Origin of the sequence: Paenibacillus protaetiae (genome assembly GCF_004135365.1) — a bacterium.
Classification (GTDB): Bacteria; Bacillota; Bacilli; order Paenibacillales; family Paenibacillaceae; genus Paenibacillus_AP; species Paenibacillus_AP protaetiae.
On the sequence record NZ_CP035492.1, the window covers coordinates 2,511,942 to 2,569,612 of the forward strand.

A 57,671-nucleotide genomic window follows, 5' to 3' on the forward strand; every position below is an offset into this window, starting at 1 on the left:
AATAATTTTCGTTCGCAACCATGCGCACTTCTTGGCCCGGAATAAATTTCTCGAGCTTGTAAGGGCCGTTGCCCAGCGGGCTGCCGCTAAGTTTCTTCATGTAATCGAGCTGGCCTTGCTTATAGTCTTTGCCATAATACGCTTTCGACAATACATCGGAACCGAGCATTGTCAATGCGCTTGCATTCGGTTGCTCCAGCGTAACGGATACCGTTTGCGGGTCGATTACTTTGATGCCCTCGATGCTCGTTGCCGTGCCTGCTTTATAAGCATCGCTGCCTTTAATATGAAGCGTGTTTACTTGGGAATCGCCGTCGTACGATTTGTCATTCAGGATTGTCCATGTAAACGCCACGTCATCGGCTGTCAGCGGCGAACCGTCGCTAAACTTCAAATCTTTGCGCAGATGGAACGTATAAGTCAAGTTGTCGGCAGAAACATCCCATTTCTCGGCAATGCCCGGGATGGGAAGGCCTTTATCGTCAACCGTCACAAGCGGGGTATACAGCAGCGACGATACGTTGCCGTCATAGCCGCTTTGCTGGAAATACGGCGTAAACGCGCCGCTTGGATCGGTAAGTCCTACAATAATCGTGTCCGTGCGGCTTTTGGCCGTGTCCGGAAGCTTCGACAGATCAGAAGCTGTAATGAGCTGAGCTGCGTCGCCTGCCGGAGCAGCCGATGGGCTCGTGCCTGCATTGGCGCTGCCGGCGTTGTTGTCGCTATTGTTGCCGCAGGCCGAAAGCAGTAATGTACTTGCCAGTAATGCTGTGGATAGGACTGTAATTCTTTTCTTCATCTTAACCCTCCTAATATACATAGCATTGAAACCTGTCTTGTCGCCCAGATTAATTCCGATAGAATTACTAAGCATTTATTTGTTGTTTTTTATTATAGGCATGAATTGCGGTTCTGTAAATAGAGAACTTAAAAATATTTCTGCATTTAAAGAATATCAATACAGTTCGTTACAAACAACTCGCCCAGCGGCCTATTTATGCCGCAAAAAAAAATCGCTGCCTGCGCGTGAAAAGACACGCGCAGGCAGCGATTCCCGTAAGTGGCGTACCGCTGTTATACCTCTTGCTTAATGTAACCAATAATTTTATGATGCACCTGCTCCAAAGCGCTTGGCCTGAGGCTGTAAGCCGTCAGTGTCTCCCCTTCGAAATGCGCGGCCAGAAGACCTGCGTTGCGCAGCTTGGAAATATGATCATGCGTAATGCCTTTCGAGAGCTCCAAATGCCGTACAATTTCGATAAACGTACGTGGTCCCTGCTGCAGGAAACGCAATATTTTCAGCCGGCTTTTCTCGGCTACGCTGCGGATCATCCGGTATTCGTGCGGATTCAGGAAATCCTCGTCCTCCACGTATACCCTTGCTGCATAATGGCATAATGTAAAGCTGCCGAAATAACTGATCACATTAATCGGCTGAAAATGATATTGCGGCATTAATACAACGTTGTCCAGCCCTTTAACCGGAGCGAAATAAAGCCCGTTTGTCGTCTCATCCACAAAGGATTGGATGTCGGCCGAAGGCAGAAGCCGCTGCTTATCGCTCGCTTCTTCTTGCAGCCGCTTCATAATAATAGGATCCATATGGCGAACATACTGCTCGTTCCATAACTCAAACAATTGAATGGTGCGGTCGCGGAAATCCGACATTTGCGCAGGAAACTGATTGCTATACAGGGATATTAGCTCATACAAATCCCCTGCCGACAGCTTCCTCAGCCAATCGGTGAAACCTGCGGCATCATCGGCCGGGCATAAATGCACCAGCAAATACGTCAGCTTCCAGTCCCCGTCAATCGCCGTATTGTTCAGCAGCTCCACAAGTTCAGGCGTCAGCCCCCGGCGGGCTTCTGCCGGCCAGGAAGGCGACAAATCCAGCTTCTTATGGGATTGGCGGCAAAGGAAAGTATGTAAGCTGCCAATTACTTCGTATAATGGCTTAAATCTCACTTCTACGTTGTATTCCAAGACGGCGCCCCCTCTCTTGCCTAATATTATAGCGCGCAGTCTCGCGTCTGTACCACTTCTATTTTTGTTATTCGCTCTATCTTGCACGAACTTGATTTTATTTTGGCAAAAAGTTAGCGCTGAAACGGATTATAAAACCGGCTTCCGTCACGAAATGTAAGCCATGCCGCACCGGCGGCAAATAAAACAATAAAAGCGGTGGCCGCAATATCGCCGGCCCTAAACGGACGGGCGCTGTACCAGGTCCGCCGGCGCTTCTCGCCAAACCCGCGCAGCTCCATCGCGGCGCTGACCGATTCGATTCTGCCCATGCTTGTCAGTATAAGCGGCATCAGAATCGAAATGACGTTGCGCAGCCGTTTCAACAGCCGTTCTTTACCCGAAATGTCAATGCCGCGGGCTTGTGCGGAAAAAGAGATGTTCTGGAAATCACGCTGCACATCCGGAATATACCTCATCGCAATGGCAACGGCAAAGGCGATCCGGTAGCTGATCCCCACCCGGTTCAAAGATGCTGCAAATTCGCTTGGATGGGTGGTTAATAGAAATAGAAGCGCCATCGGAATGACAACGCCGTATTTTAAAACAATGTTCAGCTGGTAGAACAGCTGCTCCTCCGTTACGGCATACCGCCCGTATATAGGCAGCAGTTCATGCCTCGTGCCGTAAATATGGACGCCCTCCTGCGGAGAAAACAAAAATATCGCAATATGATTCAGCAGGAAGAAAAATAATATAAGCCCTAGCACAAACGAATAATCGGCAAAACGGACTCGCGACAAAGCTAATACAACGAGGCTGAACGCCAGCATAACGGCAAGGACCCGCGTATCGTATGTGATCATGGCTGTAACTGACCAAATAATAAAAAAAAGCAGCTTTGACGCTCCGGCCAAACGGTGAATCGGCGTATCGAGCGGCGTATAAGCCAGCATCTTGACATTCATTGCGTCCGGCACCTCCTGTCAAATGCAATAAACCGCCTTACAAATTCCTGCGGCTCTTCGATGCCGGCCCGCTCCGCCAGCCGATAAACGGATGTTTTTTTCAAATTGGCGGAATTGGCGATAAACGGATCGGCCAAACTATCGCCCGGCGGGCCGTCTGCAAGTTTCTGCCCTTCCGACAGCACAACGGAGCGTGTGGCATATTCCAGCATCAGATGCATGTCGTGTGTAATGATGATGATGGTCGTTCCCTGCCGGTTCAGCTCCAGCAGAAACTCCATCATCGCGTTATAATGGCGGAAATCCTGGCCGGCCGTCGGCTCATCCAAAATGATGATTTCTGGGCCAAGCACCAGAATCGAGGCGATAGTCGCCCGTTTCTTTTGCCCGAAGCTGAGCGCCGATACCGGCCAGTTCCGCATTTCATATAAGCCGCATATTTTCAGCGCCTCATGCACCCGCTCCGCCATGCGTCCCTCCGGCTCTCCTTGCACTTTCAAACCAAGAGCAACCTCATCGTACAACATCGTTTTGGACAACATATGATTCGGATTTTGCATTACAAAGCCGATATGGCGGGAGCGCTCCTTGATCGTCATCGCGGACATATCGCGCCCATGCAGCATGATGCGCCCCGCTAACGGCTGGTGAAAGCCGCAAATAAGCTTGGAGACGGTGGACTTGCCTGCGCCGTTCCGGCCGGCGATGCACAGCATTTCGCCTTGGCGGACGGCGAGCGACAGCGGCTGCAGCGCAAGCTTGCCCCGTTCATAGCCAAAGCTGACGTCCTGCAGCTCCAGTATCGGCGCAGCCGGCTCCGGCGGCTGCGGAGCGCTGTGCCGCTCATGCCAGGCGCGCAGCTGATCTGCGCAGCTTTCGAGCCGGATGCTGTCCGGATGCTCCGGGCGCATATCGGGCGTAATGCTGCAGCCGGCGTATTTCAGCGCCGTAATATACAGCGGCTCACGGATGCCCGTCTCGCGCAGCAGCTCCGAGCTTAGCAGCTCCGCTGCCGGCAAATCGGCTGCAATACGCCCTTCTTGCATGACGATAATGCGGTCTACGTGGCGATGAAGCACTTCTTCCAGCCGGTGCTCAATGATGATAACCGTCTTCCCGGTTTCCCGGCCGATCCGGTCAATCAGCTCTACCGCTTTTTGCCCGGTCAGCGGGTCCAGATTCGCCAGCGGTTCGTCAAACAGCAAAATGGGCACAGGACTGACCATAACGCCGGCAAGCGCCGTCCGCTGCTTCTGGCCGCCGGAAAGCATATGGGGCGATGCATGCAGATGCGGCTCCATGTCCACCATACGCGCCGCTTCGGCTACACGCCTCTTCATCTCCGGCTGCGGAACGCCTTCATTCTCCAGCTTAAAGGCGATATCCTCGGCCACCGTCAGCCCTACAAATTGCCCGTCCGGGTCCTGAAGCACGGTGCCGACCAGCCGGGACAGCTCGAAGATGCTCGTTTCCTTCAGCTCCTTGCCCATCAAGGCTAACGAGCCTTCCAGCTTCCCGGGATAATAAAAAGGAATCAATCCGTTCAGGCAGTGGGCCAGCGTGCTTTTGCCCGAGCCGGACGGGCCGAGAATGAGCACTTTCTCCCCTTCTTGAATCGTCAGGTCAATGTGATGAAGCGTCGGTTCCGCTTGTGCACGGTATTGGAAGGAAAAGTTACGGAACTGTATCATTTTCATTGGCGTTCTTCCTTTATAAAAGGTTCAGAAAACAGCAAAGCCGGTGGCGGCCACCGACTTGAAGTACTTATTTTCTATTGCGTGCAGGCAGCTTCTATGCCAACCAGCCTGCAGCGGTCTCTCGAATGATAAGGCAATGCTTGCTAGACTTCTTTCGTCAAGCTGCCTTGTTTGGCTTTTGTTCGGGCATAAGCGCCGGCAAGCAGCGTGCCTAATACCGCTACCGTCACAATGTTGGCCGCGCCTGCCACAAGGCCTTGCGTATAGACTTTGTTTACCGGCTCGGCATAGATCCAAATATCAAGCGTTGGGGCAATCACAAACCAGGCTGCCGCATTGGCAATAACTTGCACGGCGTTGAACCGGATGATTTCCTTGTTGCCGAACTGCCCGTCCCCGATACGAATGCCTCTCGTCAGCAACCCGATCAGCAAACCAACCACTCCCGATGCAATTACCCAGCTGAACCATGGCGATCCATAGAAAATGGCATCCTTCAGCGTATGCCCGATTAACCCGATAAGCAGGCCGGCATACGGCCCGTACAACAATGCGAATATGGCCAGAAGCGCGTAGGTCGTCTCGATGTTTGTATCCGGCACGCCGGACGGAATGGAGCCGAACCGGCCAAGAATAACAAACAAAGCCGAGCCAATGCCAATCGCCACTACTTTATGAATCGATAATGATTTCCCCACTCCGATCCCCCAATGAACTTTTTTAATAAATAGATTATATGTCGGAATACTTGGTTTTACAATCCATTTTTACAAATGGAGGAAAAAAGAGGATCTTCCCCGCCTTGTGCAGAATTTCCATATTTAGAAGCAGCCATAATGGAAGGGGATTGGCAAATATGCAGGCACTGCTAGTGATTGATGTACAGAACGGAATCGTAGAAGCAGGAGATTTTCGCGAAGAGTTAAGCCGGATCGAACAGTGCATCCAGAACTTTCAAGCGTCGGGAAACCCGGTGTTGTTTATCCGCCATATGGAGGATGACGAAGACTCCCCGCTGTACCGGCATTGTTCCGGTTCGGAGCTTCATTCTTCCGTCAGCGGCTATGCGGAACATATAATTGTCAAACAAACGCCGGATTCCTTCCACAACACTTCGCTGGCGGAGACGCTTCAGCAGCTTGGTGCGGACCACCTGTTCATCACGGGGTTCGAAACGGAATTTTGCTGCATGTTTACAGCCATTGCCGCATTTGACCGCGGGTACAAGGTCACATTTATCTCCGATGCAACAGACTCCTGCAACACAGCCGAAACGTACGGCATGGAAGGGCTGAACATCCGCGGATTTGTCAGCAAGGTGTTGGGCTGGTCGGGTACGGTTGAAGTCGTTTCTTTTGAACAATATACGGCCAAATACGGAAGCGTCAGCGCCGTTTAAGCCGGGAAGCCCGTGCTTGCCGCCATCCACGCCGCAAGCACGGGCTGTTCAGCAATCAAAAAAGCATTGCCTTCCGCTAAGGGACGGCAATGCTTTTTGATTTTTATTTTGCAATGACGGTCAGCGCGCTTTTAGGCGCAAGGCTCAAGGCTGCGGCATGGCCGCCCGGCAGATTCAGTTCAACGTTCGAAGTTTCGCCGCTGTCATTGAACAGCACGACGGCAATAGAACCGTCCGCGTTGCGGAAAGCAACCGAACGAATCTCTTCTTTGCTCGACTCCGACGCAATGCGCACCGCTTTCGGGCGGATCGCTTTGCTGAAATGCGCAAGCGCATAATAATCAAGCGTATACGTCAGCTCTTTCGTCTGCTGGTTCACGGTTACGATGCCCCGGCAGGTGCTTTGGCCAAAGCCAGGAACGGCCGGCCCGTTGTTCTCATCCAGCGCCATATTCCAAAGCACAAACGATTTGCTATGATTGCGCAAAATTTCGATTCCCGTCCGCATCACGTTGGAGAACGCCTTCTCAAACGGCGGAATCCACTCGCCGCCGGAGCCTTCGGTGAAATGCACTTCTTTCCCCGGGAACGCTTCAAGCACATCCGTTTGGGCGGACGGACGGCCGCCGTACCAGTGCCAAGCGACGCCGTCGACCGCATCGCCGGCTTGCTCCAGCACAGTCAGCGGATATTCCGGCTTGTCCCAGTTATGGTCGTAGCATAAAATTTTCGTGCCAATGCCGTTTCTCACGAAGCTTGGCTTCAAATAATCGCGTACGAATTCCGCTTGCGCTTCCGGCGGGAAAATCATGCCCGGGTAATGAACCGGCGAATACAGCGCTTCGTTCTGCGGCGTTACGGCGTAAACCGGCAAGCCATGCGCAGCGTAGCTTTGAATATAACGTACAAAATAGTTCGCATACGACGCGTAATAACGCGGCTCCAGCTCGCCGCCGATCATCGAGCCGCTTGTTTTCATCCAGCCTGGCGGGCTCCATGGCGAGCCCATCAGCTTCACGTCCGGGTTAAGGCGCACCGCTTCCTGAAGAAGAGGAATAATATCCTCTTCATCATGAGCGATAGAGAAGCCTTCCAGCTGCTCGTCGGTTTGCCCGTCAGGCAAATCGTTATAGCTGTAAAAATCACGGGCGTAATCGGACGCGCCCATCGGATTGCGCAGCACCGACAATCCGATGCCGTCTTCCGCATCAAACAGTTTGCGCATTAGTCCGGCGCGCTGTTCAGGCTCCAGCACTTGATTGATCAAATAGGCGGACGAGTCCGTAAACGAAGCGCCAAAGCCGTCCATCTCCTGATACGTCACGCTGTCGTCAACCGTAATTGCGGCAAGCTCCGCTTCTGAAGAAGCCGGCGCAAGCTGCCGGGGCGCCTGTTCGTTAAACAACTCGCCTTCGCCTTTGGAATAATACAATTTAAGATCCAGCATGTTGGTTCCCTCCCATGATGTCTATGTTTACCCTATCCTTGCAATCGGTTTATTGAATGCCCAGCTTTTCTTTGTTGGCTTTCATTTTGTCCGAGCGGATCTGTACGATCTTATCCCAGCCATTTTGATCCAGGAACGATTTGTAATCGTTCAGCGCCGAGTCGAAACCTTTATCATCCTTGGCGCGGATCATGCTGACCATATCGGAGTTCCATTTGGTATCAATGGCGCTGAGGGCGCGGGCTTCAGGCGTGCCTGGATCCGGGTTAATATTTTCGAGAATAAAGTGCGGCACAAGCTTGCCTTTGCCCCATTCCTGCATTTGCTTGATGGCATCCGGGAATGCATCTGCGCTTAACGCTTTGTAACGGTCATGGCCGAAGAAAATAAATTCGCCCATCCGGTATTCTTTCTTGAATTTATCCGGATCGCTCAGGCGGACTTGGTTCGTTTCAGGCGTAAAGGATACTTTGCCGTTTGCATCTTTTGTATACGTTTGGCCTTCGATCCCGTAGTTCGTCAGCATTTGACCTTCGTCGCTCAGCAAATACGTAAACAATTCGATAGCTTTCGCAGGGTCTTTCGCTTTTTTGGTTACAAAGCTGATCATCCAGCCGGTAATGCCCGATTGGTTCAGCGCCGGCTTGTTGCCCACTGTGCTTTGCGGCCCGTCAATCGCGATATATTGCTCATCCGGGTGAGCCGTCATAAACGCCTGCAGGTTGCCGCCTTGCTGAGGCGTGCCATCCAGCAGCATCGTCGCATATTTGCCGGATTTTACTTTTTCCTCGAACGCAGTGCCGTCATCTGCGAAGCTGTCATCGCTGATCAGGCCGTCGCGGTAAGTTGCGTTCAATGTTTTCAGCCAGGTCAAATAGTCCGTGTCCAAGTTGCGGTTGTAGAAGCCGCCGTTGCTGTCTTCCAGCGGAACGCCAAGGAAGTCTTGGAATACGTTGCCGAGCGAGCCTGTGCCTGTGCCGATGGAGTTGAAGCCAAATGGCAGAAGGTCCGGGAATTTCTGTTTGATTTGTTTCAGTACCGATTCGAATTGCTCAGGCGTGCCCATTTCCGGTTTGCCAAGCGCTTCATATACGTCCTTGCGGATAATAAAGGCGGTTTTGGCAGGGATATTGCCGCTGTCATAATCCGCTTGCGTATTGGAATAGTCCGGGTAGCCGTACGTTTTGCCGTCTTTCATCTGGAACCAGTTAAGCGTATCTTTGGAAGCTACTTTATAGAAATAAGGGTCGTATTTATCGGCCAGGTCGTTAATCGGAACCGCCCACGAATTAGCTTTTTGCACAACTTGGGAGTTGGCGTCAAATACAGTAATCAGGTCAGGCATATCGCCGCCGGCAAAAAACGTATTCAGCTTCGTGTCGTCGCCGGTAATGAATTTGATGTTAATGTTCAGGTCTTCTTTAATTTTTTTCGTCACGACGTCGTTGCCGAAGTCGGTGTTCCACCAGTCGGCGTTCACATACCAGGTCAATGTTGTCGGCTGATCCCGTTTGTCCACCTGCCATGAAGGCGTGTTGGGATCCGGAGTAAAGCCGGCGGCTGCGGCGTTATCTTTTTTCGAGCCTGATCCGCTGTTATTGTTGTTGGACGAGCAGCCGGATGCCACAAGCGTAACCGCAAGCGCCGCCGTCAAAACCGTGAGTCCTTTTTTGCCAAAAACATGTTTTAACTTCACCATTTTGTAATCCTCCCTTTTTTAAATAAAGCGCTTACCAAGCACGTCTTGCTGCCTTACTTGAAAAGTTCCTTTACTCTTTCACCGCCCCTACCATCATTCCGGAGATAAAGTACTTTTGAAGTATTGGATAAATCACAACAATCGGCAATGTTGTAATGACAATCGTTGCGAGTTGAACCCCTTTGGTTGCGACATCAATTACGGCCGAACCCCCGATATTTTGCATCGACTGGGTTTGCGACTGCACGATAATTTCGTACAGCTTCATTTGCAGCGGGTACAGCCATTGGTCGGTAATGTAAAGCTTGGTTGTCATAAAATCATTCCATTGCCCAACCCCGTTGAACAGTGCGATGGTAGCCATAGCCGGCATGGACAGCGGAATAAAGATTTTCAAGAAGATCCGCCAGTCGCCGGCGCCGTCGATTTTGGCGGATTCCTCCAGCGATTCCGGCACATTGCGGAAAAAGTTCATTAAGATGATGACATCGTAAAAGCTTAAAAGCGCAGGGATAATATAAACCCAGAAGCTGTTCAGCAGGCCAAGGGATTTGATCAGCAGGTAAGTCGGAATCATGCCCCGGAGAAAAACATCGTAATGACGCCCATCGCCACGTAAAACTTGCGGCCGCGAACATGCTTTTTGCTTAAGCCGTAGCCGATCATGGCACAGAAGAAAACATGCGTCCCGACGCCAAGCAGCGTTTTGGCAATGGAGATAAAAAACGACTGCCAAATGCTGTCATCCCGGAATACCGCCCGGTAATTTTCAAGCGAGAAATCAGTCGGCCAAAAAATAAAGCCGCCTTCCGCCAGCGATTTGCCCGAGCTGAGGGATGAAATGATGACGTTCCATAATGGAATTACAATGATTAAGGTGAATAAGACAAGCAACACGATATTGACGGTATCGAATATACGGCTATCCCAATCTCTTTTAGCTGCTTTAACGTTCACAGCCGTGCCTCCCCTCAAGCTGGCCTATAATACGGATTGATTATCATTCAGACGGCTAGTAATTTTGTTTGCCGTGACAAGCAAAATAACGGATACAATAGAAATCCCGAGACCTACAGCTGTTGCATAGGAGAAATCCCCTGCGTCAAGCCCATGCGATATACATAGGAGTTAATAACCTCCGCTTTATCGCGGTTTTGCGAGTTCATCAGAACCAGTGTCTGATCCAGGTTGGAGCCCAGTAAACCGCTTACAGTCAGGATCAGGTTTAAGCTGATAATGTTTCGCATGTTCGGCAGCGTAATGTTCCAAATTTGCCGCAGCCGGCCGGCGCCGTCGATTTTGGCCGCTTCGTAATACGTCGGGTCGATTTTAGCCATGACAGCCAAGTACAAAATCGTCCCCCATCCGGCGCTTTTCCAAATGTCGGACAATGTGGCGATCCACCAATATTTGCCCGCATCTAGCAAAATGTTATGAGGCTTCGAAATGATATGAAGGTCAAGCAGCAGCTCGTTGAACAAGCCGGTTGTGGAAAACCACGTGATGAGCATGCCGCCCAGCACGATCCACGATAAAAAGTGCGGCAAATACGAAATCGTTTGCACGAATTTTTTCAGCCGGCCCAATCGGACTTCGTAAATCATAATCGCCAAAATAATCGGAACTACAAAGCCGATGGCGAGCTTCAGGAAGCTGATGCCAAGCGTATTGACAACGGAATCCCAAAAATATTTGTCCGTCATAATAATATGGAAGTTATCAAAGCCAACCCACGGGGCGGAGCTTAAAGTATCGATAACGGTGTAGTTTTTAAAGGCGATCGACAAGCCGTAAATCGGAATGTAGCAAAAAATAAACATAAAAATAATACCGGGAAGAATCATCGACTGAAGCTCCCACTGGCGGAAGAAATCAACAATAAACGCTTTTATTCTTTGTCCCATCGGCTTTTTGCCGACAGCTTGAACGACGCCAGCTTCCGTAGCTGCTGCTGTTCTGCTCACCTGCTACTCCTCCTTTTTTAAAACATGCCCTCTAAAAAAATAAAAACGTTTTTATTTTAAGTCAAAAAAACCCCCTTGTACGAACTCCAAAATAAAAAAAATGAAGGTATCTCTTAGTCAGCGAATCGGGTCAGCGGCGATGCAGCTAATTCCGGTCGATTCGAACTTGGCTGGACTGGCGGACAATAAGCTCGCCGGTCAGTTTCTGAATGCGGCCCTGCTCTTTTTTTTGAATCATGCGGACCAGATGCTCGACAACCAATATGCCTTGCCTCGCAATCTGGTTGCGCACCGTTGTTAACGGCGGCGTAAAGTATTGCGCGATATCAATATCGTCAAAGCCAACAACGCTGATGTCCTGCGGCACCTCGTAACCTTGCGACTTTAACGCCCGCATGCAGCCGATTGCGCTTAAGTCGTTGCCGGCGAGAAAGGCGTCGGGCACTTTGCCGGGATGAAGATGAAGGAATGTTTTGACTGCGTTGTAAGAACCCTCTTCTTCGAAGTAGCCTTGCAAAATATAGCTTTCATCAATCGGGAACTGATAGTCGCGCAAGGCTGCAAGATACCCTTCCTTCCGCTGCACGCTGTCAAACATCGTATTTACGCCGGAAATATAGGCGATTTTTTTATGCCCCAGATTAATTAAATATTTGGTCGCTTCATATCCGGCTACGAAAGAATCGAATATAATGCTGCCCATCGTTTCATTTTGCACGATACGGTCCAGAAAAACCGTTTTTATTTTATGCTTTTCCATAACGGCAATATCCCGTTCATCAATTTTCAGCTCTTCGAAAATAATGACCCCGTCAACACGGCCGCCTAAAATATTGCTCATAATAACTTGCTTGTCCTTCGTAACAAACACGTTTAAACCATAGCCAAGACGGTCGCATTCCCTTGCCATGGACTCCACCAGCGTATAGAAATACGGACCGGACACGCTGGTCGTAAAAAATCCAAGCATCTTGGACTTGCCCGACTTCAGCAGCTTGCCGTTTAAATTCGGCACGTAATTTAACCGTTTTGCAACGTTAAGCACATGGTTTTTCGTTTCCGGATTTAATACATCTACATCATTTAAGGCATTGGAAACAGTAGATATTGAAACTCCCGCTTCTCTTGCAACATCCTTAATGGTGACTTTGCCCATAACAAAATTCTTCCTTTACAATAAAAACGTTTTTATATACACAACTTACCATAGAAGCGTTTTCAAAACAATACTTTTTTTTCGAATGCGGAGCCTGCGCCTTCCTGCATCTTCCCGAAGGGCAGCGCCGCCATTCGTTAAAGACCGCTTAAATCCATGATGGAGAAAGGGTTTTCATCACTTTTTGTCGAATAGAAATAGGACGGTTTTGTTTCCTTATTTCGCCTGTTTACGGAGCTGATTACGATGAAAACGACCATTCAAACGCAGTTTTTTGTTTATTATTTATTTCTGTCGGTTATACCGCTGCTGGCGTTATCCTATTATTCGTATGCCAGCATCAAAACGAACGCCGAGCAGGAGCTTGTCAATACCATTTCATTTGATGTGCGGCAAAGCCAGTCATCGCTTGATAATTTGTATACCCGGTTCCAGAAATATACCGATATCATCTCTAACTCTACAACCTTCTACAATTCCGTCATTTCCATCGCCAGCGATATTCAGACCGGCAATATGCAGCAAGCTATTTATACCGGCGCTATGAACCTCGATCCGCAAATTAAAAGCCTGTTTGCTACCGATGACGATATCGCTGCCGCACTAGTTGTCATTGACGGGCGCCCCGTTTACAGCTACAAAGATTTTATATCCATCAACAACCATTTCGACCAAAACCCGATTATCGCCAATACGATCAATACGCCGAACATGCACTGGTTCAGCAGCCAGTCCAACCCCTTTGGTTTGTTTGACGGCGAATATACCGTTATTACCAAAAACGTATACGACATTATGGGCTATAACCCCAAAGAAAGCTTATGCCAATTCATTATTCTCGTGCGGCAGCAGCGCATTACCGACATATTGAACAGCCATCTGCGGCTTGCGGACAGCATGGTCAGCGTTATGGACGACAGCCATACGATCATCGCCAGCAATATGGACGGCACGGCTGCGAGCAGCGCCCGGTTCCGGGATATTACGAACCGGATCCCTTCCGGCCGTTCTGGCCAGGATACACAGTATATCGGCCGGTATCTCGTGCTGCAAAGCTTCTCCAATGTGTCCAGCTGGCATATTATTCAGCTGTCCCCGTCCAGGCTCGTGACGAAAGCTTCCTCTTCGATCATTTTATTTACGGTCGTACTCATTATCAGCCTGCTCCTCGTAATGTTTTTGTTCTCCTATTTTATTTCGAAGGAAATTATTTTGCCGATCAAACGGCTTGCACATGCCATGAAAAAGGTTGGCGAAAAAAACATCGTCATTTCCATCGCAAAACATTCGCGGAACGAAATCGGAGAAATCATTAACGGCTTCAACCAGATGGTGCGCCGGATCGATAATTTATTTAAACTTACAATTGAAATCGAAGGCCAAAAAAGAAAGTCCGAAATTGACATGCTGAAATATCAAATTAATCCTCATTTTTTATACAACACGATTAATTCCATCCGGTTTTCGGCGATGAACCATCAGGATGAAGTCACCGCCGGCATGCTCGTAACATTAAGCCGGCTGCTTCGAAATACGCTGAGCCATTCCGATCTTGCGATTCAGCTGCAGCAGGAAATTCAAAATATAGATGATTATATTCAGCTGCAGCAGCTCCGGTACAACAACTTGCTGCATGTAGAATACCGGATCGACGATCAGACGCGCTTTTTATATGTTCCCCATATGATTTTGCAGCCTATTGTGGAAAACGCAATTTTGCACGGCTTAAGCCAAAAGCTGAATTCCGGCGAATACGCCGGCATCGTCATTTCATCGCAGCTGACGGATAACTTTATCCATGTCATCTCGGTCTATGACAACGGCATCGGCATTCCTAACGCGATGCTGGAGCGGATACTGGAACAAGATGCATCAACCATTGTGTCCGACTCGCTTCATATCGGCCTCGTGAACATCCATAAACGGATCCGGCTGCAATACGGCGAACCTTACGGCATCGAGCTGGAAAGCGCTGAAGGATTGTACGCCAATGTCCGGATCGTATTGCCTGTCCTTAAGCATATAGACGATACGGTACCTATCTCCTTCGAACAGCTTGAAAAAAACTATACTTAAATGGAGGCAAATGCATGTTGAGAGCAATCATCGTAGACGACGAGCCGTATGTGAGGCAAATGATCAAAGGCATGATTCCTTGGCAGCAGATGGACATGGAGCTGGCCGGCGAGTTTTATAACGGAGAAGACGCGTATCAGTTTATCGAGCAGCATTCCGGCATTGATGTGGCGTTCACCGACTTAAGGATGCCGGTGATGGATGGCCTGCATTTAATCCGCCGTGCGCTGGAGGTGCGCCCCGGGCTTAATTTTATCGTCGTCAGCGCTTATGACGATTTTCATTTGGTGAAGGATGCCTTTATGCTTGGCGCCAAAGACTATTTGCTGAAGTCTGAAATGACCGAGCAGCAAATCCGGCATGTGCTGTCACGGCTGCAAGAGAAGGCCGCCGCTAATTCAGGCGGCTTAAGCGAAGGACCGGAGAAGGGCAGCGCGTATGACGGGCAATATTGGCTGAAGGAAACGCTGCTCAGCCGGCTTGCCGCCGGCCATATTAGCGCAGCGGATATCGGTACGCTGCAAAGCCTGCTGAGCGGCCATGCGCCCAAAAAATGGCGTAGCATGATGGTGAAGCTGCATAAGCCAAACGGGCAAGCTGCTCCGCCGGCCGGTTCCTTCGCGGCGGAAATAACCCGTTATGTAATGGAGCAGGAGGAGGCGCTCGCTTGCCGTGAACAAATGCGCTGCGACATAGCAGCCGTTTCGCCCTATGAATACATGCTGGTGCTGCAATATGCCGTTCATGAAGCCGAAGCGGCCATGAACAGCCATATGACGGAATTATCCAGCCGGCTTAAACTTGAAGGGCTTTGTGCCAGCATCGGCATCAGCCGCACGTCAGCCGACTTCGCCAAGCTGCCTGCGCTGGCGGAAGAAGCGCGCTTATGCGCCGCATATTGCTTTATTGCCGGCAACGGCTCTATCATCCGCTATACGCCGCAGCTGGCAGAACCTTCGCCGATGGAGATCAATGCCGCCGGCAGAACCGCGCAGCTCAAAAAGCTGCTGAATACGTTATGGCTTGAACAAGGCAAGGCGGCGGATTTAACCGGTATCGCCATCTCCCCTTCATCCGTCTGTGTCCGGCACATTCAGGCAGTAGCGGACCTGTACATGAAATATCATTTTGTACTTGTTGATTTTGCCCAGCAAAACGGGCTGTTCACAGGCGCCACCGCGGCTTTAAGCGCGGAATACGAGCAGCACTGGAAGCATAACGGCGACCTGCATTCGTTAAACCAATGGCTGGCGTCCTTTATTCATGCACTTCAAACCTATAGAGGCGAGCATTCGATTATTCATCAAATCAAGCTGTATATGGCCAGCCATTATACGGATGACATCAGCCTGCAATCCGTCGCGGGCAAATTTAATATTAACAGCAGCTACTTAAGCCGGTTATTTTCCGAGAAGGAAAACGCCAGTTTTGTTGATTATTTATCGCACATCCGCATCTCGAAGGCGATGGAGCTGATGAAAACTTCCCATTTCAAAATCTACGAAATATGCGAAAAGGTCGGGTATACATCGCCGGAACATTTCAGCCGGACATTCAAAAAAATGACCGGCAAAAGCCCCAAGCAGTTTATGGACGGGCGCAGCTGACAAGCCGTCCCTCATGTTCTATACCAACAACAAGAAACCGCCTGGTCCGGGGGAACAGACGGTTTCTGCTATTTCAGCAAGTTGAATCAGAAACGGAATACGCTGGTGCCGGCCTTCAGGCCGAATTTGGCCAGCTCGGCATCCGGCGCTTGCGAAGTTTTGAAATACCCGCTTGCATCCGCTTTCGCAGCTGCTGTAATTGTACGATCTTCATAATTAAGCAGCACATCGTGTTTCAACATTGAGGACATATAGCAAACGCCGTTGATGCGAAGCACGCTGCCGTTGTGCATAGCTGTTTGCACGATTTCACCCTGGCGGTTTGTTTTAATATATACGAGAAACGCATCGGTGCCGATATCTTTATACCGCAAGGTTGCATTCTCGTGCATTAATCTGCCGTCGGCGAGCAAGTTGCAGATGATGCGTTCCGTATATTCCTCTCTCTCGATGATCACTTCGTTCGCATGATCGTCCTCATCGGTTGTAAATGTAACGGTGCTGTCGCATGCAGGCAGCTTGAACGCATGAATGAATTTGCCCCTCCTGCCGCTAGTCGACGCCGATATTTGCAAATAATCAGCTTCGGGCGTTGTGCGTTGCGGCGTCTTCACTTCATGCGTAAAACCCGGCTGAAGCCGCCACTCATGACCACGCGGGAACAGGCTGTGAACAGCAAGCTCCACACCGTCATGGTTTACCGTCGCAAGGCTTCCGCTTCTGCTGATCGTCCCGTTCACATGCAGATTATAATGCAGCGTCCCGTCCTGATACGCAAACAAATCATCCGCCATTACCATAACATCCTTCAAAAAAATAACGTGGCGGAAATAACGCTGAAACTGGTTAATAAACGGCCCGGCACAGTCAGCCAGCAAATATTTATAATTCCCTGCCGGCAGCCAGACCGGGAAGCTGCCCATATATTTCGTTCCTTGATAACGAAGATCGTCCGTCTGCAAACCATCGTTGAATTGGACAACATTATGCGCCTGCGGCTTAATATAGTAGCCGGCGTACTTCGGGTCGCTGTAGCTGCATGTTCCGGAATCGGTTATAAACAGCTTCCCGCAGCTGGCCAGCTCGAATGTCCCCGCATCAATATGGTTATGGTTCCAGCTCTCCCCCGTCTTCATAAAAAAAGACGTATCCGTATCGGCAAACCCGGTGCGAATGGCGGCGTAACCGGAATAGGAAATGATCTGCTCCGCAGGCGGCAGCGGGCCGCTCTCGTCCAGATCCGCTTCGTAAAAATAAAATTCGTAAGGCATAATGAGCTTGGCGCAAAGCTGCTTGAACTGTTTTTGCGTCCAGCCTTTGTTATACCGGCTGCACAAATAAAATATATATTGCGTTTGTTTCTCCGGCACGGACACATCGCCAAAATCAGCAAAACGCGGGCCATCCGACAGCAGATGGAAAAACGAGCCGTAATAATCGGCGGACTTCTCTTCCAGCTCGCTGAACTGCAGCTCGTCCCGGTTATAATCTTTGCGCAGCAGCTCTCTGAACAGACAATAATTCGAGAAGGCGTACATGAAGTAATTGAGGTACTCCAGAAAATCGCCGTCCGGCCCAAAGTTGGCGTTTTTGTTCTGCAGCACGTTGCCGGGATAAGTAATCCATTCGCGAAGCGCGTCGATCGTCTGCTCCAAATAATTATGAAAGCGGGGCACCCGTTCCGGCCCCAGCACCAGCAGCACGACACCCATTCCGCCGATGCATACCGTCCACCAATTATGCCCCATCGTATCGAGCGCATTGACATGAAGCTCCGGCGACAGCCAGTCCTCGTACAGCGGATGCACACATTGGTCCAGCAAAACGGACGTTATCCGCCCGATTTCCTCCTCGGACAGCTGATCCATAATATTTTGCAATGCAACTGCCAGATTGACGCCTACATCGGCCGTCGTTAAATCCGACTTCCAAATCACTCTGCGGTCTACATGAGCCATCCATACGCTGGACAAACTTACAAGCGATATGAGCTGTTTCGTTAGCTCCGCGTGCGCTTCATCCTTCTCCAGCAAATAAAGGAAAGAAGCCCGCACCGCAAGCTCCGAATATTCCCGGACAAAAGCGGCGCGTTCGCCGTAAGCCTGTTCATCCTCCTGCGACTGCCGGTCTAAACGGAGGAGAAGCTGGCGCTTCTCCTCCAAATTCATCCGGCCTGCAGCCGTCACATCCTGCTTCAGCTGCTTGAAGCCGGCCGCGGCGTAAGGGTCTTTGCCGGCCGTTTCGCGGATTCGCTCTATCGCTGATGTATCGAATAACATAATCGGTTCACTGCCTTTCCGTTTTCCTGGATCGATATTTGATTTCAGCTTAATAACTGATTTTTATCGTCTTAATTTCAAACGGCTTGAAGCAGAGCGGAATATCATTAACCGCAGCCAGCACATCCTGTACTTCCTCCAGCATGTTGGTTACGGCAGCCTGCCGCACATCCCGCTCAAACGCCAATGCCGCATTCGTATACGTGCCTTCCGCTTCATACAGCCGTACGATATAAGCGTTATCATTGTCTTCGCAAGGCTTGATCGCTTCAATGATTACATTCGGTTCGCTCACGCGAATGAAAGACGCATAACTGCATTCGCCCGGAATAAGGAGCGGCTTGTAGTTAAACGCATACGCCGGCTGAATGACGGTATCTGCGTCAAACCCGCCGTTATGAGGCATAAACGCATATTCGCAAGCATGCAGCCCTTTATCCCCGCGGTAATCCGGACGGCAGCCGCCTTTATGCAAAGTAAGGCCCATCTGCGACTGGTGGACGGAAATGCCGTATTTGCAATCGTTTAATATCGCAGCGCCGTAACGGTTCTCGGATAAGTCGGTATATTTATGATTGCAGACTTCAAATTTGGCCTGTTCTACGGCGGTATTTCGGGTTGTCGGGCGTTTCATGTAACCGAATTGCAGCTCCTGCCTTGCAAAATCGGCCAAGATGCTCGTATCGAAGACGGTTTTCAGCAGGCGGTGGTCATCTTGCCAGTCCATAACCGTTTCAAACTTGATCTGCTTGCTGCCGGCGTAAAAGATAACATCCTGCACAAGGCTTGAACGCTCGGTCAGCCGGTACGCATTGCGGATGCGGAATTCCACTTCGCCGTCAGAGATGACTTCGCTTGCCAGAAGCACTGCATTGTCCCGGAACTTCAGCTCCACATCGGCGTCGATATCCCAGCTGTCCCAGGCAGTTGGCACATCCTCCGCCATTAGCAGCGTATTAAGCGCATATCCTTGTCCTCTCAGTTCGCGGTTCATGCTTTTATCAATCAACGATGCCATATAGCCCCGTTCATCCAATACCACCTTATACAACGGTGTATCAAGCACCCGGCCGTCATACGTAAAACAGGAGCCGGCTGCCGGATACCCGGCTTCAAGCTCAAGCACCGCCGACGATAATGCCTTCACTTGTACTCCCGCGACGGCCAGCTTGCGGCTGCCGGACACATCGGTAACAACTTGCTGCTTATAGCCGCCTTTTACAACCAAACCTTCTTTATAATCCAAATAAATGACGTCCGACCGGTCAAACGACAACGTATTCAGCACCGATAGTTTGCCATTGTCGGGCTTAGCCGGCACCGTCTGGCGTATCCTTTGCTCCGCTGTATGAATAAGCTCCGTTGTTTCCGCGATGCTTTGGTCATGAACGGCCGGAATTGACGTCCCTGGCAAAATATCATGGAACTGGTTAATGAGCAGTGTTTCGACAAGCGGCTTTATATCCGTGTCACGGCTTGCCTCCCCCTGCTCCGCTGCGCTGCGCACCGTCAAATATTCCAAATCATGGATGCGGATTTCCGCCAGCCGGTTATTGCGCTTAATCGTATGCTGATTCGTAAGCGTGCCGCGGTGAAGCTCGAGGTACAGCTCGCCGGCGTATACGGGCGGAGCTGTCACCGACTGCTCCAGCCGCTGCATAAAATCGCCGACGAACATCGTTTCTACACGCGGGCATCCTTCCAGGTCGGCCGCCCTCCGCGCCATTTCGATCATCTCAAACTGCGGTCCGCCCCCGCCGTCGCCGTAACCGTAGGCAAGCAGCCGCATATTCGAAACCGTCTTGTTCGTAATCGCGTCTTTGGACCGGCGGCCGTCCTGAACCGAATCAATGCAGGTTTCCGGGTCCGGCCACAGATGCGTTTTGTTCAGATGCGTCAGCACCTTCGTGCCGTCCAGCCCTTGCCAATAAAACGTATCGTAAGGGAATTTGTTCGTATCATTCCAGGACATCTTGGTCGTCAGGAAATAATCAACGCCGCACCCCTTCATAATTTGCGGAATCGACGGGCTGTAACCAAACGTATCCGGCAGCCAAAATACATTCGATGTATAGCCAAAATGCTCGCGCGTAAACCGCTGTCCCCATACAAACTGGCGGAGCATCATTTCGCCGCCGGTCAAGTTGCAGTCGCATTCGATCCAGACGGCTCCATTCGGCTCATAACGGCCTTCCTTGACCGCCGTTTTAATCCGCTCGAACAGCTCGGGATAATGCTGCAATATCATTTTCCCGTGGTAAGCCGAGCTTTGCACAAATTTGTACTCCGGATATTGCTGCATCAGGTTCAGCTGGTTGGAGTACGTCCGCGCAACTTTCTTCACGGTCTCGTCAATCGTCCAGCGCCACGCCGTATCCATATGGGAATGGCCGATTACCGCTGCCGTAGGCGCAAGCGCCGTATTTGTATATTCATACAAAGGCTTAATAAGCCGGCTTGCCTGTGCAACGGCTTCCTCAAAAGCTTCTTTGCCGATATTGTCCGGGGAATAATACAGCGCCTCATGAATTTGTGTTAAGGTGCGGATAATATGAGCGCGTACAAAGCTGTTGGCATCCAGCGCATTGGCCATCTGGTTGAACGTTTTCAGATCGAAATAAAAGTCGGCCATCAACTCGTTTTTGACGCAAATATCAACCGATTCGTAACTGTTCATGAACTCAGGCCTCGGCGAAGGGGCAAGCGGCGCGCTGGCTGCGGAAAAATGCCCGGCGTATACTTCAAGCGCAATGCTGATCGTTTCCCCGCCCTGCACGTTTGATTTCAGCAGATTGCAATAATGGTTGCCATGGCTCGCCGTAAAAATGCCGGACGGCAGCCCGTTCGTCCACATCAGCGTCTCATGCCCTCCGGTATGCGGCTTCAGAAACAGCGTTTCATTCGCCAATCTTTCGGCTACCCGGTACTCCCCTTTAAACCAGCAATATTGGCCTTCCCTCCCCAGCGTTCGCCCGGGGCAGCTTTGCTGAACAAAGCTTGTTCCGGTATGTGATGAAGCCGCTCGCGTGTCCGGTATATGCCCATCTCGACGGAATCCACTTTCGTAAAGATAAGAGGTTCGATTGTCGTTTCAAATCGTTTCAGCTTGCCCAGCATTCGTTCCGTTTGTTTCTCATTCAGCATGTTGAATCTCTCCCATTCGTTTGCTCCCGGTCTCTAATCCGGCAAAATAGCAATGCCGGGCCGGTCTGTTCCCGGCGCACGGCATTGCCGGCCTGCTTCGCCTTACTTGTTGTACAGCCTGTTGGCGTTGTTTACGAGTTCATCGCCAATTTGCTTTTTCCAGTCGGCGATAAACTTGTCGAAGTCTTCGATTTTTTTCGTTCCGACGATAACGGATGTAAACATCGTGTTCCATTGCGTCAGATAGGTTTGGTTTTTGACATCCAGGTTTTCGCCGGATTCCGATTTAATCGGCCCTTCAACGGTTGGCTTATCCGTCGTAACGAGGTAATCCACATTTTTCCGGCTGTACAAGCCGTTATCGTCATACAGCAGCGTCTGGCGGTTCTCTTGCACATAAGGCGCCAAAATGACTTTATTCACTTCATCCGTCGGGTCAAACTGCGAGTTGAACGGCCAGCCGAACCCTTCCTGCGCTTTGGCGTCATTGGTCGAAAACTCCTGTTTCGTCACGATTGCGCCGTTTACGATAGTGTAATCTTTATCTGGCTGGCCGAATTTGACCAGCTTATACATTTCCGGATCGCTGTAAATTTTATCCCATGCCGACATAATGGCATGCAGCTTGTCGCGGTCCTTCTCGAGCGCTTTGCTGAAGAACGTAATGTTCGTGAACATTGGCGCATTGGCTACAATCGGCTTGCTGCCATCGCCAAGCGTCGGGAACGGTACCCAGTCGAGGGTCGCGTTCGGGAAGTTCGCCAGCAGCTGCGCCCCGATACTTCCTTCGTCATACGGCGGTTTCACTTGCAGGTTTGTATTGTAATATTGGTAGAACAAGGCGTTGCCTTTGACAAACTCGTTAACCGGCGAAGCTGTATTCTGATACATCGTGTAATATTCCGGGTTAATGTATCCGGCTTCATACCATTTGTTCAGCTGAACAAGCGCTTCTCTCATGCCCGGCATAAACGGCGCGTATTGCAGCTGGTTATCCTTGTATATCCAGGCGTCGCGGCGTACCCCGTAAGCAGAAAGGAAATAATACATCGCTTGGCCTTCTCCGCCGTTCTGGACAGTAATCGGGTATTTGTCCGGGTACTTCTCCTTATATTTCTTCAGCAGCGTATCCCAGTCGGCAATCGTTTTCGGCATGCTGACGCCAAGTTCATTCAAAATGTCCGTACGGATAACGACGCCATAAGGCAAGGAGTTGTTCAGGTTGCCGTTATTGAACCCTTTCAGCTCGCCGTTTTTGGAATACAGCTCCAGAATATGGTCCTTCTGATCGCCCGCCCGGCTGACGAACGAGGCGTAAATATTCGGCGCATATTGCTTCACTTCGTCTTCGGTAATCGTTGCAGCCGTATCAAACAGCGCATCGCTGCTGGATGTATATCCGCCATATACATCCGGCATTTCGCCGGAAGCGACAAACAAGTTCAGCTTCGTGTCATAATCGGCATCGGGTACGGCTGTAATTTTCAGATTGAGGCCCAGCTTCTCATTAACTTCCTTCATGACAGCAGAGTTCGGATCCGGTTGAATGCGGTTCGTAAATACGTTGACGGTATAATTCTTTTTGGACGAATCCGGTTTTGCTGACGCCTGATCGGCCGGCGATGCAGACGGCGGATTGCTGTCGGCGCTGCCGCTCCCGCCATTGTTCGACGATGAGCAGCCCGAGAGCGCTATAGCGCCGGCTACAATCAGCGCAAGCGGTGCAGCATACCATTTAACCTTTTTCATTGGCCATTGCTCCTTTTTCAACAATAATCATGTATTTGGTAATTCAGTGAAACCCGCGTCAGCCTTTAACGGCGCCAATCATAATGCCTTTGACAAAATACTTTTGCAGGAACGGATAAACCATAATGATCGGTATGGTCGTAACCAGCAGGATAGCGGCCTTCACCGATTCTGCGGTATACCGCTGGCCGGACATATCCACATTCTCTACGCCCCGAATGTTGGCGAGCGCGGCATCCTGCGCATTGTTTAACACATCACGCAGCAATATTTGCAACACCTTGATTTCGCCGTTGGAAATATAGATCATTGCGTCAAACCACGCATTCCATTGTCCGACCAGCGACCATAACGTAACGGTTGCGATAATGGGAGCGGACAGCGGCAACACGATTTTGAAAAATACGGTTACGTCATTCGCGCCGTCCATGTATGCGCTTTCTTCAACCTCAATAGGCAGCGAAGTAAAAAAGTTGCGGATAATGACGATATTGTAGGCGCTGCAAAGCCCGGGAATAATAAGCGCCCAAACCGTGTTCAGCATATGCAGGTCCTTGACGAGCAGATAAGTTGGAATAAGCCCACCGCCAAAAAACATCGTGAAAACGATCAGCCCCATCCATACTTTCCTCGCCAGCAAATACCGCTTCGAAAGCGGATAAGCGAGCATGGCGGATACCACAACGGTTAGAATCGTGCCAAGCACCGTTCGCAGAATCGTCCAGTAATAAGCATCCCATATCGATCCGGTAGCAAAAATTTGTTTGAACGAATCAAAGGTTGGCTTCAGCGTATATAAATGCAGGCCGATTTCACTGGACTCGTCCGGCGGGCTAATCGAAATAACCGCCTGCTGTACGAACGGGAATACGATCGTCACGCAAATAAACAACATCAGCGTAATGTTAAAAACATCAAACAGGCGGGCGCCTAAACTTTTTTTCATATGCACAGCTCCTTTGATTCGTTTAAAAAACCGTATAGTTGGAGAGCTTGCCTACGATCCAGTTGGATACAAGCACAAGCACAAGCGCAATTACGCTTTTGGCGATCCCCACCGCGGTAGAGAAGCTGTATTGCATTTCCACCAGGCCGATCCGGTACACGAAAGTATCGATAATGTCCGCTGTCGGCATGACCATCGAGTTGTACAAGTTAAAGATCTGGTCGAAGCCGCCGTCCAGGATGCCGCCGAGTCCAAGTACAAACAGCATGCAGATCGTAGGCAAAATGCTGGGGAGGGTAATATAGATGCACTGCTTGAACCGCCCCGCTCCGTCAATCGTTGCGGACTCGTACATATCCGAGTTGATGCCGGCGATCGCAGCCAAATAGATGATGCTGCCGTAGCCGATTTCCTTCCAGACATTCGAGATCAATAAGATTTGCAGGAACGATTTGCTTTCGCCGAGCAGCACATGCGGTTTCCAGCCAAAGATGTCGCACAGCAGGCCGTACAAGCCGTAGCTTGGCGAAACCAGCTGGAAGATCAAGCCCGCAACGATAACCCAAGACAAAAAATGCGGAAGATACGATATCGTTTGCACAATCCGTTTGAACCTGGAGGAAACCAGTTCATTTAAGAGCAAAGCGAACAGAATCGGTGCCGGGAACCCTACCAATATTTTTAACAAGCTGATTTTCAGCGTATTGGCGGTAACGGTCCAAAAATAGTTCATTTCGAACATTTCATGAAAATGCTTGAAGCCTACCCATGGGCTGCCCGCCATGCCGCTTGACGGCTGATAATCTTTGAACGCCATCAAAATGCCGTACATCGGCCCGTACTTAAAAATAAAGAAATAAAGCAAGCCCGGCAGCAGCAGCAAAAATAAAAACCGCTGTTTTTTGAATGTCGCCATCATGCTCCCCTTCTTAGGGGACAAGTTAGCATTTAACTCTAGTTCACTATTCATCGTGCTCATTCGCTTCCCTACTCTCCTTTTGTTGGATTGGCTATCTGTTTATATGAAGCAATGATTTGTAAACGCTTCCAAAAAGGGCGGCATAAATAAAACCGATCCCGCTCGGATTTTCAGAAATAACGGCATTCTTGTCCGTTTGCTGAAATCGGGTTCCTCCGGCGATTGCCTGATGGTTCCAGGCCCGTATCCGCCATAACCTGGCTGTGCAGCGGATCAGGGCTTGCTGATGATTTCATTGTAGCGCTTTCAAATTTGGAATTGAATGATGGATCTTTACAAAACTTGATCTATTTTTACCAATCGCATAAACCGTACCTGCAAGCCGCAACTCCAGCTTAAACTTCCGCGTCTAATCTATCAGATTTGTCCAGTGATTCACCTGCTTTCTCCATTGTGGCAATAGCCTTGTTACGCAATAATGAGAGGGAGATCCGTTCATGGCAAAGGAGAGAAAATGCGATGCACAAAGTGACAGTTGGCGTAATTGGAGCCGGGCATATTAGCGGTATTTACTTAAAAAACTTAACCGAGACGTTTAATGGCGTCGTAAATGTGAAAGCGGTTGCAGATTTGGTGCCCGAGCTGGCCCGCAGCAGAGCGGAACAATTCGGAGTGCCCAACGCCTGGACCGTTGAGGAGCTGCTGGCCGATCCCGAAATCGAGATCGTGCTAAACCTGACAGCCCCTGCCGCTCATGCGCCGGTCAATTTGCAAGCGCTTCATGCCGGCAAGCATGTATATACGGAGAAGCCTTTTGCCTTAACGCGCGAGGATGCCGATGAGGTGCTGGCGCTGGCGGAAGCCAAAGGATTGCGGGTCGGCTGCGCGCCGGATACGTTTTTTGGAGCCGGGCTGCAAACCTGCCGGAAGCTCATTGATGACGGCTGGATCGGCACGCCGTATTCGGCTAACGGCACCATCATTATGGGCAGCGCCACCTCCGGCATGCACCCGAATTTCCGCAACTTCTTGAAGCTTGGCGGAGATCCGGTCATGGATATGGCGCCGTACTTTTTAACCGCGCTGGTCTTTTTGCTTGGTCCGGTACGAAGAGTAACCGGCTCGGCGCAGCAGCTGAAACAGGAAGTTACCATTCTGAATCCGAAGTCGCCGAGTTATGGCGCCAAGGTGCCGGTTGAAGCGCCCACCAATGTGTCGGCCGTCTTCGATTTCCAGTCCGGCGCAGTCGGCAGCCTGCAGGCGGCTAAAGAAAGCTTCGGCTACCGCCCCAGCCTTGAAATCTTCGGAACGGAAGGCAATTTGATCGTGCCTGACCCTAACTTTTTCAGCGGGCCGATCTGGGTGGAATTCCCGAACGGGAACAAAAAAGAAGTGCCGTTTACGCATAACTATACCGAAGACAGCCGGGGCATCGGCGTAGCGGATATGGCCTATGCCATCCGCTCGGAGCGCCCGCATCGCGCAAGCGGCCAGCTGGCGCGCCATGTGCTGGACATTTCGCTTGGCCTATTCGAGTCGTCTAACGAAGGCCGCCATATTGAACTGAATCCTGCCGTGAGCCGTCCGGAACCGCTGCCGCTTGGCTTGAAATATAACCGTCTCGATCTTGGAGAAGAGCTGTAAGCCAATAAAGCTTTTATTATAGAAAGGATGTGCTTGTCCGATGAAAATATTTCCGGTTGCTGTTCAGCCTTACACTGTCCGCGACGCTTTGCGTCAAGATTATTGGGGAACGCTTGAAAAAATTGCCGCGATTGGCTATCAAGGCATTGAGCTTGGCCTGCCTCCTGAAGGCATAACGGCAGAGGAGCAGCTTCAAAGGCTTAACGGCATGGGATTGCAGATCATCGGATCGCATGCCTCCTTCAATAGTTTCGATGTAGACTTTAACCGCCTGATCGGTCATATGCATAAGGCCGGCGGCAAATATATCGCGATTTCGCTAATGTTTGATTCCAAAGACGACGTGTTAAGCAAAGCTGCGCAGCTGAACCAGATCGGAGAGCTATGCCGCGCAGCCGGCATAACGTTCCTGTACCATAACCATGATTGGGAGTTCCGGCAGTACGACGGCGAATATGTGCTTGAAACGATTATGCGCGAAACGGATCCGCAGCTTGTTCAGCTGGAGCTGGATACGTATTGGGTCCGCAAAGGCGGCGAAGACCCGGCTGCGTATTTGGCCAAATGGAAAGGCCGCTGCCCGCTGCTTCACATTAAGGATATGGAACCCGGTGAGGATCAGTATTTTGCTGAAATCGGCGAAGGCATTCTCGACTTCCCGGCTATTGCGCAGGCTGCTGCCGATGCCGGAACGGAATGGCTTGTGGTCGAGCAGGACGGAAGCCGCCGTGATCCGTTGGAAAGCCTGGCGATCAGCTACGGCCATTTGGAGCGGATGAATCTGATCCGGACAACGGCCGCGCGGTAACGGAACATGAATGACACACCATCATGGCCCGAATGGGCGGCTGCCTCAAGCATAGAACCGGACTTTCTTCCTGCCGCCCGGCTTCCTGCTATCCGTTTAGCCGGCGACTTCGTCATGAAGCCGGGAAGCGGACTGGCGCAGCGGGATATTCCGGATTATGAGCTGCTTTATTTTCCGGAAGGAACCGGAACCGTCTACCAGGTTGGCGAGCGTAGCTATACGCTCAGCCAGCCTTGCTTTATTCTCACCAGGCCCGGCGAGGTGCACAGCTACCGGTACGACGGGCATAAGCCCACCCGGCATTTGTTTATTCATTTTTGGCCGCGCTCGCTTCCGGTTGCGGCTTTGCCTCTCCTGCTGCCGGGCGGGCCGGCGGTTATCCCCTATGAAGGCGAATTTCTGCTTTCTTTAATGAAGCAAATCGTTTCCATCGCTCATGCCAGCCCGGAGCGGCTGCAAAAGCGGGGCAGCCTTCTGCTGCTGACATTGCTGTCGGAAATTCACTTTTGGCATGCGGACGGAGGGGCGGCCGGCGCGGCGGTGCGTCTTCCGCCGCAAGTCGAGCTGGCAGTCAGCTTGATCGACCATACGCTGCCTGCGCCGCTGACGGTCGAGGAATTGGCTCAAAAAACAGGCTGGACGCCGGAACATCTGTCCCGTACATTCGTCCGTTATGTAGGCTGCACGCCAAAGGAAATGATGACGCGCCGAAGAATCGACCTCGCCTGCCAGCTGCTGTTGGACGGACAAAAAAGCATTAAAGAAATCGCGTTTGAAGCCGGGTTTACAGATCAGAACTACTTCTGCCGCGTCTTTAAAGCAACGAAAGCGATAACCGCTTCGGAATACCGCAGCAAACATTATCATCCCCGGTATACGGATCTTGCCCGGTTACCGACGGAGAATCGCTTTACCCGTCCAACCGGATTTTCTGGGGCGAACGATAACGATAAAAGGAGGAATTCCCGTCCGATGAACAACGTCCCGTTTCCGTTCCGGACTTCGCTCAACGCCTCTACGCTGTTCCCGTATAAGCTCAATATGGAAGAGCAAATCCGCATTGCGGCCGAAGCCGGGTACGACGGCATTGAAATTTGGATTCGCGATTTGCTCGCTTATACCGGGAGCGGACGATCAGCCGCGCAGCTGAGGCAGCTGGCTGAGCAGGCCGGCATCGAAATCGCAGGCGCAATCTCTTTTATTCCCTGGGCCGACCGCGACGAAGCGGTGCGCGCAGAAGGCCGGCGCCAAGCCGAAGAAGAGCTGGCGATGCTGGCCGAGCTGGGCTGTCCCGCATTTGCCGCCCCGCCGTTCGGCAATGTCCGCGATATGCCGCCGGCACAAATCGCCGCGTATTACGCCGAACTTGCTGAACAAGCGAAACCGTACGGCATTACGCCGATTTTAGAATTTTGGGGCAGGTCGCCTGTACTGGCTACGCTTGGCGAAGCGCTTGACATTGCATCGCTAAGCGGGCTGCCTCAAGTTCCGCTGCTGCTTGACCCGTTCCATCTGTATACCGGGGGAAGCAATCTCGCTGATCTGTCCCGGCTAAGCAGTGCGGACATCGGCATGTTCCATGCCAATGATTACGCCGCGGTTCCGCCGAAAGCTTCCATAACCGATGCCGACCGCCTGTTCCCGGGAGACGGCATTGCTCCATCCGCTGCGCTTGCTGCTGCTTTGGCGGGCTGCGGATACCGCGGCTTTGTATCGCTGGAGCTGTTCGCCGCCGATTACGAAGGCCGGACCGCGCTCGAGACCGCCCGGTACGGCCTTGCCAAAATGAAAACAGCGTATGCCGTCTGATGCAGCGAGCATTCGCAATCGGCGATGACGCAGTCCGGCGGGACGGCATAACCTCAAGCCTCAATTTCAATGACCGTTTCGCAGCGGCGTCATAAACAAATGCGGCAAAGAATACAATGATACGGTTGCTCAAGCGGCAGCCGCGGATCCGTCCGCGGCTGCCCTGTTTGTGAGAGGAAAAAAAACAAATCATTCCACTCTATTCCAAATTTCTATGATATAATCTGCTATAGTTTTTTTGAAATGCCGGATTGATGAGCTTCAGAAACTTACAAAAGCTGGTGATAATCAAATGTTTCAATTGAAGTGGCTGTGGCACAATTTGAGAGGCGACCGGGCGCGATATATTATAGCGTTATGCCTCTCGGTCGTAGGCTGCTCGCTTACGATCATTAACCCCTACCTCGGTCAGCGCATCGTGGATACCTTCCTTGCCGGGCCCGATGCCGCGCACAATTTGTCGGACAAACGCTCGCTGCTGATCGGCCTTTGCATAGGCATGGTCGGCTTTTCTCTGCTGCGCACAAGTCTGGCTTATTTTACGACGATGCTGTACGAACGTTCTTCGCAGAACATGCTGTACCGTGTCCGGATTTTTTTGTACAACAAGATCCAAGGGCAAGACATGAATTATTACGATCATAACCGTACCGGGGATTTAATGACCAAAATGACCGGCGACCTCGATATGGTGCGGCACACGATGGCATGGATTATTAAAACGATCATCGAGTCGCTGACCATTTTCGTAGCAGCTGTCATTTATTTTTTCTACATCGACGTAGAACTTACATTATGGCTGCTCTTGCTTTCTCCGCCGATCTTTATCGTGGCGTTTCTGTTTGCCAAACGCGTCCGTCCGATGTACACCGACCTTCGGGAGCGCTTGTCTCAGCTCAATACGATTACGCAGGAGAACATCGCAGGCAACCGTGTTGTGAAAGCGTTCGCGCGCGAGCCATACGAAGTGCAAAAGTTTCACGACAAAAACGTCAACTTCTCCAAAGCCAATAAAGCGGCAGCGATGGTATGGCTCGACTACTTCCCTTACCTCGAGACGCTTGCGCAAGGCTTTACCGTCGTGCTGCTGCTGGCGGGCGGTCTGCTTGTAATGGACGCGCGCATTACATTCGGCGAATTTTCCGCCTTTTCTGCGCTTGTGTGGGGGTTGTCCAACCCGATGCGCAACATCGGCATCATCATTAACGATATCCAGCGCTTCTTCGCCAGCCTGAACAAAATCGTGGATGTGTATTACGCTCATCCGGATATCGTCAATGGGCATAACGCAGTGGTGAAACGCCGTTATAAGGGGCGCATCCAATTCGAAAATGTCAGCTTCAAATACGATAACGCCACCGTGCTGAAAAATATCAGCTTTACGGTAGAGCCCGGCGAAACGATTGCGATTATGGGCGCTACCGGTTCCGGCAAAACGACGCTCATTAATTTGATTCCGCGTTTTTATGACGTTACGGAAGGCCGCGTCCTTGTTGACGGTACCGACGTCCGCAAGCTGGAGCTCGACGAGCTGCGCGGCAATATTGGCGTAGCAACGCAAGATGTGCTGCTGTTCTCCGATACGATCGACGGGAATATCGCTTACGGCGATCCCGATATGCCGGAGGAGGACGTGCAGAAGTTTGCGAAGCTGGCCGCTGCGCATGATTTTATTACGAAAATGCCGGATGGCTACGATACAATTGTAGGCGAGCGCGGTGTCGGGTTGTCCGGCGGGCAAAAGCAGCGTATCGCGCTGGCCCGGGCGATGGCCGTGCAGCCACCGATCCTCATCCTCGACGATACGACATCGGCCGTTGACCTTGAGACCGAAGAGCATATTCAGCGGAGCTTGCGGGAGCTGGATTTTGCCTGCACCAAAATCATTATCGCCCAGCGCGTATCGACAACGGCGGAAGCCGACCGGATCCTCATTCTGGACAACGGCCGCGTCGTCGAAGACGGCACGCATGCCGAGCTGCTCGCTAAACGGGGCTATTATTACGAAGTATTTATGCTGCAAAATGAAGGCATTGGAAGGCAGGTGACGGCTAATGGCCCGAAATAAGTTCGACATCGACGAAAATTTGGAATCGCCGTTTGATATCCGGCATTTCCGGCGCGCGCTTGTCTACATTCGAAAGCAGCAGACTCCGATGATTATCGCCTTTATATTAAGCGCTTTATCGGCAGGCATCGCGCTTTCCGCGCCGCTTATTATTCAGCATGTCGTCGACGTGACGATCCCGGCCAAAGATAAATCGGGTCTCGTCTTCTGGTCGGCGCTTACGCTTGCGACAATTGTGGTCAGCGTCGTGCTGGCTACCATCCGGTCGCGAATTATGACGAGCGTCGGCCAGGATATTATTTTTGACATCCGTACCGACTTGTTTAAGCATTTGCAGGAGCTGCCGTTCCAATATTATGACGACCGGCCGCAAGGGAAAATTTTGATTCGGGTCGTCAATTACGTTAACGCCGTATCGGATGTGTTGTCCAACGGGATCATTAACTTTATTCTCGAAATATTGAACCTGCTGTTTATCGCGATCTTTATGTTTGCCGTCGATGTGAAGCTGTCGCTTGTCATTTTGGCGGGATTGCCGGTCTTTATGTGCGTGATTTTGCTAATTAAAACCAGGCAGCGCCGGGCATGGCAGGCGGTATCGAATAAAAGCTCCAACCTGAACGCTTATTTGCAGGAGAGCATCAGCGGCATTCGTGTGACGCAAATTTTTACCCGTGAAAAACATAACGAAGGCTTGTTCACGCGGCTTGCTACCAGCTACCGCGATACATGGATGAGAACGATGTATTTGAACTTCCTTATTCCGTTCTCGGTCGATAACCTCGCAACGATTGTCACCACGGCTATTTATTTTGTAGGCCTTCTCGCGCTGAGCCCGGGAGAAGTGACGTTTGGCGTGATCTTGGCCATGAGCAGCTATGCAGCCCGCTTCTGGCAGCCAATCCTGAATATTTCCAACTTGTACAACAGCTTTATTAACGCTGTCGCATATTTGGAACGGATATTCGAAACGCTTGATGAGAAGGTAACGATCAGCGACGTTCCGGATGCGCTCGCATTGCCGCCTATTCAAGGCCGCGTTACGTTCGACGATGTGACGTTCGCTTACGACCCGGGCCATAACATTCTGGAGCATTTAAGCTTTGATGTACGGCCGGGCGAAAGCATCGCCCTTGTTGGTCCGACCGGCGCCGGCAAAACAACCGTCGTCAACCTGATCTCCCGTTTCTACAACATTTCAGGCGGGCAGATCCGGATTGACGGGCATGACATTTCGGAAGTAACGCTGAAGTCGCTGCGCAGCCAGATGGGCATTATGCTGCAGGACAGCTTTATTTTCTCCGGCACCATTATGGATAATATCCGTTACGGGAAGCTGGACGCTACGGAAGAAGAAGTGATTGCCGCAGCCAAGACGGTATGCGCGGACGAATTTATCCGCGAATTTGAGGACGGTTATATGACGGAAGTGAACGAACGCGGCTCGAAGCTGTCCCAAGGGCAGCGGCAGCTCATTTCATTCGCCCGCACGCTGCTCGCTGATCCGCGCATCCTTATTCTGGACGAAGCTACTTCGTCCATTGACGCCCGGACCGAACGGCTGCTGCAGAAAGGCTTAAACGAGCTTTTGAAAGGCCGGACCTCGTTTATTATTGCGCACCGGCTGTCCACCGTTAAAAACTGCGACCGCATTATGTATGTCGCCGATAAAGGCATCGCAGAAAGCGGCTCGCATGATGAACTGATGGCGCTGCGCGGACGTTATTACAAGCTGTACACCGCGCAAAAGATGGAAACCTCCGCGTAAAGCCGGCGTAGAGCACGGGAAAGAGTCCCCTTTATCATTTCAGATGATGAAGGGGACTCTTTTTTTAATAATGAAGCTTGTCCAAGCATGTCTCCGCCTAAAGCCGGATTAGCGCTATAGCTGCTTCAGCACGCTGTAGATTTCCAAATCGATGACCCCTTTACCCGACCAAAAGGCAGCTTGCCGTAACGTTCCTTCTTTCATGAAGCCGTTCTTCAGCAGCACCTTCTTGGATCTTTCATTGGGAGGCATGACTTCCGCCTGAATCCGGTTAACACCGGCCTCCTCAAACAAAAACGCTGTCAGCGCTTGAACCGCCGAGGTTGCCAAACCTTGCCCCCAATGCTTCTCCGCCAAAAAATAGCCGATGGTCACCATGTTTACCCTCGGACTGAAATCAAAGGCTTCCATAATGCCGACCGGCTGGTCCGTTCCGTCATGGCTGAATATGCCCCATTTGATCCGCTGCCTCTTGTTCCAGTCCCGCTCGAAGTGCCCGATCATCGACTGAACCGTTTTTTTGTTATGCTTTGGAATTATTCCGCAATATTCAAATACGCGGTCATTGCTATAAATGTCGTATACCGCATCCAGATGGCGGTCTTCGATCTTTTGAAGGCTTATGGTATCGGATTGGATAACGGGGAATGTATGAAAGACTGCTTCCAGATTCATAGATTTGGCGGCTCCTTTGTAGAGATCGTACACTTGCAGGGCTGCTTTACGGGCAAAGATGAAGAATGTCTTCAGGCAAAGCAAAGAGACTTGTTAATTTCCGTTCAGCCCGCCTTCCCAAATGCGTTGAACAGAAGGCTTGTTCTCCCGAAAAGAAAGATGGAATACATCCGGATTGGACATGGCCTCCCAAGTTTCAAACCCGATACGGCTGTCAAAATGTTTAAGAAGCAGCGCAATCAAGTTGCCATGAGAAACCACTACAATATGTTGTTTTTCGCTGTTCAGCGCTTCTGCAACTACACAAGCGGCACGCTCCATAGCCGCATAACTCGATTCTCCGCCTTCATAACATAAATGCAGGTCATCAAATGTCAGGCGCAGCATATCACGCCACTCCGGCCTGCCCGGGTGTGACAGCATCCGTTCTTGTAAACGCTCATCCACGGATATTCCGATGCCGATTCGCCCGGACAGCGGCTGGACGGACTGGCATGCTCTCTTGAAAGGGCTGGAAATAATCGCGTCGATTTTTTTATTCGATAGAAACCTAGCGAGCAATTCCGCCTGCTCCATGCCGGCCGGGGTTAACGGAGCATCCGCTTCTTGCCCCTCTGCCTTGCAATGCCTCACGATATAAATATGTTTCACAAGCATCCTCCTACCGGTCAGCCGTCAGCCGTTCAGACGGTTCATTCCTTCGAATGGCTTCCTAGCCGCAGTATTCCTTTATACTATAGCATACGTTATCCAGTTATTGGGTTTCTGGACATAAAAAAAGACACAGAATCAATTCTCCGCGTCTTTTCACATTAAGCAGTATACATAAACCGGTTCATTGCGGAAATAGCCCGCTCGGCGATCGATTGCACCTCCAGCTATACATTAGCTGGTATAGAGGATACAAGACTGCTGCCTGCAGGTTATTCCTAATAATTATAAGGCTGGAATCCCGTTCTGACGGAACGGCGGATCTGGCCTACAGATTTTTGGTCGCAGTGTCCAGCATCGCTTGCCAATTGGCAAACTCCGTCTCTCTTGCTACATGCCGGTCGAATAATTCGTCCGGAATATTATGAATCTCCTCCAGCGTATCCGCCTGGAAGTTGCCCTTCTCCATAAACTCCGCAAAGCTGCCCATATTCGAATGTTTTGCCATAAACGACTCATGGAACAACTTCTCAAGCGGCATATGATTTGGATCATCTTGAGCCTTTTTCTGGCCCTTTAATTCCAGCAACAGATCATCAAATGACATTGGCTTATGTTTTCCCAAACGATCACTCCTAATAGTTTTATTGGATTATTTCTGATTTATATCGGCTTTAGCGGTTGCAGCCGTTGTTTCACTTTTTCTTTTCGTCCCCTTGCTCTTGTACGGTTTAGGCGCATTTTTGGCCCGGTTAGCGCTTGCCTGCCAGCGATTCCAGCCTTTTTTGTCCGTTCCTCTGCCTGTGCCGCCTTTACTTTTACTCAAACCACCACTCCGTTGTTCGTAAATTGGCTAACGATTGTTCACTGCGGCTTGCGGTAACACCGCCATGTTAACCCCCCTCTATATCATAACCATAGGAAGGGATAAAATAAAACCTTTCTTATTCACTTCTTGCCAGACGCTGTATCCTCCCATAAAACGATATGTTCTCCTTGCTGCTGTCTTCGTTTAATGTTTTCTTTGCCCCAGGAACACATCGCATCGACAATTTTGTTAGCTGTAACGCCGTATTCCGTCAGGCTGTATTCCACCTTTGGCGGCATTTGCTGGACACATGCCTTTTTACAATTTCATCCCGTTCAAGCTCGCGAAGCTGCTGAATCAGCACCTTTTGCGAAGTGCCGTCAATACTGCGCTGCAATTCGCTTGTTCGCTTCGCACCGGACATTAATGCTCAAATAATTAGAGCTTTCCACTTCCCGCCTACGATCTCAAGTGTTGCCTCTATGCCGAGATTATATTGCTTCATAGAATCACACCTCGTTTATGCTAAGCTTATACAGCTTATCTAACCCTTTATTGTTGCATATCATTTCAAAGCCGTCCAGTACACACATTGAAGTAACTACCTTACTTCAATGTGTGTATTTTTTTTTTGAAGAGCAGCAACATAATGATGGTATTCCGAAAAAGGAAACAAGGCGGTTCAAACGTGCGACACGGCCTGTGGAAGGAGAATTCATCATGAAAACACTTATAATTTTAGCGCATCCGAACCTGAAGGCTTCAAGGATGAACCGGCGCTATTATTCCTTGCTTGCTCTAGCCAGCTCAGCTCTTCTAATGCTTTCTTTAGTCCAAGGCGGCGCTTGCGGATGGTTCATAATATCGCCGAAGGCCATCCAATGCACAGCGTCGACCTCATCAGCGCTTTTGCAATAAGCGGTTCCGCTTTTGTATTCGCAAAGGAAAACCATATTGATGACGCTGCGCCCATCCCCGTCACGAAAGAAGAGCTGTACACAAAGTGAACCTCATCTTGCAGTTCAATGCCCACCTCTTCGAAAATTTCCCGTTTGACCGCGCGCTCCACGATTTCCAGTCCGGCGTCTTCCGGGTCAACTTTCCCGCCCACTAGAGACAAGACGCCCGCGGCATGTTCTTCTTTGCTGCTTCTTGTAATAAGAAGCCATTGATCTTCCTTGCGGACAGCGCCTTCAACGTTCACAATAAACATCGCTTCTGCTCCCTTCGATTTTTTCCATATTTTATAAATGAAAGCCGCCTGATCCTATTCTAACAAAGTTTAGGACGAACGATAACCGTCCGTATCATCGGCCGTATCCCCCCAAAAAAAGAGGGGCTTGCCGCCCCTCTTTTTTACTGGTTATTTTCGCCAATATAATAAGTCTCCGGCGGTCCCAAGTAGCTTACCGGCGGTTTTTTGCCTGCCGGGGAGATAATCAGCTTCTCCAGTACAAATCCCGGGCTCACCGCAAATATTTTTAAAGTATTCAGGCCGCTGCGGCAATCGACTATGCTGCTATGACGGCGAATGTTATCCAATACGCCGGCAGCCCACTCCGCGTTGGAGTCGGTTATTTTTTTGCCTCTTGAAACGGTATTCCATATTTGGAGCTGTCCGTCATTCGCCTGGATCCCGTAATATAGCGTATTGTCCGCGGTAACCGGGTTCGAAGGCTGCATATACAGCTCAACCTCATAACCTCCGGCTTCATGAACGACGAACCGGTATTCCAAATACGGTGCATCTTCGCCTGCTGTAAAATACCGGTTCGTCGGAAACACCTTCATAGCCGATAAGGTTCTGCCATACCCTTGGATCGCTTGGAAACCGGCTGACGGCTGTGCGGCTCCCGCTTCTGTATGCATGGCATCCTGTTTGGCAAAATAGTGCTCGGCTTCAATCGCTATATAGCCGTCGACGTCCACATAAGTGTTCGCCGGCCAGCCGTGAAGCTCCGGCAGCTTGGCGTCTACGATAATCGTGCAGACTCCGCTCGGCAGCTTCACAGCGATGCCGGCTTCGGTCTCCTGCCCCATCAGGCTGCGGTCGATTCGTACCGTAATTGTATCTGCCGCTTTGCTGGTGCCGTTCAGCACGCCTTGATAAGCCGAGCAGGTTAACCATGGCGTTTCGCAGATGATTTCATACGGCGCCTCCAAATCGCTGATGCTGTAGATGGTGAAGGAGGCCGCCGTTACATCCGGCTGCCTGAAATTCATACGAAGCTGATTCACATGCCAGCCGCTTCCTTCCGAATGCTGGCCGGTGCCGTCTATGGAGACGCTTAATCTCGGTTTGCCGGCAGGCATCGCATGCATGAGAACCGGGTATTTGCATTCGTCCTCGTTCCACCTGGTAAAGCCGATATGTTCGGACAAGCCCATGCCATACCATCTTCCGTTGTCGATCGCGTGGTATTCCTCCACCAGCTCCCGGTCCCGCTTCATGCAGGCCTGAATTTGCTCCGCAAGCCAGTTCGCTTCCATCCGGTTCAACCGGGCAGCATAATGGTTTTTGCCGGTCAGCAGCTGCATCCTGTGCACGTTCAAGTTGCCCATCGCCGGATAATACACCAACGAGAAGAAGCCCGGCAGCGTCTCTTCATCAAACCGCGCATACAGCTCGTTCGCAAGGTCCATCAGCTGCCCGATCTCCGCAAGCAGCCTGTCGGCCTCCCGGTAATGAACCGGATGGTACACATCTGCATTCATCGCCTCCGGTTTGCGGTTATGGGCGATTTTCGTATAACCGTTGATGAGACGGTGGATGTTCGCCACATCTTGCGCTTCGCATGCGGCACCAAACTGACGCTCGACCCATAAGCGGGTGTATTCGTCCGTTTGATTTATTGCGCCCGTTCCCCAGCGGTCAAAATCATAAGCCAAGTCCAGAAAATATGCTAAAGGGAATTCCTGCGTGCCGATGTCCCCTACGTTAACGATCCACAAATCGCGGACGCCAAAATCATACGCCATGCTCATTTGCTCCCATACCTTCGGCAAATAAGTGCTGTTCACCCATTCATAGGAGATCGGCCCGCCATGATAGTCAAAGTGGTAATACATCCCGTAGCCGCCCTTATGAGAACGCATCTCCTCGGTAGGCAGCGTCCGCAAATTGCCGAAGTTATCGTCGCAGAGCATCAGAATAACGTTCTCCAGATCCTCCGAGCCGATTAACCCCGGTGTCTGTTCATCTCCGTAAAAGAAAGGCTCCACTTCTTTATATAACGCCAGCATCCGCGGCACCTGCTCCAGGTCGGGACTCACATGCTCGCGGATCAACCGGTTTTGTGTCCGCAATACGTCCCGAAGCAGATTGATATTGTCGGCAAAAGTCGCTTCCTTCCCCATAATCGCCGTATCGGCTTCGCCGCGCATCCCGACGGTGATCACGTTCTCAAACTTGCCGCTTCGCTTCAAGCCGTCCGCCCAAAACCGGGTGATGCCTTCTTCATTCGTCCGGAAGTTCCAGGCATCGCCGTAGATCGAATCTTTGCCCCGCAAATACTTGTATTCTTCGCCTTGGCGCAGGCACGGTTCATGGTGGGAAGCTCCCATGACGACGCCGTATTCGTCCGCCAGCTCCGAGTTGGCAAGCCCCGGGCCGTCGTCGTGGAAACGGGCCGACCACATGGCGGGCCACAAATAGTTTCCTTTCAGCCGAAGCAGCAGTTCAAAGACATGATCGTACGCCTGCGCATTAAATCCGCCAAAACGCTGATGGCACCATGTTCCGAAAGCCGGCCACTCATCATTAATAAAAAATCCTCTGTAACGGACCGACGGCTCTTTCGATACATGCTTATAATCCGCGTCTAACCTAAATTCCTCTTGCTTCCGCGGCTTAATGCCGTTCCAGTCCACATACGGCGACACGCCTAACAGCTCGGACAGATGGAACAATCCGTAGATCGTGCCTCGTTTATCGCTTCCGGCAATAACAAGCCTTTTGCCTGTTTGCTCCCCAGCGGCATCAATAACCTGGAAGGCATACACTTCGTTTTTGCCTCTAATTTCATTAAGGTCAACCAAACCCTGTTCCGACAGCCTCTCCAGCACCGGGCTCCGGCCGATGGTGCCGTAAATAACCGCGCTGGAAGCGAGTTCGGCATAATCCTCCGCCGATCCTGGCCGAACGCCAAATACGGACTCGATATCTTTCAAGACCTTATCTGCAATTTTGTGTACGCCGCTGTATGCTTCCTTTTCCCGATAGAAGAAAGCGCCTTCTTTCAAGGTTTTGGGATTAATGATAAAGTTCATGCCTTCCTCCTTCTATTCGCCGCGCCAATGTATTTTGCGCATCCAATCTATCGTATCGTGATTGCGCACATATTTCATATCAATTTTGAGGCATGAATCAACGATTTATTGCTATAAAGCAGCAAGCCCGCCCTTCCTTATCCCGTTCTAAGCGTGACCCGAAGATGACTGCCTCTGCATACACCTTGAAAAAACAAGCGGCGACCTCTCCCCGGTATATTCCGGGAAACGATCGCCGCTTCATGCGCTTTTTACACTTTTCTTCTTTACTTAACTTGAATAGGGCCGTTTCGGCTGAAAAGCATGCTGCTCAAAGTAAGTTTAGAACGCCGGAACAACCGCTACACCGTATTTATCTTCAATAAACTTTTTCACTTCCGGTGTTGTTAACGCGGCATCCAGCTTCTTAATCTCATCCCGGTTCTCGTCCCCTTTTCTCACCACAATAACGTTCGCGTAAGGCGAGTTTGCGTCTTCCCTGAACAAGGCGCTTTTCGGGTCGATTTTAGCTTCCAGAACCAGGTTTGTGTTAATGATCGCTCCGTCCAGATCCGGCAGCGATCTTGGCAATGTCGCGGAATCGGCTTCGATGAATTTCAGCTTTTTCGGATTGTCGACGATATCCTTCGGTGTTGCTTCATAATTCGTCAGCCCGTCTTTGAGCTTGATCAGCCCTTGCTGCTGCAGGAGAACAAGCGCGCGATATTCATTGGATGGATTGTTCGGAATGCCGATCGTAGCTCCTTCCTTAATCTCATCCTTCGATTTGAGCTTATTCGAATAGAAGCCGATCGGCTCTACATGCACTTTCGTCGTCACGACAAAGTCGTAGCCCTTCTCGTCTTTGACGGAGTCCAGATAAGGAACATGCTGGAAGTAGTTGGCATCAATCTGCTTCTCCTGCAAAGCCGGATTCAGCTGCCCTTCATCGTCGAGCACTTTAATCTCCAGATTAATGCCTTCCTCTTTAAGCTTCGGCTTAATAAATTCCAAAATTTCGGCATGCGGCACGGCTGCTGCTCCGACTTTTAACGTGACTTCTTTAACCGGCTCGGAAGCGGACGGAGACGGGCTGTCGCCCGCGCTTGGTTCGGCCGAAGCTTGCGAAGAAGCATTGCCGGAAGACCCGTTGTTATTGTTATTCGAACCGCAAGCTGCGGCAATCAAGCTCACGACAAACAGCAACGCAACAGCAACTACCATTTTTTTCTTAGACATTTTCTCTCCCGCTTTCTTTTTATATGTGATAGAGATGGAAACCTAAAAATCACCTTTGTGTAGACAAACCAAAATCATTCCAGCTTATAACGCTTGTTGTGAACGGACTTCGCTATTCCGTCGCCGGTCCACTGAATCGCTTGAATCAGAAGAATGATAACCAGGACCGTGGCGAACATGATATCCTCCCGGAATCGCTGATAACCGAATCGGATCGCTAAACTTCCCAGCCCGCCGGCCCCAATAGCTCCGGCAACCGCCGTTAATTCGGTAATCCCGATGATGGCAATTGTTACGCCTCGAACAAGCGTTGGCAGCGCTTCGGGAATGAGAACCCGGAAAATAATCGTTACGGGCGAAGCGCCAATCGAGATGGCCGCTTCAATCTTCCCCGCGCTTACTTCCTTCAGCGAATTTTCGACTATTCGCCCTAGGAAAGGGGCTGCGCCAATGGATAGCGCAACGATAGCTGCGGTTGGGCCAAGCGATGTTCCAACGATCAGACGCGCTAAAGGGAGCAGCAGCACGATCAGGATAATAAACGGAATCGATCGGATAACATTAATGAAGAAGCTAATTGTCTTGTTGATTTTCACCGACTGCAGGACATGCCCTTTGTCGGTTACAACAAGCAAAATGCCAAGCGTCAATCCTAATAGAAGAGCAAAGAAGGAGGACCAGGCCACCATATAAAGCGTCTCGCGAAGAGCTTTCCATAGAAGGTCGAACAGATCGTTCCTCATATGCCCTCCCCCAATCCTTCTATGAAGCCGCGCCGCGTCCGATACTGCTCCAGAACGCCTACGAACCTCCGCGCGGTATCGCTCTCCGGATTCAAGAACAGTTTTTCAACTGGACCGGTTTCAACAATGCGCCCATTCTCGATAACAGCCATGCTATCGCATATATGCTGGAGCACTTCCAATTCGTGCGTAATAAGCACGATCGTCAGCTTTAACTGGCGATTAATATCCTTTAGCAGCTCCAGAATGGAATAAGTCGTCTCGGGATCGAGAGCCGAAGTCGCTTCATCGCTTAGAAGCACATCCGGATCATTCGCAAGCGCGCGGGCAATCCCCACCCTTTGCTTTTGCCCCCCGCTAAGCTGTGCCGGGTATGCCCCTTCCTTGTCGGACAGCTTAACCAAATCCAGAATCTCACGGACACGCTGCCGAATCTTCTCCCTTGGATGGCCGGCGACCACGAGCGGAAACGCGACATTCTGGTATACGGTTTTACCGTCTAACAAATTAAAGTGCTGAAAGATCATGCCAATCTTCTGCCGAGCCTTCCGAAGGCTGCGGCCTTTCAATTGCGTAATATCGTCGCCTCCAATCCAGATACGCCCTGAATCCGGCTCTTCCAGCCGGTTCATGCACCGAATCAGCGTGGATTTGCCGGCACCGCTAACGCCGATAACACCAAAAATTTCCCCTTTGGGTACCTGCAGATCAATGCGGTCCAGCGCCAGAATGCTTCCTTTTGTCGTCTGATAGCTTTTGCTCAGTTGCTCCACGCGAATCAAGTCGTCACCTCCACATGCAAATAAAAAAAACTAAGCCTGCCGCCCTTTATCGAAGGACGGGTACTTAGTTTCCAGACGTCTGGTCAACTACATGACTTTATATTTAATTCACATTATTCCGATGTGCTTTTACAAATTTAATTCATTTCCCACAAAGTGTCAATATCTTTCCAAAAGGAAACTTATTAATTATACTATTCGCATAATATTACTTGTATTTGGGAGGTTTCTTATGCGTACTGCAACACGCCAAATGAAACTATCGGCTTATTTGGTCGGAACCGGCATGCACGTCGCCTCGTGGAGGCTGCCGCAGGCGCTCCCCGGCGCCAGCATTGACATCGACTACTACAAAAAGCTTGCAAGAACAGCCGAGAAAGGTAAATTCGATATCGCTTTTCTAGCGGACAGTCTAGCAATTAATGAAGTCTCTCACCCGAACATTCTCAACCGCTATGAACCGATCACCCTGATCGCTGCGATGGCAGGCGCTACAGAGCGAATCGGCATTGTTGCCACGGCGTCTACCTCCTACATCGAGCCCTTCAACCTTGCCCGGCTGCTCATGTCCGTCGATCATATTAGCAAAGGCCGGGCCGGCTGGAACATTGTCACAACCCGTGATCTATCAGGCAACACTGCGAGAAATTTCGGCGCCGAAGAGCACCTTGAGCATGGATTTCGCTACCGGAGGGCGACTGAGTTTCTGGAAGTGGTACTTGGACTGTGGGACAGCTGGGAGGACGACGCTTTTATTTACGACAAGGAAAGCGGCGTGTTCTTCGATCGCAGCAAGCTTCATCGGCTCCAGCACAAGGGGGAGTTTTTCTCGGTAGAAGGCCCTTTGAATATCGCCCGCTCCCCCCAAGGACGCCCCGTACTCGTTCAAGCCGGCGTCTCCGATTCCGGCCAGGAACTCTCATCCCGGGTTGGAGAGGTTATCTTCTCGATCAAATACGATTTCGACGATGCAAAGGCTTACTATGACGCCTTCAAAAATAAAGTGGCTGCCGCCGGACGAAACCCGGAGCAGGTCTATATTTTACAAGGCATCTCGCCCATTATCGGCTCTACGGATGAAGAAGCGAGAGAGAAGAGAAACCAGCTGGAGTCGCTTATTCCCGAAGAAACCGGCATCGGCTTTTTGTCCGATTATTTTCACGGCTTCGCCGACCTTAGCGGCTTTTCCTTGGACGACCGGGCCAAAGATGCCGGACTAGACCGCCTCCCGATGACCAAAACCGATTACTTGAAACATCAGCCGATTATTTCCCGGATAAATCCGACGCTTCGCGAAGTATACTCCCTGCTCACCGGATCGTTCAGCGGCGATCATCTGGTCGGCACCCCGGAGAAGATTGCCGATACGTTAGAGCATTGGTTCCGGCACCGCGCCGCAGACGGCTTTATGCTGATGGCGCCTTCGTTGCCGGACGGATTGGAAGATTTCGTCGATCATGTCGTCCCGATCTTACAAAAGCGGGGCTTGTTCCGTACGGAATACGAAGGCACTACCTTAAGGGAGCATCTTGGCCTTCCGTTCCCGGTAAACCGCTACGTTTGATTCGGTGCTGCCAGCGATACATTAACGAGGAAGCCCGCGCAGCCTTTAAACATACAGAATTAGAGAAGCAAAAAGCCCAGGCAGCATGTCTGCTTGGGCTTACGGACTTTTGAAATCATTTATGCGGAACGAAACTGCCGCATTTCATTGCTGGATCGCTTTTCAATCTGTTTGACCTAATCCGGAAGTAAATGTACACGATGCGTGATCCAAAAAACTCGATTTATTTGCTTAGTTTTCGCGCAGCAAACTTTCTTATATCCTCGTTGCTGTCATATAAGCATTCTTTCAAAATCTCTTGGGGAAAAATTTTTCTCTTGGACATTTTCTGAATCAGAGTATTTCGGCAAGATGAACACAGTGTTTGTCTATAGCAGACAAGCTGTATTCACTTATTCCAGCAACCTTATATCAGCCGCTTTTACGTGACAAGGCAATCGTTCGTAATTCCCCATCTCTTTAATTATCGGATATATTTCCTGCAAAGCATCCTTATTCAGTCTTCCGATCGTTGAATACTTTACCATATCCTTAGATGTCACGCCTGAAAAGGCTCTTGCAAAATGATTAGTCGGCAATACTGCTGTTATTCCTATCCCGTAGTTAGCCGCCGAAAAAGGTGTGTATTCGCCGATTAGAATTTCACCTGCGTTGTTTATATTGGTTAAAGCACGATTCTCAGTTTCTTTATCACAAACAATCATCAAATGTTCTGGTGCAAACCAATTAATAAAATCAAAAGCTTCGTCAATATTTGATGCAACAACGACTGCCCCCTTACCCTTAGAACCAAAAACACTTTTTAAGTATTGTCTCCGTTTTTCTTCGACCTCGCCAATACATTTCCAAAGGAAAGTTTCTACTTTACGGGCAAGGTTTATAGAAGTTGTGACAAAAATAGAAGAAGAATCGGGACCATGCTCCCCTTCATTGATTAAATCATAAGCGATTTTTAACGGATCGGCAGTTTCATCTGCGAAGATTACACATTCGGTTGGACCGATGCCTAACACACTCTTTTTACCAAATGTCATTGCTACACTCATTGCCGCTGCAATTCCACCTGGTCCTGGTCCATAAATCCCATCAACTTCTGGAATGGAATTGGTCCCTTGTGCAAATCCAGCAATTATTGATACTCCGTTGCCGATCACAAATTGATCCGCTCCAGCAAGCTTTGCCGCCGCTACCGTTCCTTGGTCTCCAAGTCCATTTTGTAATGGGGGCATACCCACAACGATTTTCTTAACACCTGCTGTTTTTGCCGCTACAACCAGCATTATTGCAGTAGAAATTAAGGGTCCTTTCCTTGCTGGTATCCATATGCCTACTGAATCTAGGGGAACCACCTGTTCACCGATTACTGTTCCAGGTCTAATTTGCTTTTCCCACGTTTGCGGTAACATAGCTAAATTAACATCTCGCACATTTCTAATTGCTTGTTCTAAAGCTGATCGTAATGTTGGCGACAGCGAAGATATGCATCCTTCAACATAATCATTTGAAAGAACCAGCTCATTCAAATCAACTTCATCATACTTCGTTGTCAAACTTCTGATTCCTTCATCGCCTTTATCGGCCACCTCATCGAAAATTGATAACACTCCATTAAGCACCTCTCTGTTGAATAGCGTTTTATGTGTTTTGAACCGCTCTGTAAGTAATTCATTCTGTTCTGGAACCTCGAATATAATGCTTGAATTTTGCATCTCTTTCTACCTCCATTTTTTTATAAACAAAAAGAGCCACGTAGGATAAAAAATACCTACATGACTCTCATGCTTCAAGTCCGTAGGTATAACGCCAATAAGCGTTTGTACCTACGGAAAAATTCCGTAATACAAACGCCTAACTATGATGATGGTTATAGGATTTTGTTAACACAGATATAAAACAGTTCATTTTTGATATCCCCTTAACCTCACTTGGATATATTATAAATTGCAAACCAACTATTGTAAATAGTTACCATAACATCCTCATAATGCATATAATTCTATTCGTCATGACAGTGCAATGATCACTATCATGACGAAAGCAAAAACGCCGAATGAGATGTGCAATGCGAACTTGCCACATCTCATTTTCGAATCATCAATATGACCGACTCCACATGGCTTGTCTGCGGGAACATATCCACCGGCTGCACCCACTCTAGCCGGTAGCCGCCCTCAGTCAGCACCTTGACGTCCTTGGCAAGCGTGGACGGATTGCAGGACACGTACACAAGCTTGGACGGCTGCGCTTTTACAATTGCTTGCAGCAGCGGCAGTTCGCAGCCTGTGCGGGGCGGGTCAACGACCACGACGTCGGGGCGCACGCCGGTTTGCACCCATTCCGGCAGCACTTGCTCGGCACGCCCCTCATAAAAGCGGGCGTTGTCCACGCCGCTCGTGCGGGCGTTATCCCGCGCATCGTGCACCGCTTCCGGGATCAGTTCGATGCCGCGGACTTCACCCGCATGAGGGGCAAGCCATAAGCCGATTGTGCCCGTGCCGCAATACGCGTCGACAACCAGCTCGTTGCCTTTGAGCGATGCGGCTTCCTGCACGACATTGTAAAGCTTGACCGTCTGCTCCGGATTCAATTGGAAGAATGCTCTTGGCGACAACGCAAATTTAACGTTGCCCATCTGCTCGTCCAGCCGCTCTTTCCCCCACAGCAGTACCGTCTTGTCGCCAAAAATAACGGACGACTTGCCTTTATGAATATTTTGTGCCACGGTGACCACCATCGGCAGCCGCTCGCGCACCCGCTTTACAAGCAGACGGGCGTCCGGCAATCGGTCGGCTGCCGTTACAAACGTCAGTTGGACCCTGCCCGTAGTTTGAGCAACACGCGCAACGATCGTCCGCACCGTGCCTTCGCCCGTTTTTTCATTATAAATCGGAATCTGCATGTCAGCTAAAACTGCTTTGACCTCGTCCATCACTTTGTTGATGACGGGATCCTGAACCAAGCAGCCGCTTATATCAATCAGGCGGTGAGAGTCCGCCGCGTACAGGCCCGTAATGATCTTTTGCCCTTCTTTGCCGGCTTGCAGCTGGGCTTTGTTGCGGTACGACCAAGGATCGTCCATTCCAATGATTGGACGCATCGGCAGCTGCTGCATGCCGGCGTAACGCTGGAACGATTCGCGTACGATTTCTTCCTTCGCGCGCAGCTGCGCTTCGTAACTCATATGCTGCAGCTGGCATCCCCCGCACACATCGTATACATCGCAAGGCGGCTTGCGTCGGTCGGGCGACTTTTTCTCCAGCTCCACGATGTCAGCCTCCAAGAAACCCGGGTTCACTTTGGTGACCGCCGCTTTCACCACTTCGTCCGGCAGCGCTCCTTTTATAAAAACCGCTTTGCGCTTGTAGTAGCCTACGCCTTCGCCGTTAATGCCAATCCGCTTAACCGTCACGACAATGCGGTCGCCGATGTGCAGCTCTTCCGCACTGCCGGCCGCAGCGGCAGAAGACGGCCGCCGCGAAGAAGACGAGGAAGAACCTCTCTCTGCAGCCGCTGCCGATAAATGCTGCGGCGGCTGCGCACCGGAGATACGCCCGGACGGGCGTCTGTCAGCAGAACTGCGCTGTCCTTGTTTACCGGACGGACGCTGTTCAATAGAAGAGCGCGGCGGCTGCGTACCGGAAGAGCGCGCGCTTCCCGCCGAGCCGGAATGCTTGCCGGATGGCTCGCCGCTTGCTGTTTCGCGCGCATATGGTTTTTTACCGCCGGATGGCGCGTCATGTACCGTTTCGCGGTCAAACCGCTTCTTGCTGCCAGAAGCAGGGGTGCCTGCCGTCTCGCGACCGTACGGTTTCTTGCCGTTTGCAGACTTGAAGCCCTCCTGCGTTCTGAATGCTTGTGGCGCATTCGTGCGGGAAGGCTCCTGCGCCTTGGACGCCCGGGGCGCCCGCTCGCGGGAATCCCCGGCCTGTTTGCTTTGTATGTCAGTTCCTTTGGAGGAACGGTTATGCTCTTTCATCGGATACGATCTCCATCCTAATAGATTTCGTGTCCACTATAACACGCCCGGTGCCAATTCGCCACATGGACGACCTTAATCATGGCGGCAATAAGCGCAACTGTCTCGTGAAAAGCTGCCGGCAGCCGTCGCAAGCTTCTTAAGCATTTTCATGAATCCTCTCCCTGCGGTTGGTCAGGCAGTCGGCATGCTTATTTATTGTAGTGAAAGAGGTACCAAAGCCGTGTTTGGGTAATGTTAGGACTTATTGCGGTTTTTTCAGATTATTCGAAGCCGGGACTGCCGCTCCCGGGGAAAATGCGCTACACTGGCCGTGTAGGGTTCAGCTTGGCTTGAATCATGATCTGACATGAAGGAGTGAACGGGAATGAGCAATATCGGCGTATGGGAAAATGCCGAACCCGGCGTGAAGCGCTGCATCAAGCAGCCCGGGGAACAGTTGATGATGATGGAGGTCCATTTCGAACCTGGAGCGGAAGGGTACGAGCACAGCCATCCGCATGAGCAGATGAGCTATTGCATCAAAGGAAAAATCGCATTCCGCATCGACGGCGTCGAAACCATTATCGCTGCAGGCGAAACGATCTCTATTCCAGGCGGCGCGAAGCATGGCGTCACAGCGCTGGAAGCTTCGGTATTGCTGGATGTTTTTACGCCATTGCGCGAGGATTTGTTGAAGCGGTAATCGGTTCCGCTTATGCGGGTCAACGCCTAAGCGGATGAACAGCCTGACGGCCGCAAGCCCTACTGCTGATGCGATTGCAACGATCGCATCAGCAGGGCGTTTAAGCGGGCTTTTCAGAGAAAACCGGCTCTATTCAAGATCCGCCTGTTCCTTCAGCCGGTAGCTCACAAAAGCAAGCTTCCGGCTGTCCGGCGACCAGGAGTTGACGTTAATCGTCCCTTGTCCGCCAAACAGCTGCACAAGCGTCCGGTAACCGCCGCCGGAGCTGGGCATAAGACGGATCTCGACCTGCTTGTTGGCAGGGTGATCGTTTGGCGACACATCGCCTTTTTTATACACGAGATAGGCTACCGTCTCACCGTCCGGCGATACATGAGGAAACCAGGCGTTGCTTTCGTCAAACGTCATTTGCGACTGCTCGCTGCCGTCCGCATTCATGCGCCATACCTGCATCAGCCCGCTCCGCGTCGAGTTAAACCAAATATGGCGGCCGTCCGGCGAAAATTCCGGACCGTCATCCAGCCCTTGCGTATGGGTCAGCTGCGTCTCCACGCCGCCCGCAGCCGGAATCGTATAAATATCGTATTGCCCTTTCCGCTCCGCGCAGTAAGCCAGCGTCTTGCCGTCCGGCGACCAGCCGTGCAAATAGCTTGGCGCCATAGGCGTGATGAGCTGCGGCGCTCCGCCTTCAAGCGGCACAATATATATACGCGACTGTCCGTCCTCTTTCGTATGATGGCTGACGGCGACACGCGCCTGATCCGGCGATAAAACATGGTCATTATTGCAGTGATCGGCATACCCCGAATCGATAGCCGCATACGTCCCCGAAGCAAGATCAAACGAATACAGCAACCCGCCGCTGTTAAAAATAAGCCGTTTCCCGTCCTTAGTCCAATTAGGCGCTTCAATCAGGCTGTCAAACTCGGCAAGCGTCTGGCGTTCGCCTGTAGCGGTATCCACTGTTTCCAGTATGCTGATGACATGGCGCTGATCCATATGATGCGGGTTTGGAAGCTTGTTCAACATTGCAGTTCCACCATCCTGTCTGATTTTTTCAAGAAAAACTGCTGCTTGTCTTTACTGCTTGTCCGATTCCAATTGCTGCTGCAGCTCCGGCTCCAGCTTCAGCTTCTCTACGAACGGCACATCCGCCGGGGCAAAATGAAACAAACCCAGCTCCCCGCGTGTAATCCAGCGGCAGTCGTCATGGTCAGCCAGCTTCATATCGCCGCCTCCATATACCGCTTTGTAAGCAATCAGGCGAATCGCGGCCGCCTCATAACGATGCTCATTAACGCCAAAATAAACGTAAGGGCGGATTCGAATGCTCATTTCCTCCTGCAGCTCCCGTACAAGGCAGCTTTCAGCCGTTTCGCCCGGTTCGAGCTTGCCGCCCGGAAATTCCCACAAGCCCTCCTGCGATTTCCCCTGCTTCCTCCGGGCAATCAGAAGCCGGCCATCTCCGTCTTCAATAATAGCCGCCGCTACTTCGATCATTCCTGTCACATCCTAACCGGGTGTGCAGCTTGTCCCGGAATTGATTACGTTTCCATTATACATAAGTTTACAGCTTGTAGAACGGCATTCCGTATATTGTTCCTGTTATCATTTCGGGCGGCTGTAGCAAAAAGGAACCCCGCTAGAGACGGAGGTTCCTTTTTTTGTTATATCACCATTTTAACCGATTAGCGTCCAGACACCGGCTTGGCCCGGAATTTCACCTTTGGTCCACCATTTGGCTGCATAGGTATGTCCCTGGTAGATGACTTTGTCGCCGCCGTTGTATGCCTTGGAGCTGTTCCAGGCTTGAACGGCGCTGGAGGAGACAGGTGTCCAAACGTCGGATATATCCGGACGTTCGCCTTGCGTCCACCAGCCGGCTTTATAGGCGATGCCGTTATATGTGACCGTGTCGCCTGCCAAATAAATACGGGTGCCATCCCACGTTCCTGTTGTTCCTGCGGGCGGTGCAGCCGCTTTTGTCGTTACCGTAAGCGGCGCGCTTGAATCGGAACGGTTCGCTGCCGCATCAAGCGCAATGACCGTATAGACATAAGATGTGGAGGCGCTTAGCCCGCTGTCCGAATAGCCGGTTGAAGCGGTGGATCCAATCAGTTTGCCGTCGCGGTAAACTTCGTATTTTTGGACACCGGCATGATCTGTGGAAGCCGTCCATTTAAGGCTTACAGCCGTTTCCGTCACATTGCTTGCGGTTAATCCGGCTGGTCGGGACGGTGCAGCCGTATCCGGAGCAGGAGCTGCTGCCGGCAAGGTGCTTGTCGTTACCGGCGCACTGGCCGCCGAACGATTGCCCTTACGGTCCACGGCGGTAATGGTATACGAATAAGTTGAACCTGCTTGCAAACCAGTATCGGTATAGCTCGTTCCGGTTGAAGTACCGACTACCTTGCCGTCCCGGCTTATTTCATAATTGTTAATGCCGGCCGAAGCCGTTGATGCTGCCCATGACATGGTTATGCTGTTCTCCGAATGGCCGGAGCACCAGACACTGGACGGAAAGTCCGGGAGCACGACAGGATCGGGTTCCGGGTCCGGCGTTGCCGTCCCGCCTTGCGTCAAATTCACATCAATCGCCTGGTAAAAGGCATTACCGGTGTCCCCAATCTCCCATACTCCCAAGATGATATAGTAGCCGGTGCGGTCTGTCGGCACATTGCAGGTATGGGTCACCGTCATCGCCGGCTTCACATTCCCGCCGTCTACCGTACAGAAAGGTTTTGTCTCCAGCTGGTCGCGGGTAAGCGGCTTATTCGGGTCCCAGCCCTTCTTTGTAATGTAATACTTCCACCCTTCCGTCGCATGATTAGCTGTGAACGTCCAAGTAAACGTATTAACGCCGCCTTGCAAATCGACTTTCTTCCAGCGGTCAGCCGTTTGAGCATCCAATTCCGCGTATTTTCCCGCGCCGGCGATCTGTCCGTCAGCCGGTCCCGATTCCGGGAAATGGCCAACGCCTTCTACGCTTTGCGGTTCATATTGGATCGCTCCGCAATTTTTATTCGCCCCTTGCTGGCACAGCAGCGTCCGGCTCGCCGGCGATGAAATGTAGCCGTGGGCCGAAGCCTTGCCGGCGAATACCAGCATACACGCTACCGCAGCTGCAATAAAACTTGCGGCGGCTGCCAGCTTGAGCAAGCGGCCGTAAGCTGGCAGCCCCCAAGCCGTTGATTGTGTCACATTCATGTCGAAACTCCTCGCCTATTAAAATAAAATGGATGTTTCCAATGATAACCAACGGCAAGAGAGCCATCCAGATTCCAAAGGCCTGGTAGCTGCTGCTTGGCAGACCATAAGCAAAATCCTTGTATATGCGGCGGCCGGCAGGACAGAATTGCTGCGAGAGTCATAGCTCCAGGCCCGCATTCGATCAACAATCGTTATTATTGGAATAATTTGTATTTAAAATAAATGCTTAAAAATAGTTCCGACACCTCTATTGGCGGAAATTAGATACGCGGCGGTTCCTATCTTTTCTACTGAATTGGCTCTGTGGACCTGACCGGCCTCTTGTAAAAAATATGCGATATCTCCTCATATAAACAGCAAGAACCCCCCGGAATCATCATCCGAGGGGCTGCCATACAGCAACGCCCCGGACCTGAATCCCAGGGCAAACGAAACTTCGCTGCCGCAATCAATATCGGGGCCTTCTGCAGCTGCAGCGCAAGCCCTTGCTCCGACTCGGCCATGTCGGCCTGAAGCAATGTATTCAATTTGCCGCGCCGGCAAATGCGGTCTCAATCCTCTTCAGCAGGATCGCTTGGATTTCAGAAGAAAAAGCGGCGATAACTTTCATCTACTCTGGCGGCGGCTTCCTTCTTCATTCGATAACAAGCCTTTCAACCGGTTTGAAGCCTGTTGTTTTTACAAATTTCATGTTATGAGTAAAGTTTTGCATCGAATCGGAACAATCAATTGCATCAAAATGGAGCTTGTTCAATGTAGGCCGATCTATTTTCACCGAAAGAATGGTAACATGCTCCATGTGGCCCGTACTCGAATTGATCTGATGATCCATCGCATGTATATATACTTGTTCAAAAGGTAATATAGCGAACATATCCCGGGCAATGCGCAGCACGCAGCTGCAAACATAATCCTGATATAAATCAAAATAAGCTGTTTTTGTCATAGGCTTAACGGAGACTTTCCCCGTTTTTGTAAGGCTTTTTGTTTCTTTTGGAATCACATTTTCCGATCGGACATCAAAGTCCACTTCAAGCGTTGAAGCATTTTCGATAAAAAACTCAAAGCCGCTCCCAAAATCACTTAAATCATCCAGAGGCGACATTTCTTCAATTACTTTCAAAAATTCATCCGGGTTCCCTGCCGTAATTTGCATTGCCGTTGTGATCATATTGTTCCAAGAAGCATAGTCTTCTTGATCTTCTAATGCGGCCTGGATCACTTTCTCATGAAGCTTCACCCGCTTCTTCTCATCGAGCTTAAACCAGCGCTGAAACATTGTTGGCTTAAACCTATCGAGTTCCCGCTGCGCCGCCCATTCTTTAGGCCCTTTGTCACCCGGCTGAAATGGCGGGGCGGTTTGCTTCAAATCTTCCCAGTCTATCGTCTGATCACATTCCTTATGAATCGATTTGATCATGTCCACCTGATTTTCAAACAGCTCTACTTCATACTGCGCCCGTTTGAAAGCTTCCAGCTTCTCATAATGCTTTTGCTGCCTCATTAACTCACTGCGCCGCTGATATGCCTGGCTCCTATAACTGCGGCCGGATCTGGAACTCACCGAATAGGACATGCCCGTTCCTGGAATGCCGATGGTAGCACGGCCGCCGGTCCGTGAATTGATGCTGTAACGAAGTCCCCTGCCGCCAAAGCTGACGCCCATGCTTTTCGTCCCCATATTCAACCGCACGCCCGGTGCAATTTTGAAGCTTTTTCGAAAACGAAATCCCATCGCTATTCTCCTTTTCAGATTCAAGTAACTTTCTAGTTTATGGTTCTATTTTACTACGCGAACAAAAACAGGCAACAACCCTAATCAAAAAGACGGCGGCAGGGAACCGCCCTTTTGGCCGCGGCGCCAAGCTCTAGTGATCTCTTTGCCGTTAATCCTGCCCGAATAACCCGGCTCAAACTGGCCAAAAAAAAGGCTTTGCCCGCTCCTAATCGAGCGGGCAAAGCCTTTGGCGTGAACAGCGCCGTTTCCAAAATTTCGTCGTACGAAGCGGCAGAAGCGATAGAAGCTTACTCCGCCTCCAAACGCCGAAGCGCCATCATTGCCGCTCCGCAGGAAGCATCCTGTTTAGCCATCACGCACTGCAAATCCGGGTATTGCTGCCGGAGCAGCTCCAGCAAACGCTCTCTTACGGCGGCGTGATGGACCAAAATGCCTCCTGCCAGCGCAAGCTGGCCGCTTTGCAGCGACAAGCGCTTAGCAACAGGAACAACCAGTTCAAACAATGCCGCCGCGCTGCGTTCCGCAATAGCGATGGCTGCCGCGTCCCCTTCTTCGCACAACTGTATCAGCAGCGGCGCAAGGGCGGCGATTTGCCTTTTGTCCGTTTGCGGATTGTACACGAAGCCGATCAGCTCGCGAACGTTTGCCGTCTGCAACCCAAGCTTGCGGTATACGCGCGGCGCAATCGCCTCATTCGCCAGCCTGCCGTCGGCGGCCTTCAGCACAGCCGCGATCAGCTCGCGGCCGATGCTGTAGCCGCTGCCTTCGTCGTCTATGAGGTAACCTCCGCCCCCGGACCGGTGCACAGCGCCTTCCCGGTTTCGCCCGTAACAGATCGAACCGGTGCCGGCAATCAGGATCATGCCCGCTTCCCCGTCCAGCGCGCCGGCTAAAGCCGTCTCCTGATCGCCGGTAATCGTCAAGCCTCCGGCATAACCGGCTTCCCGAACCATCGCGGTCAGCTTGACCGCCACCGACGGATTACTGACGCCTGCGGCTCCGATGCACAGCTGGACGCAGCGCTCAAGCCCGCCGCATATTTCGCCCATTGCCGCCAGCATTTCGCGGATGCTGCCCCGCACCTCCGCTTCCCCGCGGCCGTTCAGGTTAATCGCTCCGGAAGCAAAAGCGTGCACAACCGTACCCGATTCGTCCATGATTGCGACGGCGGTTTTCGTGCCGCCGCCGTCCCAGCCGGCTACATACTTCACGAAACATCACGCTCCAGCTTTTTTTAACCTTGCAAACGCAAGGCCAGTTTCCCCGACGGGACGAATGTCCCGCTTAATACGCCGGTCAGCGACTCCAGCGTCAGCGCCGTGTAGTCAAACGCTGCAATGCCGCTGTAATCGCCTTCCAGCAGCTCCAGATCGTACGGCTTGCCAAGTGCGACGGCCGTCACGCGCCGGCCGGAAGCAATCAGCCTGCGCGCCAGCTCCAGCTGGCCGGGATGGTTTTGCGCGTTATACAAGCCGATAACGGCATGCGCAAAGCTGCTTGCCGCCTCCAGCGCCTGCCCGATCTCCGCTTCGTCCGGGTCGATGCCGGTTATCCGGTAAGCCGCCGAAAAGGCTTCGCCCATCGCTTTCGGAAAGCACAACCCTTGCTGCATTTCGTTAGCCGCCCGGTCCGGCCGGAACGGGTAGCAGCCGAGAAACACGGTGTCTGGCGCTGGCGCGGCAACCGGCAGCAGGCTGCCCTTGACGAGGCAAATGCTGTCGAGACTGATGCCCTGCGCCGCCCGGCGGTGAGCCTCGCTCCCCGCAGCCGATACGTCCGCCGACAGGTCTGCTTTGTATTTCCGCTTGTAATGCAGCACCTTCTCCACCGCTTCGTCCACGATGGCTTCCGGCAGCCCGCCGCTGAGGACCGCCTGCTCGATCCGTTCCGCGGCCGCCCGCACAAGCGACGGCGTATGGCTGACAAACACGAGATGGACGCCGGCTTTCAGCGCGCCAACCGCTCCCTCCGCCGTGCCGTAATACGTCTGGATCGCCTCCATCTCCAGGCAGTCGGACACAATCAATCCTTGGTAACCCAATCGGCCTTTCAATAGATCGGTCATAATCGTCCGGCTCATCGTCGCCGGAACCCGCTCCGCTTCCAACTCCGGGAACAAAATATGCGCGCTCATGATGCTTTCCGCTCCCTCTTCGATTGCCCGTATAAACGGCCGCAGCTCCAGCTCCGCCAGTTTCTCCAGCGTTTTGTGAATGATAGGCAGCCCCAGATGGGAGTCCACCTCCGTATCGCCATGCCCGGGAAAATGCTTCAAACATGACATTACGCCTTCGTCCTGCAGCCCTTTCATCATAAGAAGGCCATACGTCTCGACCGTCTCCGCCGTATCCCCGTACGAACGCACGTTGATTACCGGATTGTGCTTGTTATTGTTAATGTCCAGTACAGGCGCCAGATTGAAATTAATGCCCAGCGCCCGAAGCTCGCGCGCGGTCAGCCTGCCTGCGGCGTAGGCGTTCTCCGGACGGCCGCTCGAAGCAATCGCCAGCGCGCCCGGCACGTTCGCGGCGTCCGCCGGAAGCCGCGTTACCCGGCCGCCCTCCTGATCAATGGAGATAAAGGCCGGCAGGCCGGTCCGGTCCTCGATCAGCCGGTGAAGATCGCTGCACAGCCGCTTCAGCTGCGGGATATTTTCCGCGTTGTAGCTAAACAGGATGACATTCCCGATTTTATAATCCTCAACGAGCCGTTTAAATTCTTCGGATATTTCCGCCCCGGGAAATCCCGTTACGATCAGCTGGCCGATCTTCTCGCGCAGCGTCAGCTTGTTCATGGTGGCTATCACTCCTCGTACAAATGGTACTCCCGCTTCTGCTCCGCAAACGCCCGGCTTTCCGCCTCATACCGTTCCAACAGCTCCGCCGGACGAATGGATTCGTCGCGGTACAAGCTGTCCCCGCCAAGCAAATCGATAAACGGACGCGAGCCCTCGCGGATCGGCGGCAGGAACGAAAACGCCTCATACCGCTCTTTCACCGCATACAAAAGCTTCACGCCCGTCTCGAGCGGGCGAACGGCCCGCCAGTCCGTCACATGCAGCTGCACCCCGCCGCATTGCTGTCCCTCATGCTTCGAGGCTGCCGGCTTGAAATAAGCCGGGCGAAACCAGACGCCGGGCAGCCGCATCGCGTTCATCTCGTCCGTCAGCCTCTCGGCATCCATATATGGCGCACCGATCATCTCGAACGGAAAGGCAGTTCCCCGTCCCTCCGACAGATTGGTTCCTTCGAACAGGCAAGTGCCCGAATAGAGCAGCGCTGTCTCGAACCGCGGAATGCCAAGCGAAGGATGAATCCACATCGCACCCGTATCCGGGAACAACATGCCCCGCTTCCACCCGCCGCAGCGGACGACATGCAAATCGGCTTTCCAGCCCATTTGATCGTTCGCCATAACTGCAAGCTCGCCCGCAGTCAGTCCGTAGCGCACCGGCAGCGGGTAATGCCCGACGAAAGAGCTGAACTCCGGCTTCAGCACATTGCCCTCTACCGTAACGCCGCCCAGCGGATTTTGCCGGTCCAGCACAACGAACATTTTGCCGGCTTTCGCACAGTCTTCCAAAGCAAGCAGCATCGTCGATATAAACGTATAATAACGAACGCCCACATCTTGAATGTCGTACACGACCGTATCGACAGCGTCCAGCATGTCCGGCGTCAACCGCTTCGATTCTTTGCGGTACAAGCTGTATACCGGCACCCCGGTTGCCGGATCCGTGTAGGTATCTACCATGCCGCCTGCCGGGATGTCGCCGCGCACGCCATGCTCGGGCGAAAAAAGCGCCGCCAAATGATAGTTCTCGTGCAAAATTCGGATCGTCGTCTTCATTTCGGCGTTCAGGCCCGTCGGTGAAGTAATCAAGCCCAGCCGTTTACCTTTGAACAGCTTCCCTTCGCTTGCAATTCTGTCGATTCCGTTCCGGATCATGCCGCACGCTCCTTTACAGTTCGGACTGCCGCACGCGCATCGTTTCCGGCGGGATCATAAACGTCTCCGCATACAGCTTGCGGGCTTCGATGCCGCGTACGCGCGCCAGATGCTTGTAGTACTCGAGGTAAGGGAACGATCGGCTCCCCGTTACGAACCAATGCCGCGAAACGGCCTTCTCCCACAGCTCGAAAGCAGCCTGGTCGAAGTCGATATACAGGTATGGCTTGTAATCGACCGCATCCTCCCAGTTTTCCGCATAATACAGCTTTGCCGCAAAATGAGCCGGCAG

General features: G+C 51.5%; 42 protein-coding genes and 5 pseudogenes (2 of these 47 cut by a window edge). 10 read left to right on the forward strand and 37 right to left on the reverse strand.

The window, feature by feature from the left end; all coding sequences use genetic code 11:
- The 5 genes from ET464_RS11715 to ET464_RS11735 form a co-directional block, all read right to left on the reverse strand.
- Positions 1 to 799 carry the 5' portion of an ABC transporter substrate-binding protein gene (locus tag ET464_RS11715; RefSeq protein ID WP_129441087.1) on the reverse strand. The gene continues 926 nt to the left of window position 1, outside the view, so only the first 799 of its 1,725 coding nucleotides appear in the window; it begins with the start codon at positions 797 to 799; its stop codon lies off the left edge, out of view.
- 275 nt (positions 800 to 1,074) lie between these two features.
- Positions 1,075 to 1,986, reverse strand: coding sequence for an ArsR/SmtB family transcription factor (locus ET464_RS11720; RefSeq protein WP_129441089.1), 912 nt, complete (start codon positions 1,984 to 1,986; stop codon positions 1,075 to 1,077).
- 113 nt (positions 1,987 to 2,099) lie between these two features.
- Positions 2,100 to 2,933 carry an energy-coupling factor transporter transmembrane component T family protein gene (locus ET464_RS11725; RefSeq protein WP_129441091.1) on the reverse strand — a complete coding sequence of 278 codons (834 nt, stop codon included), beginning with the start codon at positions 2,931 to 2,933 and terminating at the stop codon, positions 2,100 to 2,102.
- Positions 2,930 to 4,630 (reverse strand): ABC transporter ATP-binding protein, encoded by a 1,701-nt coding sequence (locus ET464_RS11730; protein ID WP_129441093.1) that lies wholly within the window; start codon positions 4,628 to 4,630, stop codon positions 2,930 to 2,932. Before ET464_RS11730 ends, ET464_RS11725 begins: the two co-directional genes overlap by 4 nt.
- Before the next feature lie 143 nt (positions 4,631 to 4,773).
- The gene (locus tag ET464_RS11735; protein WP_129441095.1) at positions 4,774 to 5,328 is read right to left on the reverse strand and encodes an ECF-type riboflavin transporter substrate-binding protein; all 555 of its coding nucleotides are present in this window, start codon (positions 5,326 to 5,328) and stop codon (positions 4,774 to 4,776) included.
- Positions 5,329 to 5,486: 158 nt separating this feature from the next.
- Between ET464_RS11735 and ET464_RS11740 the strand changes: the two genes are divergently transcribed.
- Complete coding sequence (locus ET464_RS11740) at positions 5,487 to 6,029, forward strand: isochorismatase family protein (protein ID WP_129441097.1); 543 nt, start codon at positions 5,487 to 5,489, stop codon at positions 6,027 to 6,029.
- A gap of 103 nt (positions 6,030 to 6,132) precedes the next feature.
- On the opposite strand, the gene ET464_RS11745 is transcribed toward ET464_RS11740, so the two are convergent.
- The 5 genes and pseudogenes from ET464_RS11745 to ET464_RS11765 form a co-directional block, all read right to left on the reverse strand.
- Positions 6,133 to 7,476: a glycoside hydrolase family 30 protein gene (locus tag ET464_RS11745; protein WP_129441099.1), complete on the reverse strand. Its 1,344-nt coding sequence runs from the start codon at positions 7,474 to 7,476 to the stop codon at positions 6,133 to 6,135.
- Positions 7,477 to 7,525: 49 nt separating this feature from the next.
- Entirely contained in the window at positions 7,526 to 9,175 is a 1,650-nt protein-coding gene (locus ET464_RS11750) for a type 2 periplasmic-binding domain-containing protein (protein ID WP_129441101.1), read from the reverse strand.
- 70 nt (positions 9,176 to 9,245) lie between these two features.
- Positions 9,246 to 10,132: pseudogene (locus ET464_RS11755) on the reverse strand (carbohydrate ABC transporter permease).
- Between the two features lie 24 nt (positions 10,133 to 10,156).
- Positions 10,157 to 11,139: pseudogene (locus ET464_RS11760) on the reverse strand (ABC transporter permease).
- 145 nt (positions 11,140 to 11,284) lie between these two features.
- Complete coding sequence (locus ET464_RS11765; RefSeq protein WP_129441103.1) at positions 11,285 to 12,295, reverse strand: LacI family DNA-binding transcriptional regulator; 1,011 nt, start codon at positions 12,293 to 12,295, stop codon at positions 11,285 to 11,287.
- A gap of 246 nt (positions 12,296 to 12,541) precedes the next feature.
- Here ET464_RS11765 and ET464_RS11770 point away from each other — a divergent pair, with 246 nt between their 5' ends.
- A complete protein-coding gene (locus ET464_RS11770; protein WP_129441105.1) occupies positions 12,542 to 14,371 on the forward strand; it encodes a sensor histidine kinase in 1,830 nt (609 codons plus the stop codon).
- Positions 14,372 to 14,385: 14 nt separating this feature from the next.
- Positions 14,386 to 15,978, forward strand: coding sequence for a response regulator transcription factor (locus tag ET464_RS11775; protein ID WP_129441107.1), 1,593 nt, complete (start codon positions 14,386 to 14,388; stop codon positions 15,976 to 15,978).
- An 86-nt stretch (positions 15,979 to 16,064) separates the two neighbouring features.
- On the opposite strand, the gene ET464_RS11780 is transcribed toward ET464_RS11775, so the two are convergent.
- The 6 genes from ET464_RS11780 to ET464_RS11800 all read right to left on the reverse strand — a co-directional run bounded on the left by ET464_RS11780 (position 16,065) and on the right by ET464_RS11800 (position 25,075).
- On the reverse strand, positions 16,065 to 18,257 hold the full coding sequence (locus ET464_RS11780) for a heparinase II/III domain-containing protein (protein WP_129441109.1): 2,193 nt from the start codon (positions 18,255 to 18,257) through the stop codon (positions 16,065 to 16,067).
- Between the two features lie 49 nt (positions 18,258 to 18,306).
- A complete protein-coding gene (locus ET464_RS11785) occupies positions 18,307 to 21,165 on the reverse strand; it encodes an alpha-mannosidase (RefSeq protein ID WP_208543853.1) in 2,859 nt (952 codons plus the stop codon).
- A gap of 8 nt (positions 21,166 to 21,173) precedes the next feature.
- Complete coding sequence (locus tag ET464_RS20010; RefSeq protein WP_208543854.1) at positions 21,174 to 21,401, reverse strand: hypothetical protein; 228 nt, start codon at positions 21,399 to 21,401, stop codon at positions 21,174 to 21,176.
- Between the two features lie 102 nt (positions 21,402 to 21,503).
- Positions 21,504 to 23,150, reverse strand: a complete 1,647-nt coding sequence (locus ET464_RS11790) for a type 2 periplasmic-binding domain-containing protein (RefSeq protein ID WP_129441111.1) — start codon at positions 23,148 to 23,150, stop codon at positions 21,504 to 21,506.
- Positions 23,151 to 23,208: 58 nt separating this feature from the next.
- On the reverse strand, positions 23,209 to 24,096 hold the full coding sequence (locus ET464_RS11795; RefSeq protein WP_129441113.1) for a carbohydrate ABC transporter permease: 888 nt from the start codon (positions 24,094 to 24,096) through the stop codon (positions 23,209 to 23,211).
- A 22-nt stretch (positions 24,097 to 24,118) separates the two neighbouring features.
- Complete coding sequence (locus ET464_RS11800) at positions 24,119 to 25,075, reverse strand: ABC transporter permease (RefSeq protein ID WP_208543855.1); 957 nt, start codon at positions 25,073 to 25,075, stop codon at positions 24,119 to 24,121.
- Positions 25,076 to 25,534: 459 nt separating this feature from the next.
- On the opposite strand from ET464_RS11800, the gene ET464_RS11805 reads away from it, so the two are divergent.
- From ET464_RS11805 to ET464_RS11825, 5 genes are all read left to right on the forward strand, one after another.
- Positions 25,535 to 26,659 (forward strand): Gfo/Idh/MocA family protein, encoded by a 1,125-nt coding sequence (locus tag ET464_RS11805; protein WP_129441115.1) that lies wholly within the window; start codon positions 25,535 to 25,537, stop codon positions 26,657 to 26,659.
- Between the two features lie 40 nt (positions 26,660 to 26,699).
- Positions 26,700 to 27,467 carry a sugar phosphate isomerase/epimerase family protein gene (locus ET464_RS11810; RefSeq protein WP_129441117.1) on the forward strand — a complete coding sequence of 256 codons (768 nt, stop codon included), beginning with the start codon at positions 26,700 to 26,702 and terminating at the stop codon, positions 27,465 to 27,467.
- 6 nt (positions 27,468 to 27,473) lie between these two features.
- A complete protein-coding gene (locus ET464_RS11815; protein WP_129441119.1) occupies positions 27,474 to 29,276 on the forward strand; it encodes a TIM barrel protein in 1,803 nt (600 codons plus the stop codon).
- Positions 29,277 to 29,568: 292 nt separating this feature from the next.
- Positions 29,569 to 31,344 (forward strand): ABC transporter ATP-binding protein, encoded by a 1,776-nt coding sequence (locus ET464_RS11820; RefSeq protein ID WP_129441121.1) that lies wholly within the window; start codon positions 29,569 to 29,571, stop codon positions 31,342 to 31,344.
- Positions 31,331 to 33,112, forward strand: coding sequence for an ABC transporter ATP-binding protein (locus ET464_RS11825; protein ID WP_129441123.1), 1,782 nt, complete (start codon positions 31,331 to 31,333; stop codon positions 33,110 to 33,112). Before ET464_RS11820 ends, ET464_RS11825 begins: the two co-directional genes overlap by 14 nt.
- Before the next feature lie 114 nt (positions 33,113 to 33,226).
- On the opposite strand, the gene ET464_RS11830 is transcribed toward ET464_RS11825, so the two are convergent.
- The 10 genes and pseudogenes from ET464_RS11830 to ET464_RS11875 form a co-directional block, all read right to left on the reverse strand.
- Positions 33,227 to 33,787 (reverse strand): GNAT family N-acetyltransferase, encoded by a 561-nt coding sequence (locus ET464_RS11830; RefSeq protein WP_129441125.1) that lies wholly within the window; start codon positions 33,785 to 33,787, stop codon positions 33,227 to 33,229.
- 93 nt (positions 33,788 to 33,880) lie between these two features.
- Positions 33,881 to 34,438, reverse strand: a complete 558-nt coding sequence (locus ET464_RS11835) for a histidine phosphatase family protein (RefSeq protein ID WP_129441127.1) — start codon at positions 34,436 to 34,438, stop codon at positions 33,881 to 33,883.
- 328 nt (positions 34,439 to 34,766) lie between these two features.
- The gene (locus ET464_RS11840) at positions 34,767 to 35,045 is read right to left on the reverse strand and encodes a hypothetical protein (protein ID WP_129444323.1); all 279 of its coding nucleotides are present in this window, start codon (positions 35,043 to 35,045) and stop codon (positions 34,767 to 34,769) included.
- A gap of 45 nt (positions 35,046 to 35,090) precedes the next feature.
- Positions 35,091 to 35,264, reverse strand: a complete 174-nt coding sequence (locus tag ET464_RS11845; protein WP_129441129.1) for a DUF3934 domain-containing protein — start codon at positions 35,262 to 35,264, stop codon at positions 35,091 to 35,093.
- A gap of 122 nt (positions 35,265 to 35,386) precedes the next feature.
- A pseudogene (locus ET464_RS11850) lies at positions 35,387 to 35,751 on the reverse strand (winged helix-turn-helix transcriptional regulator).
- A gap of 277 nt (positions 35,752 to 36,028) precedes the next feature.
- Positions 36,029 to 36,459: pseudogene (locus tag ET464_RS11855) on the reverse strand (NUDIX hydrolase).
- A gap of 143 nt (positions 36,460 to 36,602) precedes the next feature.
- Positions 36,603 to 39,515, reverse strand: a complete 2,913-nt coding sequence (locus ET464_RS11860; protein WP_129441131.1) for a glycosyl hydrolase 115 family protein — start codon at positions 39,513 to 39,515, stop codon at positions 36,603 to 36,605.
- Between the two features lie 321 nt (positions 39,516 to 39,836).
- Positions 39,837 to 40,733: a MetQ/NlpA family ABC transporter substrate-binding protein gene (locus ET464_RS11865; protein ID WP_129441133.1), complete on the reverse strand. Its 897-nt coding sequence runs from the start codon at positions 40,731 to 40,733 to the stop codon at positions 39,837 to 39,839.
- Between the two features lie 74 nt (positions 40,734 to 40,807).
- Positions 40,808 to 41,476 carry a methionine ABC transporter permease gene (locus tag ET464_RS11870; RefSeq protein WP_129441135.1) on the reverse strand — a complete coding sequence of 223 codons (669 nt, stop codon included), beginning with the start codon at positions 41,474 to 41,476 and terminating at the stop codon, positions 40,808 to 40,810.
- Positions 41,473 to 42,258 carry a methionine ABC transporter ATP-binding protein gene (locus ET464_RS11875; RefSeq protein ID WP_129441137.1) on the reverse strand — a complete coding sequence of 262 codons (786 nt, stop codon included), beginning with the start codon at positions 42,256 to 42,258 and terminating at the stop codon, positions 41,473 to 41,475. Before ET464_RS11875 ends, ET464_RS11870 begins: the two co-directional genes overlap by 4 nt.
- 232 nt (positions 42,259 to 42,490) lie before the next feature.
- On the opposite strand from ET464_RS11875, the gene ET464_RS11880 reads away from it, so the two are divergent.
- Complete coding sequence (locus ET464_RS11880; RefSeq protein ID WP_129441139.1) at positions 42,491 to 43,822, forward strand: LLM class flavin-dependent oxidoreductase; 1,332 nt, start codon at positions 42,491 to 42,493, stop codon at positions 43,820 to 43,822.
- A 392-nt stretch (positions 43,823 to 44,214) separates the two neighbouring features.
- Here ET464_RS11880 and hisD read toward each other — a convergent pair whose 3' ends face one another.
- Entirely contained in the window at positions 44,215 to 45,531 is a 1,317-nt protein-coding gene (gene hisD / locus ET464_RS11885) for a histidinol dehydrogenase (RefSeq protein WP_129441141.1), read from the reverse strand.
- 371 nt (positions 45,532 to 45,902) lie between these two features.
- Positions 45,903 to 47,798, reverse strand: coding sequence for a 23S rRNA (uracil(1939)-C(5))-methyltransferase RlmD (gene rlmD / locus ET464_RS11890; protein WP_129441143.1), 1,896 nt, complete (start codon positions 47,796 to 47,798; stop codon positions 45,903 to 45,905).
- A gap of 367 nt (positions 47,799 to 48,165) precedes the next feature.
- Here rlmD and ET464_RS11895 point away from each other — a divergent pair, with 367 nt between their 5' ends.
- Positions 48,166 to 48,483: a cupin domain-containing protein gene (locus ET464_RS11895; protein ID WP_129441144.1), complete on the forward strand. Its 318-nt coding sequence runs from the start codon at positions 48,166 to 48,168 to the stop codon at positions 48,481 to 48,483.
- 129 nt (positions 48,484 to 48,612) lie between these two features.
- Here the strand turns inward: ET464_RS11895 and ET464_RS11900 are convergent, their stop codons facing one another.
- From ET464_RS11900 to ET464_RS11935, 9 genes and pseudogenes are all read right to left on the reverse strand, one after another.
- Complete coding sequence (locus tag ET464_RS11900) at positions 48,613 to 49,512, reverse strand: TolB family protein (RefSeq protein WP_129441146.1); 900 nt, start codon at positions 49,510 to 49,512, stop codon at positions 48,613 to 48,615.
- 51 nt (positions 49,513 to 49,563) lie between these two features.
- Positions 49,564 to 49,983 carry a (deoxy)nucleoside triphosphate pyrophosphohydrolase gene (locus ET464_RS11905; RefSeq protein ID WP_129441152.1) on the reverse strand — a complete coding sequence of 140 codons (420 nt, stop codon included), beginning with the start codon at positions 49,981 to 49,983 and terminating at the stop codon, positions 49,564 to 49,566.
- Positions 49,984 to 50,163: 180 nt separating this feature from the next.
- Complete coding sequence (locus tag ET464_RS11910; RefSeq protein WP_129441154.1) at positions 50,164 to 51,690, reverse strand: lytic polysaccharide monooxygenase; 1,527 nt, start codon at positions 51,688 to 51,690, stop codon at positions 50,164 to 50,166.
- 637 nt (positions 51,691 to 52,327) lie between these two features.
- Positions 52,328 to 53,113, reverse strand: a complete 786-nt coding sequence (locus ET464_RS11915; RefSeq protein ID WP_244226796.1) for a DUF4236 domain-containing protein — start codon at positions 53,111 to 53,113, stop codon at positions 52,328 to 52,330.
- Between the two features lie 204 nt (positions 53,114 to 53,317).
- Positions 53,318 to 53,428 (reverse strand): annotated as a pseudogene (locus tag ET464_RS20750) (DUF4236 domain-containing protein); the annotation flags it as partial.
- A 290-nt stretch (positions 53,429 to 53,718) separates the two neighbouring features.
- Positions 53,719 to 54,642 (reverse strand): N-acetylglucosamine kinase, encoded by a 924-nt coding sequence (locus ET464_RS11920; protein WP_129441158.1) that lies wholly within the window; start codon positions 54,640 to 54,642, stop codon positions 53,719 to 53,721.
- 23 nt (positions 54,643 to 54,665) lie between these two features.
- Positions 54,666 to 56,225, reverse strand: coding sequence for a glycoside hydrolase family 3 protein (locus tag ET464_RS11925; RefSeq protein WP_129441160.1), 1,560 nt, complete (start codon positions 56,223 to 56,225; stop codon positions 54,666 to 54,668).
- An 8-nt stretch (positions 56,226 to 56,233) separates the two neighbouring features.
- On the reverse strand, positions 56,234 to 57,379 hold the full coding sequence (locus ET464_RS11930; protein ID WP_129441162.1) for an exo-beta-N-acetylmuramidase NamZ family protein: 1,146 nt from the start codon (positions 57,377 to 57,379) through the stop codon (positions 56,234 to 56,236).
- Between the two features lie 13 nt (positions 57,380 to 57,392).
- A protein-coding gene (locus ET464_RS11935; protein WP_129441164.1) for a PIG-L deacetylase family protein crosses the window boundary here: on the reverse strand, positions 57,393 to 57,671 show its final stretch. It continues 426 nt past the right edge of the window; 279 of the gene's 705 nt are visible here — the last part of the coding sequence; its start codon lies beyond the right edge, outside the window; the stop codon is at positions 57,393 to 57,395.

Coding starts and splice junctions, on each gene's coding strand:
- ET464_RS11730 (WP_129441093.1), bottom strand. CDS start 4,630: ATGAAAATGATACAGTTCCGTAACTTTTCCTTCCAATACCGTGCACAA.
- ET464_RS11810 (WP_129441117.1), top strand. CDS start 26,700: ATGAAAATATTTCCGGTTGCTGTTCAGCCTTACACTGTCCGCGACGCT.
- ET464_RS11795 (WP_129441113.1), bottom strand. CDS start 24,096: ATGAAAAAAAGTTTAGGCGCCCGCCTGTTTGATGTTTTTAACATTACG.
- ET464_RS11925 (WP_129441160.1), bottom strand. CDS start 56,225: ATGAACAAGCTGACGCTGCGCGAGAAGATCGGCCAGCTGATCGTAACG.
- ET464_RS11790 (WP_129441111.1), bottom strand. CDS start 23,150: ATGAAAAAGGTTAAATGGTATGCTGCACCGCTTGCGCTGATTGTAGCC.
- ET464_RS11750 (WP_129441101.1), bottom strand. CDS start 9,175: ATGGTGAAGTTAAAACATGTTTTTGGCAAAAAAGGACTCACGGTTTTG.
- ET464_RS11900 (WP_129441146.1), bottom strand. CDS start 49,512: ATGTTGAACAAGCTTCCAAACCCGCATCATATGGATCAGCGCCATGTC.
- hisD (WP_129441141.1), bottom strand. CDS start 45,531: ATGCAAAATTCAAGCATTATATTCGAGGTTCCAGAACAGAATGAATTA.
- ET464_RS11780 (WP_129441109.1), bottom strand. CDS start 18,257: ATGTTATTCGATACATCAGCGATAGAGCGAATCCGCGAAACGGCCGGC.
- ET464_RS11895 (WP_129441144.1), top strand. CDS start 48,166: ATGAGCAATATCGGCGTATGGGAAAATGCCGAACCCGGCGTGAAGCGC.
- ET464_RS11740 (WP_129441097.1), top strand. CDS start 5,487: ATGCAGGCACTGCTAGTGATTGATGTACAGAACGGAATCGTAGAAGCA.
- ET464_RS20010 (WP_208543854.1), bottom strand. CDS start 21,401: ATGCTGAATGAGAAACAAACGGAACGAATGCTGGGCAAGCTGAAACGA.
- ET464_RS11880 (WP_129441139.1), top strand. CDS start 42,491: ATGCGTACTGCAACACGCCAAATGAAACTATCGGCTTATTTGGTCGGA.
- ET464_RS11800 (WP_208543855.1), bottom strand. CDS start 25,075: ATGAGCACGATGAATAGTGAACTAGAGTTAAATGCTAACTTGTCCCCT.
- ET464_RS11815 (WP_129441119.1), top strand. CDS start 27,474: ATGAATGACACACCATCATGGCCCGAATGGGCGGCTGCCTCAAGCATA.
- ET464_RS11805 (WP_129441115.1), top strand. CDS start 25,535: ATGCACAAAGTGACAGTTGGCGTAATTGGAGCCGGGCATATTAGCGGT.
- ET464_RS11765 (WP_129441103.1), bottom strand. CDS start 12,295: ATGGGCAAAGTCACCATTAAGGATGTTGCAAGAGAAGCGGGAGTTTCA.
- ET464_RS11770 (WP_129441105.1), top strand. CDS start 12,542: ATGAAAACGACCATTCAAACGCAGTTTTTTGTTTATTATTTATTTCTG.
- ET464_RS11915 (WP_244226796.1), bottom strand. CDS start 53,113: ATGATCAAATCGATTCATAAGGAATGTGATCAGACGATAGACTGGGAA.
- ET464_RS11870 (WP_129441135.1), bottom strand. CDS start 41,476: ATGAGGAACGATCTGTTCGACCTTCTATGGAAAGCTCTTCGCGAGACG.
- ET464_RS11775 (WP_129441107.1), top strand. CDS start 14,386: ATGTTGAGAGCAATCATCGTAGACGACGAGCCGTATGTGAGGCAAATG.
- ET464_RS11830 (WP_129441125.1), bottom strand. CDS start 33,787: ATGAATCTGGAAGCAGTCTTTCATACATTCCCCGTTATCCAATCCGAT.
- ET464_RS11910 (WP_129441154.1), bottom strand. CDS start 51,690: ATGAATGTGACACAATCAACGGCTTGGGGGCTGCCAGCTTACGGCCGC.
- ET464_RS11840 (WP_129444323.1), bottom strand. CDS start 35,045: ATGTCATTTGATGATCTGTTGCTGGAATTAAAGGGCCAGAAAAAGGCT.
- rlmD (WP_129441143.1), bottom strand. CDS start 47,798: ATGAAAGAGCATAACCGTTCCTCCAAAGGAACTGACATACAAAGCAAA.
- ET464_RS11930 (WP_129441162.1), bottom strand. CDS start 57,379: ATGATCCGGAACGGAATCGACAGAATTGCAAGCGAAGGGAAGCTGTTC.
- ET464_RS11905 (WP_129441152.1), bottom strand. CDS start 49,983: ATGATCGAAGTAGCGGCGGCTATTATTGAAGACGGAGATGGCCGGCTT.
- ET464_RS11825 (WP_129441123.1), top strand. CDS start 31,331: ATGGCCCGAAATAAGTTCGACATCGACGAAAATTTGGAATCGCCGTTT.
- ET464_RS11745 (WP_129441099.1), bottom strand. CDS start 7,476: ATGCTGGATCTTAAATTGTATTATTCCAAAGGCGAAGGCGAGTTGTTT.
- ET464_RS11725 (WP_129441091.1), bottom strand. CDS start 2,933: ATGAATGTCAAGATGCTGGCTTATACGCCGCTCGATACGCCGATTCAC.
- ET464_RS11865 (WP_129441133.1), bottom strand. CDS start 40,733: ATGTCTAAGAAAAAAATGGTAGTTGCTGTTGCGTTGCTGTTTGTCGTG.
- ET464_RS11860 (WP_129441131.1), bottom strand. CDS start 39,515: ATGAACTTTATCATTAATCCCAAAACCTTGAAAGAAGGCGCTTTCTTC.
- ET464_RS11820 (WP_129441121.1), top strand. CDS start 29,569: ATGTTTCAATTGAAGTGGCTGTGGCACAATTTGAGAGGCGACCGGGCG.